Consider the following 49,356-nt stretch of genomic DNA (forward strand, 5'->3'; position numbering starts at 1 on the left):
GCCAACGGCATCATGCACGTCACCGCCAAGGACCTCGGCACCGGCAAGGAGCAGAAGATGACCGTCACCGGCGGCTCCTCGCTGCCGAAGGACGACATCGACCGCATGGTGCGCGAGGCGGAGCAGCATGCGGAGGAGGACCGGCAGCGCAAGGAGACCGCCGAGACCCGCAACCGCGCGGAGGCCCTGCTCTACCAGACCGAGAAGCTGATGAAGGACAACGCCGACAAGATCCCGGACGACGTGCGCACGGAGACCGAGGAGGCGCTCACCGAGGTCAGGGAGAAGCTCAAGGGCGACGACACCGCCGGGCTCCGTACCGCCACCGAGCGGGCGAGCACGGCCGCGCAGCGCATCGGCTCCGCCCTGTACGCGCAGGCCCGGGGTGGGACGGACGGTGCCTCCCCGGATGGTTCCGGACCCGGTGCCGGCGCGGGCACGTCCGCGGGCGGTGAGGACGAGGTCGTCGATGCGGAGATCGTCGACGACGAGCGGAAGGAGGACGGCGGGTGACGGGCGCCCGCGCGCCGGGGTGTCGGCTTTCCTCCCCTCCCCGGAACATCCTCCGCCCCGCCACGCCGATCAGCCGATGACGAGCGGGAGTCGAGCGGCCGTCTCGCCCGGTTCGGCTCGCTGAGTGTCGCAGGACGTACGCGGAGAGGAAGTCGCCGCCGGTGAGCATCTTGTCCTGCGTGGCCGCCCGGAGGCCCGGGTCGGCGAGTCCGGCGGCCCGGCCCGCGGCGGAGCCGACGTCGCCGAGGTGGTGCTTCAGCAACCGGGGTTCCTCGTAGGCGGCGGCCGGCCGGACGATCAGCGCGTCGAGCGGGTCGGCACCGGTCGGCGGCGTACGGGTCACGTCCCAGTACGTCTCCGCGTCGTGGGTCGGCTGCGTGTCGGCGGGGGTCGCGAGGGTGATCAGGACGTCCTGGGACGGTCTTCCGGGTGGAACTCGACGGAACGGTGGCCCCGGACCGTCGTGGCGAGGGCATCGGCAGCGCGCTGCCGACATGGCAGGAGGCCCGTGGCCTCCAGCATCTCGTTTCCTGCGACGCCGCCCTGCCCGGGTGGCCGGCCTCGGGCGCGGACGACCGAGCCACCCGTACGATCCGGCTCCTGGAGGCGCACGGCTACGAGCGTGCCCGGTGGTGGCTGGAGCCGGAACGCGACCTCGTGGCGCCACTCGCCGAGCCGCCTTCCCCTTCGGGGGTGCGGCTCGTGCCCTACGGCGAGGAGTGGAGGGAGCGGGCCAGGTCCGCGCTGAACGACGCCTTCCGCGACCACTGGGGCAGCCAGCCGGTCACTGTCGCCGAATGGGCCGCCGGTGACCGCCTGAAGGCGTTCCGACCGGACCTGTCCGTACTCGCCGTCGCCCCCGGCGCGCCCGGCGCATCCGCGGGCGAGCGCGTCGTCGGCCTCGTCCTCGTGGACGTGTCGCCGGAGGAATGGCCGCTGCGCGGGGGTCCGTTCGGATACATCTCGGCCGTGGGGGTACGACGGGAGGCACGGGGGCAGGGGCTGGCCCGCGCCATGCCGGCCCACGTGCTGCGGACTCTGCGGACCGACGCTCTGGGCCGCGCCGTGCCGGATGTCGACTCCGAGAGCCCCACCGGCGCCCTGGGCCTGTACCGGAGTCTGGGATTCACCGTCACCGACCACTCGGTCAGTCTCGTCAAGCGCTTCTGACCTCACGGGCCCCTGAGGCCCGTGAGGCCCTGGGTCTCCTCAGGCCCTGGGACTCGTCCGCCCCCGGATCGCGGGCCCTCACGGCCGGGCCGCCACCGACCGCGCCTCCCGAGGCGTCCCGCGGCACGGCCCGCGGTGCGGCCTCCGCAGCCGGTCGACGAGGTGGGCTTCCGGCGGCGGCCGGAGACGTCCGGCATCTCGCTGCGCGGTGCCGACAACCTCGTCCACTTCACCCGCGAGGCCCGCAAGGCGTTGCTCGGTGAGCCGGACGCCCCCCTCGGTCCGCCCGCTCACCGCGGCAGGCGCTGGGCGCGGGCCCGTCGACTCACGGTCGCGGGCCCGTCGGCTCACGGTGGTGGGCCCTTCAGCTCGCGGCCGCGTGCTCGTCGGCCGTGGTCCCGATCCTGGCGGTCCTGCTGACCCACTGGGAGAGGGTGAGCTGCGTGGCCCCGGCCGAGTGTGCCCGAACGCGTCGGCAGGGTGCGCCCCGGCGCTGCCCGGCCCCGCCATCGGTGCCCGTCCCCTGGTTGCGGACGGCGCGGTCGGCCAGCGCGTCGCGGAGGAGCAGCAGGTGTGCGGGCGGAGCGCGGAAGTCGTCCCTGGCCCGGTGCGTGAGGGGGGTCGCCGCGTGGCCGTGGCCGCCCGCCGTGACTGCCGTCTCGGGCGCGGGGACCTTGGGGGCGGGCGCCTCGGCAGGTCGTTCGTCGATCGTGCTGCGCTTCTTGGTTGCAGTGGACATGGGAGGGGGTCCTTCCTGTGCTGCGGCGCCGGTCGCGCGGCCGTCGTGGCAGTGGTCCGGGCGCGGGAATCGCGCATGGGAGTCGTGGTGGAGGGGTGGTTGATCACCGGGCGCGGGCGACGGTTCCGGGAGACGCCTCCCGATGGCCGTGCGTTCTGCGGACGGTGTCGGAGGCAGGCCCTGGTCGCTGTGGGTCCGCAGGTCGGATACCCCGGAACCGAGGAGTGACACTCCGTACGCGGTGCGCCGCCCGGACGAGCGGACGCGATCGGTGGTGTCCGACGACGGAGCCGCCCGACCGGTCGGGACGGGCTGGGCGCCCATCGGGGTCGCCTCGACCGCCGGGCCGGTGGAGCGGCCGACGGGAGCGGATCCCGTGCCGGTGAAGCGGCGTACGACAGTGGATGCCGGGCCGGTGACGCCGGTCGCGTCATCCGTTTCGTACCGCTCGGCCGGGCCCTGGGCTTCGATCATGGCGACACCTCCGTTCGCCATCCCACTGTCGCCCGGAGAAGGCCCCTCGCGCGTCGTCCCGCCGCAGCGATTCCGACTACCACGGCTGCGGTATCCGGTCCCCCCGCCTACCACCGGCCCGAACGGCCCGGCGGCAGGGCATCACGCCGATGTCCGCGCCCGGGTCCACGGCCTCTCCCGTGCCCGGCCCCCACACTCCCGGAAGTGCGACTACGACTGCATGGACGGCTGCGAAGGCCCCGGTTCCGTCGTGGGACTCACCAGGCCGCACTGGTACGCGATGACGACGAGCTGGGCCCGGTCCCGGGCCGCCAGCTTGGTCATGGCCCGGTTGACATGGGTCTTGGCGGTCAACGGGCTGACGAACAGGTGCGCCGCGATCTCGTCGTTCGACAGCCCCAGTGCCACCAGCCCCACGACGTCGCGTTCCCGGCGCGTCAGGCACTCCAGCCGCTCGTGCACGCCCGCCGGGCACGGATCCGGCTGGGCGAGGAAGCGCCCGATCAGCGCACGCGTCGCCGACGGGGACAGCAGGGCCTCGCCCGCGGCGATCGTACGGACGGCGTCGAGCAGTTCCTCGGGCCGGGCGCCCTTGCCGAGAAAGCCGCTCGCACCGGCGCGCAGCGCCTCGGCCACGTGCTCGTCGTCCTCGAAGGTGGTGAGGATGAGCACCTTCACCTCGGTGAGGTTGTCGGACTCGCTGATCAGCCGTGTGGCTTCGAGACCGTCCATCTCCGGCATGCGGATGTCCATCAGGACCACGTCGGGGCTCTGCGCACGGGCCAGGTCCAGTGCCTCCTGCCCGTTGGACGCCTCCCCCACCGTCTCCATGTCGTCCGTGGAGTCGAACAGCATCCTGAACGTGCCCCGCAGCAGGGCCTGGTCATCGACAAGCAGCACGCGGATCGTCATGCCCGTCCCTTCTCTGTGGTTCGCCCATGACCGGGCCGGGGCGCAGCGGCAGCTCGGCCGTCACGGTGAAGCCGCCCTCCGGGCGGGCACCCGCGTACAGCCGCCCACCGACCGTGGAGGCGCGCTCGCGCATCCCGATGAGCCCGTGGCCCGTCCCCGGACGGGCCGGGTCGGCTCCGGTCCGGCCGTCGTTCTCGACGGTGATCGTCAGCCGCTCGGGGCGGTAGTGCAGGAACAACCGGGCGTGGTCGGCCCCCGCGTGCTTGTGCACGTTGGTCAGGGCCTCCTGCACGATGCGGTAGGCGGCCAGGTCGACCGCCGGAGCGAGCGGTTCGGCGACGCCGTGCCAGCTGTGGCTCACGTTCAGTCCGGCTCGCTCGAACGATGCCAGGAGCGCCGGTACGCGGGCCAGGCCGGGCATCGGGTCGCGGGGCGTCACCGGGTCGCCGGACTGCCGCAGCAGCCCCACGGTCACGCGCAGTTCGTCGAGCGCGGAGCGGCTGGTGTCCCGGATGTGCTCCAGTGCGGCCAGGATCTGCTCCGGCCGCCGTTCCACGAGGTGGACCGCCACGCCCGCCTGGGCGTTGATGAGGGCGATGTGGTGGGCGACGATGTCGTGCAGTTCGCGCGCGATCCGCACCCGCTCGGCCGCCACCCGCTGCTGCGCCTCCTGCTCGCGCGTGCGCTCCGCGTGTTCCGCCCGTTCCTCCACCGCGGCCACATAGGCGCGGCGCGAGCGCACCCCGTCACCGATGGCTGCGGGCAGCACCGTCCACGCCAGCATCGCCGCGTTGTCCGGGGCCAGCCAGGAACGCGGATCCCATAGCACGGCGACGCCCACCAGGATGGCGACCGACGACACCGCCGAGATCCAGGTCACTCGCCGGTCGGTGCGCGCGGCGACGGTGTAGACCGACACCAGGACGGGGCTGATGACCAGCGGACTCTCCCGGAATCCCAGCAGCTGGAAGGCCACCCCGCAGCCGACCGCCACGGCCAGTACACCGACCGGGTGACGGCGCCGCCACACCAGCGCGGTACAACCGGTGCCCGCCAGCACCACCGCCTGCCAGCGCAGGGAGAAATCGCGCTCGTGCGGCACGATCGAGGCGGCCACGACGGACAGGACGAACAGCACGACCAGGACCAGTGCGTCCATCACACCGAACCGGGACCGTTCCCCCCTTCTCCGACCACTGCTCACCGCCATGGCACCACCGTAGGGTCGACGACCGCATCGGGCATCGTCACGCGGGACGGGCCCCGCGGCCTCCCCCGTCCGTCCCCCCGCCCCCGGCCGCCGTCCCCGGGACCCGTGTCCGCCCACGCCCCGGGCCTCCGACGCGCGGTTGCCGCCCGTACGCCGGACCGCCGCCCGGCGCCCCGGCCGAGGCGCCGGGCCCGTCGTCACGATCGCCCGGCCGGAGGCCCCGACGACTCCATTCGGCCGACGCCCGACCGGCATGACGACGGCCGACCGACGTGACGACGGACGGCGGGGGTCCCTGGGCCCGACCGCCCGTCACGCCCCGCGTCGGCCACTCCCCCGCGGGCCGTCGGTCCCTTCCGCACCGCTTCCTGTCGGTTCAGACGCCCTTCGCCGGCGCGACCCGGCCCGCCCACGGCGACAGTTCGGCCGTCAGCCAGCGGAAGACCTGGGGCACCTGGCGCTTCCACAGGCCAATGGTGTGCGGCCCGGTCACCCGGGCCACCACCACCCGTGTCGGGGCTGCCGCCGCGCGCCGCAGCGCGAGGCCGTCACGGTAGCCGTCTTCGCGTCCGCCCGAGAGATACAGCGCGACGCGCGGAGGGGTGGTCGCATGGCGCAGGATCCACAGCGGGTTGTTGGCCCGCCGCAGCTCCGGGGCGCGGGCCGTGAGGGAGACCCGTTCGGCGGCCGGGTCGTTGTAGCCGGACAGGCCCACCGCGGCCCGGTACCGGTCGGGGTGGGCGAGTGCCATCTTCACGGCGCAGTGCGCCCCGGCCGAGTAACCGGCCACCGCCCACCCCTTCGCGCCGCTCCGTGCGCGGAAGGTGTCGATCACCATCTGCCGGACGTCCACGCTGAGCCATGACTCGGCGTCCACGACGCCCGGCACATTGGCGCATCCGGTGTCCTGACCGGCCAGCAGATTGGTGCGGGGTGCGACGAGAATGAACGGGGCGATCTCGCCGCTCCGCATCCGGGCCTCCAGCTGCGACTGCACCCGCAGGCTGCTGAACCACGCCTTCGCCGAACCGGGGAAGCCGCCGAGGAGTTCGACCACGGGGAACCTCCGGTGCCGGAAGGCCGGCTGGTCGTACTGCGGCGGCAGCCATACGTACACCTCGCCGCGCACCCCCGACACCCGCCCGCGCAGTTGGGTGACGCGGACGTTCCGTCCCATCCGGGCGTCGTGCACCGGGTCGAACTCCTGGACGACCTTCGGCTCGTTCGCCAGGTCCTTGTGACTTCCGAGTCCGTCGCGTCCGAGGTCCGGGGCGGCGACGACATGGTGTCCGGTGCCGAGCAGATCGGCCCAGTTGTCGTACAGACCATTGGTGTTGTTGACCACCACGAAGACACTCAGCACGGCCGCCCCCTGCGCGAGGACGACCATCGCGAGACGGCTCGCGCCTCGCACCACGGCGGGACCCCGTACCCGCCCCCACAGCAACAGGGGAAGCAGCACACTGACGATGGCCAGCGCGATCGTGGCCAGGAAGAAGGGTGTCCCCGTCAGGCTCATCACGCCAGTGAGGATGTCGCACACAGCACGATGGTTTACCCTCTTTTCCACCTCTTTACGTCGGACGCGAGGCACCGGGAACCTCGTGTTGACGCCGGTCACTCCCGTGCCTTCGGCGACCGGCACCCCCGCGCCTTCGACGCCGGTCGCTCCCGGCCTCCCGCATCACGCGCCCCGGCCGCGCCGGGAAGGGGCGGGAACGGCCGGGAGACGGGCCCCGGTTCCCCGGCGTGCGATCACTCACATGGGCGCCCTCTGTGCGCCGACCTCGGACAAACGTAATATCGGCAGGTCATCGCCGCGACGGGAGACAGGAAGCCGGTGCGAATCCGGCACGGTCCCGCCACTGTGACCGGGGAGTGCAACCCTTCGACATGCCACCGCGCGCCGCGCGGGAAGGCGGGGGGAACGTCGATCCGGGAGTCAGGACACTGGCCTGTCGCGGGCCCGTTTTGAGGAGCGCGGACTCCCCAGGAGGCTCTACGTGTATTTCGGCATACCCCGCCGCCGCCCCTGCTCTCCCCCTGCCCGCACCCGGCGCACCCGGCGCGCCCCGCGCGTCGTCGCCGGGGTCATGGCCCTGGCCACCGCCCTGCCGGCCGCCGGCTGCGGCACCGCCGACGACTCCCCCGGGAAACCGAAGGCCGGTGCGTCAACGGTCGAGGGCTTCCCGGTCACCGTCGACAACTGCGGTGTGAGAACGACGTACGACAAACCGCCCTCGCGCGTGGTCACCATCCATCAGCACCCCGCGGAACTGCTGCTCGCCCTGGGGCTGAAGGACCGCATGGCCGGTACCGCCTTCCCGGACTCGGCCGTTCTGCCCGAGCTGCGGAAGGACTTCGCGGCCGTACCCGAACTGGCGAAGCGGGAGCCTTCCTTCGAAACCGTCCTGGACGCGGAGCCGGACTTCGTCTACGGCGGCTACGGCAGCGCGTTCGCCGAGAACGAGGGCCGGTCGCGCAAGGCGTTCGCCGAGGCGGGCATCGACACCTACCTCAACCGGGAGTACTGCGGCAAGAAGCGGGTGACGATGCGGGACACCTACGACGAGATCCGCACCATCGGCGACGTCTTCGGCGTCCCGGACCGCGCCTCCGCGCTGGTGGCCGATCTGAGGGGGCGCGTCGACAAGGCCGTCTCGGCCGTGGGGAAGAGGCCCGACGTGCCCGTCTTCGTCTACGACAGCGGCGAGAAGACCGCCTTCACCGCGGGCGGCAAGGGGCTGGGCAACGACCTGATCGACCTGGCGGGCGGCCGGAACGTCTTCGCGGGCCTCGACGACGTCTTCGGGGACGTCTCCTGGGAACAGGTCGTGGCCCGCAAGCCCGAGGCCGTGATGGTCTACGACTACGCGGGCTCCGGCAGCGTCGAGCAGAAGAAGCGGTTCCTGCTCTCGCAGCCCGCCCTCGCCGACGTCCCGGCCATCAGGAACAAGCGGTTCGTGGTCCTGCCGCTGACCGCGACCCTCGTCGGCATCCGGTCGGCGTACGCGGTCGACGGCCTGGCGCGCGGTCTGCATCCCGAGAGCTTCCGGTGACGGGAACGGGGACGGGAACGGGAACGCCCGTGAAGGCCGCCCCGCCCGACGGGACGACCGAGGGGACGGCCGGCGGAGCGAGGGCGTGGCTCCCGCGCCGCGGCGGCCGGTCGGGGCGCGTACCCCTCCCCTTCGCGCTGACCGTCCTCGCGCTGCTGCTGGTGGTCTCCGCCACTGCCGGCCTGGCCATCGGCTCGGTGCACGTGCCGCCCGGCCAGGTGTGGGGCATCGTGACGCACGCGCTGGGCGCCGACTGGCAGGAGCCGTCCTGGACCCGCGCCCGGGAGACGATCGTCCTGGACGTGCGGGCACCGCGGGTGCTGCTCGGTGCCGTGACCGGCGCCGGGCTGGCCGTGGTGGGCACCGCCATGCAGGCCCTCATCCGCAACCCGCTGGCCGAGCCGTACCTGCTGGGCGTGTCCTCCGGCGCGTCGCTGGGCGCGGTCTCGGTGATCGTGCTCGGCGTGGGCGTGCTCGGGCCCGTCTCGCTGCCGGCCGCCGCGTTCGCCGGCGCCCTCGGCGCGCTGCTGGTGGTGTACGCGACCGCGCGCACCGGCGGACGCATCACCTCGGTACGGCTCGTGCTGTCCGGTGTGGCGACGGCGTCGGTGCTCACCGCGGTGACGGACCTGTTGCTGCTCACCACCGGCCGGGGCCACGAGGCCCGTGCCGTCCTCGCCTGGACCCTCGGCGGCCTCGGCGGCGTCGGCTGGGACACGCTCTGGCTGCCGGGTGGCGCCCTGCTGCTCGGCATCGCCGTCCTGCTGGTCCAGGCACGGAACCTGAACCTGCTGCTGGCGGGCGAGGAGTCCGCGGGCACGATGGGACTCGACGTGGCCCGGTTCCGGGCCCGCATGTTCGTCCTGCTGTCCCTGGTCACCGGCGTCCTGGTCGCGGCGACCGGGCCGATCGGCTTCGTCGGGCTGATGCTGCCGCACACCGTGCGGCTCGTCGTCGGCGGCGACCACCGTCGCGTCCTGCCGACGGCCGCCCTCGGCGGAGCCGTCTTCCTGATCTGGGCCGACATCGCCGCCCGCACGGTCGCGGCGCCCTTGGAACTTCCCGTCGGGGTGCTCACGGCGCTGTGCGGAGGCCCCTTCTTTCTCTGGCTCATGCGCCGTGACGCCCGGCGGAACGACGAACGGGGAGCGGCATGAGCGACGCGGCCGAACGCGCCGTCGGTGGCGGCGCCGCCCTGTCCGTCGACGGGGTCACTCTGTCCGCCGGTGCGCACCGCCTGGTCCGGGACGTCTCCCTGACCGCCCGCCCCGGCGAGGTCGTGGGGCTGGTCGGCCCCAACGGCAGCGGCAAGTCCAGTCTGCTGCGCGCCGTCTACCGCGTGCTGCGACCCGACACCGGACACGTACGGGTCGACGGGACCGACGTCTGGCGCCTGCCCGTACGCACACTGGCCCGTACTCTGGCCGCGGTGGTCCAGGAGCCCGTCGCCGACTTCGACCTGACAGTGCGTGAGGTGGTCGCCATGGGCCGTACCCCGCACAAGGGCCTGCTCGACGGCGACACCGCACAGGACGCCCGGCTGATCGCTTCGGCCCTCGCGTCCGTGGACGCGGCCTTGCTCGCCGACCGTTCCTTCGACGGGCTCTCCGGTGGCGAGCGCCAACGTGTGCTCATCGCCCGCGCCCTCGCCCAACAGCCCTCGCTGCTCGTCCTCGACGAACCCACCAACCATCTGGACATACGCCACCAGCTCGACGTCCTCGGCATCCTGCGCCGGCTCCCCGCCGCCGTTCTGGTCGCGCTCCACGACCTCAACCTCGCGGCGTACTACTGCGATCGCCTCTACGTGCTGCGCGGGGGCGAGGTCGTCGCGTCCGGCCCGCCCGCAGAGGTGATCACCGCAAAACTGCTGCGCGAGGTCTACGAGGTGGCGGGCGAGGTCGTCGTCCACCCCCGCACGGGAGCGCCCCATGTGACCTTCCTGCCCGGGGAACAGGGACCCCGCCGGACCACGACGGCCCGGGGGGACGAGCCCGTTCCGTGAGCGGGCCGGGTCGCGCGAGGCGGCTTCACTCCCGCCTTCGGCGCGGCGGCGACCGGCCGTCGCCGCCTGTTGCCGCACGGCGCATCCACCCTTCTCCCAGGGCGTGTTCGCCGTTCGGCCGATTACCGTTCACCAAAGCGGAAGCTGACTGTCAGTCACCGTGCATACAATTCCTGTCGAACACCGAGTCCCGGCAGTCCGCTCGGTCCGCACCAACACGCCCGACCGGGCCGAGTGTCTGGGTCGCGGCGTGCGCAGTACTTCCTGACCCGATCCGGTTGCCCGGGGAAACCCTCGCGGCCGGCTGACAGTATGGAGCACTTTCCGTGATGGATCGTACGAGGCGGTCGAGCACTCTGATCGTCGGGGGAATGACAGCGGTGCTGCTGACGGGTTGCGGCTCCGAGGACCAGATCTGGCCGTCCGAGAGCAAGGACAGGATCGTCGTCGGGATGTCCGACGGCATCCTCGCCACCGACCCGGCCTCGGGGTACGACCCGGGGTCCTGGCTTTTGTTCAACAACGTGTTCCAGTCCCTGCTGAGCTTCCCGCCCGCTTCCTCCACCCCCGTGCCGGAGGCCGCGGAGGAGTGCGGGTTCTCGAACGGCAGCAAGACCTACACCTGCACGCTGCGCGACGGATTGAAGTTCAGCAACGGCCACAGCCTCACGTCGAAGGACGTGAAGTTCTCCTTCGACCGTACGATCGCGATCGACGACCCGGCCGGGCCGTCGCCGATGCTGTCCACCATCAAGTCGATCGACACCCCGGACGACAAGACCGTGGTGTTCCACCTCAAGGTGCCCGACGCGACGTTCCCGAGCAAGATCGCTTCGGGTGCCGGCTCCATCGTGGACCACCAGGTCTATCCGAAGGACCACCTGCTCGGGGGCGGCAAGACGGTGGGATCGGGACCCTACAAGCTGGACTCCATCGACAAGTCCGAAGCGGACTTCTCGGTCTACTCCGGTTACCGCGGAAACGCCGAGGTGAAGAACTCCGGGGTGACGCTGAAGCTGTTCCGCGGCGATCAGCAGGCGCTGAGGTCGTCCCTGGAGAAGGACGACATCGACATCGCCTACCGCGGTCTCACCGCCAAGGCGATAGCCGCCCTGGACTCCTCGGCCACCGCGAAGAAGGACGGCATCACGGTGGTGCAGGGCAGCAGCGCCGAGGTCCAGCACCTGGTCTTCAACGTCGCCGACCCCGTCGTCGGCAAGCTCGCCGTGCGCAAGGCCATCGCCCACCTCGTCGACCGGTACTCCCTGGTCAGCAAGGTGTACCAGGACACGGCGACGCCGCTCTACTCGGTGGTCCCGGTCGGCATCACCGGCCACGGCACCTCGTTCTTCGACGTGTACGGCGACAGTCCGAAGCCGGACAAGGCGCGGAACGTCCTGCGCGAATCCGGAATCACCGAGAAGGTGAAGCTCACGCTCTGGTCCACCCCGAGCCGCTATGGTCCCGCCACGGATGACGAACTACGCACCATAGCAGACCAGTTGAATCGGAGCGGGCTGTTCGAGGCCGACATGAAGTCCGTCCCGTTCGGCCAGTACGAGAAGAACATCGCCGCAGGCAAGTACGGCGTCTACGTCAAGGGCTGGGTGCCGGACTATCCCGACCCCGACAACTTCACCCAGCCGTTCTTCGGCGAGAACAACGTGCTGTCGAACAACTACGAGAACAACGAGATATCGGACCAGATCATCCCGCGCACCTCCTCCGTGACCGACCGCGCCGACACCCGGCAGGACTTCATCAAGCTGCAGGACATCGTGGCGCGGGAGCTGCCGTTCCTGCCGCTCTGGCAGGGCCAGCAGTACGCGGTCGCCCACGAGAGCGTCCGGGGGCTGCAGAACTGCCTGGACACCTCGACGGTCTTCCGCTTCTGGGAGCTCGGCACCGCGGAGTGACTCCGGCGCCGCGATACGCGGACGAGGGAGCGTCCGGGGGAACGGCGTTCGCGCGAGTGGGGCGGGGTGTCCGGTGCACTCCCGCCCCCTTCGCCGGAGACCCGAGGGCGTCGAATCCTTTGCGGGGGACGCCGGTCGCGCGCTGCGGGGAGAGCCGCCACACCGATGGCGCACTTCCGCCTGATCGACATCGCCTTCGCCGCCGACGCGCACGCCCCGCTCGTCGCGCGTCCCGGACGGCGCGCCCCGGGACACGGCAGGGCCCGGACAAGAAATCCTGAAACCGGCCCGAAGGGGTTGTACGAGCTGCGCCTGCTTTCGGGTGGGAGGAGAATGGACATCAGCGGTCGGCTGTGTTCGCGCCCTCCTCGCCCGACTCGACGCCGGCACGAGGCCCGTGGGCGGACCTCCTGGGCACGAGCCCTCGCGGCCCGGCTCCGCCGTCCCGGCGGTGGGCCCGGAGGACGGTGGGAAGCGGCCACGTGAGCCGCCGCTGGAACAGGACAGAGCGGCGCGAACGCGCGAGACGCGAGCGACGGCGGGAGGAATTCCCCCACATACGCCCTGACCACACCGAACTCCCGCCCACCGATGTGCTGCCCGCATCCGAGGGCACCACCATGGAACGACGTGCACAACCGTGCAGCTGAGACGAGGTGGCGCAGCATGCCATCCGTGGATCTGTTCCGCGACATCGGCGACATCCGCGACGTCTGGCTGAACGACGCCACGATGGACTGCGTCACGGCGGTGGACGCCGAACCGACCGCCGCCCGGTTCCCGGGACAGGTCGTTCCCGGGACAGGTCCTCGTGGCCAGAAACGTCTACGACGGGGCCACCCGCCCCGGGTCGTGGTTCACCCGGGACTTCGGCCCCGGTCTCTTCGACACCGATGAACCACGGCGACCTCGTTCGGCCACCCCGACGTCGCCACCGCGAACGATCATCTAGGAGACAGCGATGAAAGCCGGCAGGATTCTGCGCAACCCCGACGCGCCCCGGACCTCGCCCCGGCCGAGAGCCGGCCGGGACCTGGATCGCGCGGACGAGGAACGGCTGGAGGAGATCCGGCAGTACTTCAAGGACCAGTACGCCCGGCGCGAGGCGGTCGCCCGCACCACGACGGCCGACGGGGACGAACTCGACTGGGTCCCTGCCGACTGCCGCGGCGAACCACCCGACGTGGAGCCGCCGGAGCGGCCGTACGACTCCGACCGTCCCGGGCTGTCGCAGCCGTTCGAATCGCCCGAGCCGGACGCCGAGACCGGCCCGCCCGGCACCGTCCCGATGCTGCGCAAGCCGCTGGACCGCATCACCCCGGTCGGTACCCTGCAGGACTACCTGGCGAAGGGGCCCTACGCGAAGCGGATCACGCCGCCGGACGACCTCGGCCTCACCTCGCCCGCCGCCGCCCCCGACGTGCACAAGTACGCACACGCCCGCCAGCCGGTGTTCAACTACGGCACGGAGGGCGTCATCAACACCTGGAAGCCCTATGTCCAGTGGTCGAACGAGTTCTCGCTGGGCCAGCTGTGGGTGGTGGGGGGATCAGGGGCCGGAACCGATGTGCAGACCGTCGAGGTGGGCGCGCAGACCTGCTACGACCTCTACGGCGACTGGTATCCGCATCTGTTCATCTTCTACACCACCAACAACTACACGCAGAGCGGCGACTACCTCGGTGGCTACAACCGGGACGTCAAGGGCTGGGAGCAGTTGTCGAGCACGGTCTACCCCGGCATACGGATGGCCGAGAGCGTCTACGGCGGCGACCAGTACGAACTGTCCATCAAGGTCATGCTGTACCTGGACAAGTGGTGGGTCCGCATCGGCAACGAATGGATGGGCGGCTACCCGCGCAGCCTGTTCAACGCCTCGGGACTGTACAACCAGGCGGGGGTCGCCGACTGGGGCGGCGAGATCGACGACGACGTCATCCACCACCCCGAAGCCACCTGGAGCCAGATGGGCAGTGGGCACTTCCCGTACGAGGGCTGGAGCCACGCGGCCTATATGCGCAACATGGCCTACCAGTCCGACGCGGCCGGCACGATGCAGCCGCTGGTGGGCTATCCCTCGCAGACCAACCCGAACGCCTATCAGATCGCGGTCGACTTCTCCGGGACGACGACCTGGGGATCGAACTTCTACTGGGGAGGCCCAGGTGGCGTCGAGTGACAACCCGGCGGGGGACGACCGCCCCGAGGTGATTCCCTCCGAGGTGGATCCGGACGTCGAGTGCGTCCGGACCGACCTGGTGAGGGATCGCACCGCGGCGCCACCGCCTCCCGACGCACCAATGCCGCCACCGTCCCCGGCCTCCGAGGCCGTGACGGGCCGCAGGCTCTGCCCCGAGGGCTACACGCCCCGGCGGCGCCGCCGCGACTACACCCTGGACGGCAAGCGGATCGTCAGCGATTCCCCGCCGGTCCCCAACCCCGAACCGATCCCCAACCCCGAGGAGCCGCCCACCGGTTAGGGCCTGTCTGGAGCTGTGGTCTGGATCAGGGAGCGGGGCGTGGTGCGTGCGATCGCAAGACGCCGGAAGGCCCTCGTAGCGGAGCTACCAGGGCGTTTCGGCGATGCGGCGAGCGTGCGTGACACGCCCCGCGAGCCCAGATCACAACTCCAGACGGGCCCCAAGGGCTGTCCCGTAATCCGTGGCGGACCAGCGCGCGGCGTCGGATGTGGTGCATCGCAAGGCGGAGGGGCGTTCGCACACTGGATGTATGCGGACGTTCCGACAACGCGGCGAGGTGCCGCAGCTGTCGTCGCGCGCCCGCCAGGGATTACGGGACAGCCCTTAGCTAGGCCCGTACGGCTGCCGTTCCCCGCCCGGCAGGGGAAGCGTCGCGGTGCACGGGCGGTGCTCGTCGTCCCCTTCGTACGCGACGACGACCTCCCGGGCGTCCCTCGGCACGGCCGCCGCGCGCAGGCTCGCCAGGCCCACCTCGTCCAGGGGGACCGTGCCGAGGAGCCGCCCGTCCGTCGTGAAGGTCACGTTGCCCCGGGGCGCCGGTCCGCCGGGCACCGTGCGGGCGATCCGGACCGTCACGGTCGTCGCGAGGCCGACGGTCCCGGCGCCGTAGGAGCCGGCGTCCGCCGGATCGACGGTCAGGGTGCCGTCGCGGGCGACGCGGAAGCCGCTGCACACGCCGTGCGCGGTGCGCGGCTGATAGCCCTTCGCCGGCACGAGGACGGCGGTCAGTTCGCGGGGCGGGCGGGGGGCGCGCGGGGCCGGGTCCGGTCGGCCGTCGAGGGCCGCGAGACCGAGGAGGTCGCTGTCCGCATGGGCCGCGGACAGGACCACCGGGAACCCGCCCACGACGAGAGTGTCCGTGCCGCGCCCCGTCAGGAACGGGTCGCAGGACACGTCGTAGTCCACCGTCCCGTCGGGTCGGACCGTGTACGAGAAGTCGGCCGGCACGCCGGGGCCCGCGTGGAAGACATACCCGGCGGCCGGCAGCAGCGTGAGCCGGTGCACGGTGGCCGGGGGCAGAAAGGCCCCCGCGGCGGTGTCCGGGACGCCGACCGGCAGCAGGCCGTGGGAGAGGCCGCGTCCGTCGATGGTGACGGTGCGTCCCCGGACCGTCAGGGTGTTCCCGGCGGCCTGGGCGACACCGGTCGATTCCGGCGTGAGCCGGACCTTTCCGTCGGACGCGACGCAGAAGCCGAGGCCCCCGTCGGCGGTGCCCGCCTCGACCCTCAGCCGGTACCCCGAAGCAGGCAGCAGCCGCAGCTCGTGCGTCCGGTCCGGCGCCAGCGGAGCCGCGCCCGGCAGGTCCGGGGTGAGCGGATGGTCCAGGCCCCGGGCGTCGACGAGGACCGGTGCCCCGCATACGGTCAGCCGCCGCGTGCCGCGGCCGGCGAGGAAGGCGTCGTACTCCGGCGCGAAGTCCAGCGTGCCGTTCTCGCGTACGTCGAAGACGACGGCGGCGGTCGTTCCTTCGCCGAGCCGCAGCCGGTAGCCCGAGCCTGCGGGCAGCCGTACCTCGGGCGGCGGATCGGCCGCCCCGTCGACGAGGCCGTCCCGAAGTCCGCCCCAGGCTCCGACGTCGGCTCCGGAGACGGCGACGAAGGGGTAGGTCAACTGCGAGGTGTCGATGGAGATGGCCGGCATCGAGGCTCCCGTCGAAGCAGAGGAGAGGGGTCAGAAGGGCGTACTGCCTTGGAGCTCCATGCGCGGCACGGACTCGATCCGGGTCTCCGTCCGCGCCGGCCGGAGCGGCACCCCCGTGATCCGCTCCCATCGCAGGATGATCGTGTCCCAGCCTGCCGTGATCAGCTCGGACTCGTCCGGCGTCGTCGCCATGGCCCAGATGACGTCGCCATGGGCCTGGAGGACCGCTCCGACGAGTTGTCCGTTCGCGTCCCATCGGTGCAGGGTGCCATCGGCGCAGCCGGCGATGACCTCGCCGTCCCCGGTCAGCACGAGCGACCGCACCGGTGAGCCCGTCACCAGCGGGCCGCCGGCCTGCCGCCCGGTGTCGCGGTCCCAGCGGCGCACCGTGCCGTCGATGCCGCCGGAGGCGAACCGCCGCCCGGCGGAGCCCGCCGAGAAGGCCTGGACGGGACCGCTGTGGCCGAGCAGCGGCCCGCCGATCGGTGTGCCGGACGTCCGGTCCCAGCGGCGTACGGTGCCGTCCACCCCGCCCGAGACGATCTCTTCGTCGTCGGGGGTGACGGCGACCGCCTGCACCGTGCCGGTGTGTCCGCGCAGCGGCTCGCCGAGCGGCGCTCCGGTGGACCGTTCCCAGCGGCGGACCGTGCCGTCCTGGGAGGCGGAGACGATCTCGTTGCCGTCGCGGGTACGGGCCAGGGCGAGGACCGGGCCCTCGTGGGCGGCGATCGGCGCGGCCACGGAGAGGCCGGTCGGCCGGTCCCAGCGGCCCACCGTGCCGTCGCTGGACGCGGTGACGACCTCCCGGTCGTCGGGCGTCAGCACCATGCTCCAGATCGTGTGCGGCACCAGGGGCACCGGACCGGCCAGGAGGGTTTCGCGCACCCTGTCCCAGCGGAACAGGCGTCCGGTGGAGTCCGTCGCGACGATCTCCACCGCGTCGGAGGTCACGGCCATCGCCATCGCGTACATGTTCGCCTTCATCCCGACGTCCCCCCGGGCGGTACGGCGCCGTCGAACGCGAGTGCGCTGGACGCCTCGCCCCGGCCGGCCCTCACCCGGCGGCCCACCCACGGGTAGGTCCGGCCGTCCTCGCCGCGCGCCACCACCGGCACCCGGCCGGCCGTCACTCCCGAGCGCGGGACCTCCTCGTCGCGGAAGAACACGCGTTTCGCCTCCGGCTCCAGGATCCGGCCGGCCGCCTTGAGCTGCGGCAGCCGGGTGCCGTCCGGACCGAACCGGGGGATCTGTCCGCGTCGCAGGCACACCGCCGCGGAGGCCGTCGCCAGCGGCACCGGCACCAGCGGGATCCAGTACGCCGGGACCGCCGTGACCAGCCGGTAGGCGAGCGCCGTCGGGTCGGTCGGCGACACCTGCGGATCGTCGTCGGGTGGTTCGTCGCCGCGCGCCCGCGGCCGACCGGTGGCGCTCTGCACCGTCCGCTCGATCGCGAACCCCAGGTTGGCCATCTCGTCGCGGGCGAACAGCACCTCCTCCACGGGGGTGCCCTCCAGGCGCGCCGAGGCGGTCGGCAGCAGCGGAAGCAACGGCGGTCCGGGCGTGCCGTCCTGGGCGTTCGTCAGCCGGAACACCGACCAGTGGCCGTCCTCGACGGGGTCGACGGCCGTCTCGTCCTCGAAGGTGTCGACGACCGTGAGCCCGGCGATCCGGTGCAGCGCGCTCGTCGCCAGCTCCACCGGGATCATCCAGTGGTCGTTGCCGTAGATGTTCGCGAACTCGACGACCAGCAGCCGGGCCAGGTCCGGCACGCCCGCCCCGATGGCGGGCAGATTGACCGTCGTGTCCTCGAACTCCCACCAGCGCTCGGCCGGCATGCCCGGGTACGTGACCCGGGTGGGCAGCACCTCCGCGGGCGTGCCGCCGGCCGGGGCGGGCAGCGGAGTCGTACCGGTGTCGAGGTCGAACTGGTACGGGTCGGCGGTCCCGCCGGGGTACTCGGGCGCCGTCAGCGTGACCGGACGCCCGCCCGGCGCCGCCGTGACCGCGAAGCGGTGCTCCAGCCGTTCCCGTACCCAGCTCGACGCCACCGGCGGCTGGTGACGGGCCCGGAACCAGTCCCGCCACAGCTGTGCCGCCTGGTCGAAGGCGGTCCGCTGGGCGCCGGTGAGCCCCGGCGGGTGCCAGCCGCCGTCCAGGTACCCGGCGAGCGCGACGCCGTCGGGCGCCCGCTCGGCGAGCACGTCGCGCAGGGCCTGCCCGCCCGGGTCGCGCCGCAGTGGATCGTCGTCCGGGTTCGCGGGCGGCCCGGGCAGCGGCGCCTTGGCGAGCACCGCCGCGTCGATCTGGTCCAGGACGGTGTCCGGGAGGCTCTGGGTGCGCAGCGTGTCGAGGAAGCGCCGGCCGGCCCGGGCGGCGGCGCGCAGCGGCAGCCCCTGGAGGGCCTCGCCCGGTGCCGCCCCGGCCTCCGCCAGGTACTCCAGCGGCATGCCCTTCGGCAGGCTGAAGCCCGGCGCGTCGCCGCCCGCGCGGAACGCGTCGAGCGGGGTGCTCTCGGTGCTGATCCGGCACCGGACGGGCGAACCGGTGTCCTCGCCTGCGAACTCCGCCAGCTGCCACTGCCGGGCGAGCAGGAAGAGCGGGTCGGCGACCCGGGCGGCGAGCGCCTCGTCGAGCTGGCCCCCGGTGCCGCTCGGCCGGACCACCGGTTCCACGCGGTGGAACTGGCCGAAGGCCATGACGTCGAACGTCATCAGGACTCCTTCTTGATCAGCTGCGCCATGACCGTGGCCAGATCCGGTCGCATCATCAGGTCCTTCATGTGCACGCTGGGCGCCGTCCCCATCGCCGACTCGGGCAGATAGGCGGCGGGCAGGTAGCGTCCCAGCCAGCCCAGCGCGTCCAGGTCGACCAGGCGCAGCTTCGCCAGGTCGAGCGCCTCGCCGACGGTGTCGGCGAGCGCGTCCGGGGTCCAGGGCTGTCCGACCACTGGCGGCACGGCCAGGAGCACGGCCTGCGGGGCGCGCGCGCCGGGCGCGTCGAAGTGGAAGGTGGCGCCCGCCGTGTGCTGCTGAGCGGGGATCAGGTCCGACCAGGCGTCGACGACGAGGACGGCGGCGCTGCCCGAGGCGAGCGACTGGGCAGGACCGTGCACCACCAGACCGGTGGCCGGTTTCTCCTCGTCGGCGGGGGTGCGCGGGGCGCCCACCCAGCGGTCGTTCGGCGCGAAGGGCATCTGGCCGATGCGCAGGGTGTGGCCGATGCCGGTCGCCGCGGCCCCGGTGTGCAGCAGCAGATCGGCGAGGGCGCCGGTGCCCGCACGGACCGTGCCCATCAGCTCCGCCCAGTCGCCCGGCACGAGCGTGGGATCGCCGCCGCGGTCGAGTCCGGTGCCGAATGAGGCGTCGAGCGTCGCCGGGTCGGCCGGCGTCACCAGGCTCACGGCCCGGAAACCGGATCCGAGGACCGCCTCCAGGACCGCGCTGTCGGCCCGCGGCCCGGCGGGCGTCGCCGCCGCGTCCGCCGCGGCCAGCCGCGTCCGGGCCTCGCGCAGCGCGGCGGCCAGTTGGTCGGCCCGCTCCTCCGTGGTTCCGGCCGGCGGCCCGGTCACCCCGAACGCGGCGAGCTCGTCCAGGTCCTGCGCGGTCACGGCGGCTTGGAGGCCGGCGCGGGCCTGCTCCGCCCGGGCGTGCAGCTCCGGGTCCGCCGCGTCCGGCGGGGCGGTGTACGCGTGGGCCAGGTCGGCCGCGGTGCCGGGCCGGCCGGCCGCGAGCACCCCGGCGACCGCCGTGCCGAGCGCTTCCACCTGGAGGATGTCCAGGGTCGTCCGCGACCAGCCCGCGCCCCGGTCCGTGCGCACTACGGGGAGGGCGTCGGCGGGCACGTTCGGCGGCCGTTGCGGGAGGAGCGCGGTGGTGAGCGCGGCCCGCAGCCGACCCCCGGCGGCGAGCGCCACCACGTCGAGCGCGCAGAACCCGGTGAGCGGCCAGGCGTGCTCGGTGACGGTGGCCACCCCCGGCGCGTCCTCCTGGCCGGGGCGCAGCCAGGCGGCCCGGAGTCTGATCCGGTCGGTGGTGCCCAGCTGGTGCCCGGCCCAGGTGTCGAGCCTCGGCTCGGCCTGCGCCCGTGGCCGGTCGGTCTGCGGTGTGCTGTCCCAGCCCGCCGCACGCGGCGTCCCCTTCGGCACGACGACCAGGACGCGGTGGGCCACCGGGACGCCCCGGCGCGGTGTGTCGAGCACCTGGGGCCGCGGCGGCGGCTGTCCGCCGGCGGCCAGCGACTCCAGGGTGGCGCCGGCCCGGTCCGGGTTGCCCTGGGTCAGCTGGTGGACGCTCTCGGCGAGCAGCAGGTCCCCGACGGCATCGAGGTCGTCGCGCAGGGCCGCGAGGTTCCGCCGGACGGCCTGTTCCTCCGGGCCGGTCATCTGCGGGTCGCCCGAGTTCGCCCGCAGATACGCGATGACCTCGTCCTCGGACACATCGGCGAGCCGCGCGCCGTCCGTGACGTCGTGGGCGCCGATGAACTCCTGGGCCCCCGTGCCCGGGTGCTGCACGCCCTGCACCGACCATTTGGCGCGCAGCGGGGCGACGAACCGGTCGAGGACCAGCGTCGAGCCGGGCGCCTCGCCCTCCTCGTGCAGCCGTCGCTCCAGCCGGTAGCCGAGCAGCGCCCCGAACGGCTGTCCCTGGGCGACGCCGTCGAGGACGGTCATGGCCACCCGCATCCGTCGGGACGAGAGGTCGACCGCGAAGGCGCCGGGGTCGGTGGGGTGTGAGAGGGCGCCGCTGCGCAGGACGGCGGCAGTGGCGGCCTGCGGGAGCGACGGTGCGAGCACCCAGCCCTGGCTGAGCGGGGCGGTGCGCGGCGAGAGGTTCTCCACCCAGCCGTAGGCGCCCAGTTGCACCCCGGTCGGGCGGCGTGCACGCAGCGCGGTGAGCCGGGCGGTGGCCAGGGAACCAATCCAGGCGTCGAGCCGGTGGGAGACCAGATCGAGGCACTCGCCCAGCAGCCGCTCCAGGGGACCGAAGGCGTCCCCCCGAGGGGCCCAGTCGTGCGTCACCCGCCCGGCGAGGTACTGCAGGGCCGCGTCGATCTCCGAGAGCCGGATGCTCCAGGGCCGCTCGGTACCGAGCAGGGTGAGCACGCCCCGGTTCTGCGTCGCCGCCTCGAGGACTTGGCCGGCCATGGCCGTGCGGGCGTCGAGGATGCTCTGGAAGATCGTCGGCGCCGGGGCGGTGGGCTGTCCCGCGTCGGTCGCGGGCCTGACCGTGTGTGCGGGGTGTGCGGGCGCGGGCGGCGTGGCGTGCGGCGCCACGGTCGTGGGCGCGGGCGCGGGCGCGGGCAGCTGCATGATCGTGCCGAGGGTGAAGGGCTTCGCCTTCAGACCGGAAGCGGTGATCGTGGGCAGCAGCTTATCGGGATTGAACAGCACCTGGGCGAAGCGCAGCCGGGCCTGGACCTCCTCCGGGTCCTTGACCCCGGCGGCGGCCCGTCCGTACTCCAGGTTGGCGGTGTGCTTCAGCAGCGCCTCCAGGAGGGTGCCCGCCTCCTGGTTGCCGACGACCAGCTTGAGAGTGTCGAAGCGGGTGACGACGCCGTTCAGGAAGTCCGCGAGCACCGTGACCGGGTCCTGGCCCTCGGGCGGGTTCGGCCGGACGTAGGGCAGCCAGAGCCGGGTTGCCGCGCCGTTGACGTGATGGCTGATCCGCGGCCGGTAGGTGATGCCCAGGGCCTCGTCGAGGGCCCTGGACTGCACGTCCTCCGGGGTGTCGCCCATGCAGAAGCCGGTGGTGGTGAAGTTGAGGCCGGCCAGGCCGAGTCCGATGTCCTTGAAGCAGGCGAGCAGCCCGCCCTGGACGGACCGGACCGACACGGTCTGCGACACCGGGGCCATGCCCAGGGCGCGCAGGACGTCGCGCTCGGGCTTGGGGAGCTGGAGGGTCTCCTCGGGCTGATCGGGGCCGCCGACCCGGGGCAGGGTGTCGACCCCCACCTCCCAGAACGGGCGCAGCACGCCGAGCACGCGGTGCAGTCCCGCGAGGCCCGACGGCTCGAACTCGTCCGCCTGCCACCGCGCGGTGGCCGTGACCGGCAGCAGGCCGTACGGCTGTCTGCCGATCCGCAGCACCGGCAGCGGGCCGCGGGCCCGGACGTGCTCGATGTGGTGGCGGCGCAGCCAGCTCCGGTCGACGGGGAGTTCCGTGGTTCCCTGGTCGCTCTCCAGGAGTTCGTCGAGGTAGAAGTCGCCGGTGGCGCTCCACAGGGCGATCTGCAGGGCACGCGCGTCGGCCTGTTCCGGTTCGTCGGCGCCGGGCAGCGCGGCGAGGGGGCCGGCCGGCACGCCGAGCGCGGCGGCGGTCCGGGCGCTGTTGGCCCAGGGGTCGGGCGCGGCGGCAGGGGTGGCGCCGAGCAGCCGGTCGACGTCGGGCGGCGCGGGCGGCGCGCCCGCGTCGCCGGCGAGGAGGTTGGTGGCCGTGCCCTGCGGTACGAAGGCGGCCTGGCCGTCGCCGTCGCGCCCGGCCAGCAGTTGGGCGAGCCGGTCGGCGGACGCCTCGGGGGTGAGGGTGGCGGACACGCCGAACACGACCACGCGGGTGAGCAGGGGCTCCCGGGTCCGGTCGTATCCCAGGTCGGCGCGCAGCGGCACGGTGACGGCGAGCCCGTTGGCCTCCGCCTCGGTGTACTCCGTCAGCCAGCGCAGCCCCGGGTCGAGGGGCAGCCCGCTCGACGGGGGCACGGCGTCCGGGTCGGGGCCCATCTGCACCACGTCCGGGACCGGTTTGCCCTGCTCCTCGCCGACCAGTACGTCGCCCTGGTAGGCCCGTACGACGAACTGGTCCGGCAGGGTCGAGGCGGTCGCCGCCCGGTTCCAGCCCCGCGCGCGCACCGGTACGGCCGGCCAGTCCGGCTCCGGCACCGGGTCGGTGCCGGGCACCGGTGCCTGCGGCCGGGTGTCCGACAGCGGGGTGAGCAGCCGGACCAGCCACCGGGCCCGCTCGGCGCCGAGCATCCCGGCCAGCTGCCCCCAGGCGGCGAGCCGCAGCCTGGCACGGTCGCCGTCCGCGTTCTCCGTGCGGCCGGCCCGCCACACGGTCCGCCAGTAGCGGCGGCCCTCCTGGACCTCGCCGTCGGTCGGCAGGGGTTCATGGGAGTCGACGTGGATGTCGTCGGGGAAGATGCGGACGAGCAGCGTGTCCCCCGCTGTCCCGTCCGTCGCCGTCCCGTCCGCGCTCTGCCGGTGCGCCCCCTGCCCGTGCGTCCCATGGTGGTGGGCCTTGTGGTCGTACGCCTTGCGGTCGGCGGCTTCCGGCCCGTGCGCCGCAGGCAGGTCCGTCCCACCGCCACCGAGCCGCAGCCTCGTCTCCAGTCGTACGGGCATGAGCACGAGCGGCACGTCGGGGTCGAGCCCGGCGAGGAGCGGGGCGAAGCCCTTCCCGGCGAAGGCACGTACCTCCGCGTCCAGGGCCCGCCGGGCCTTCTCCAGCCGGGTGTAGGCGGCCCGGCGGTCGTCGGCGGTGGCGTGGGCGCCGAGCAGCGCACGGTGCTCCTCGGCCTCGGCCACGGCCCGGCGCAGCGCGCCGAGTTCTGTCATCGGTCGTTCTCCTCGGGATGCAGCAGTCGCTCGGCGGGCAGCACGATCCTGACGGGCTGCTGGAAGCACTGTCGGGCGGTCCCCGCGGCGCTGGTTCCCCACACGAGACCGTTGTAGGCGACGTTGGGACGCACGGTGCCCGGGGCGTAGGCGGCGGCCAGGTACGCCGCCTCCGAGTCGAAGAGGTGGGTCCAGCTGAGGTTGTTCCAGTCGTCGGCCTCGTCGCCCGGGGTGTCCGGCGCCTGGTACGTGCTGCCCCAGCCGTAGGCGGGATCGGGATCGTCGAGCCCGAACCGGGGCTCGGTCGGCTGTTCGGCGATCACGAAGCACCACGGGGACGCCTCGAGTTCGGCCTCGGTGAGGTCGAAGCCCAGCATGGCCGTGTCGGGGTCCAGACCGCCGCGGAAGATCGGATGGCGGGCGTGGTCCTCGTCGGGGTCGGTGCCGTTCAGCGGCGCCGCGTAGATGATCGCCCCGGGGTAGCGGCGCAGCAGCGCGCTGCGCAGAAGCAGCACGACGCGGTCGGGCGGGGCGGTCAGATGTGCCCCCAGCGGCAGGTCGGGCTGCCAGGTGTGCAGCGGCGGCAGATCCGTTCCGTACCCCCAGAACGAGGCGAAGTACGTGCCGCGCTGGTCGGTCGGGTACTCGCGCCAGCGCAGCTCGCGGGCGAACTCGTGGTTGAGGCCGACCATGTACGCCGCGACGAAGGGGGCGTTGGTGAGCGCGAGGACCGCCGTGTCCGCCGGGAGGTGGTCCAGCCCGCCGAACATCCACTCGGTGGACCGGGCCGACAGCGGGGGCCACATGGCGTCGGTGAAGACCGGCGCCCACTGCACCGGGGTCTCCGGGTCTCCGCCGTCCGGCCGGTCCACGCGCGCGCCCACGACCGCGGGCACGGTGACGGCGGGGTCCGTGAGGTCCACGATCGTCTGCTGGGTCTGCTGGGCGGGGAAGGTGTCCCGGTGCGGGACCGGTGGCGCGTCCGAGGGCTTGAGCACCCGGTCGTGCGCCGAGACGACCATGTCCCTCAGGTCCTCGGGCTGGGCGCCGACCACGACGGGGACGGGCAGTTGGTCCTGCTGCCCGGCGAGGACGCCCGGGTCGGTGAAGACGCCGAGGCCGAGCTTCCCGGATTCGCCCCACTGGTCGACGAGGCCCTTGATGACGGAGGTGTCCCAGGGATCCTGTTCCCCTCCCGGGCCGTCGCCGGTCACCTGGAGGGTGCCGAAGCAGTCCGCCCACCACTGGCCGGTGGCGCCGTTCGGGTCCCAGTCCCAGGTGCCCGGGCAGTCGCCCCGGAACGTGCCGTGGCGGGCGGTGGACCGCCAGGTCCCGGTGAAGACGCCGTCGGAGGTGTTGTTGCTCCCGCTCCACGTGCCGGTGCACACGCCGCGCCAGGTTCCGCTCTCCGCATCGGACTCCCACGTCCCGGTGTAGAGCGCGAGCCAGGTGGGGTCGCCGCCGTCCGCACCGGGCTGGATGCTCCAGGTGCCCGCGAAGTCGCCCTTCCAGCTGCCCGAACGGCCGGCCCCCATGTCCCAGTTGCCGTGGCAGGAGCCCTTCCAGTAGCCCGCGGTGCCCCCGTGGGCCACCGAGTCCCACGGCCCGATCCACTGGCCTGTGAAGCTCCCCGGCGTCGTGCCCGGGTCCGGCCGCTCGGTGAACAGGCCGAGACCGGCCGGGCCGGTCCGGCCGCTGGGGAAGACCAGGTCGCCCTCGGGGGTCACCGTGCTCCGGGCCAGGAAGTCCGCGGGGGCCTCGGCCTCGGGCAGGTCCGGGATGCGGAACGCGCGGTTGAGCGCGACGGCGGGCACCGGCGGCGTGGCGGCGAGCTGCTCGGTGGTCACCTGCCGTTTCAGGAAACGCCCGGCCGCGTCGGTGGCGATCTGCTTCCAGGCGTCCGGCGCCCCGTCCGCGGGCGCGAAGACCTTCCGTACGGCGTCCAGCCGCTCGGGGGCCACGACCTGCTCGGGCGCCACGGTGAAGCCCACCGCGCCGTCCGGGTCGCGGGGGGTGACGGCAAGTCCGCTGGGGGACGCGGCGACCGAGGTCAGCACGGTGGCGAACGGCGGCGGCTGCGAGGCGTCCACCGCCCGTCCGGCCGCGAGCCCCGCGGTGAGCGCCACTCGCCGGCTGAGCACCCCCATCGGGCGCACCGTGCGGAAGAAGGAGGTGGTGGCCATGGCGTTGGGGAGCAGGCTCGACCGGATCGACGACCACAGGGTGGTGTCCGCGGTCAGCGGGAGCCGGCTCTGCAGCGGGGTGACCAGGCGCAGCACCTCGTCGGCGGAGAGCGGTCTGACGTGCTTCAGGTGCAGCCGGCCGGCGATCAGCCGGGCGAACCGGCCCAGGTCGATCACCCGGTTCGCGGCCCGGACGTCGGCGAGCTGCCGCCACGCCGAGGCCATGAGGGCTTCCTGGTCGGCCTGGACGGCGCGGGCGCCGAGCCCGGCAGCGACCCGACACCGCGGGTCGAGGTTGAGGGTGTCGAGCCAGCCCTGCGACGTGGGGTCGGCCCGCTTGCGCAGCGCGTGGAAGCCTCCGTACAGCGGGGGCAGGACCTCGGGGTCCTCGTCGCCCGTGCCGTCCGCGATCGGCACGAGCGCGTCGGCGAGCCGCTGCCGCCACTGCGTGCTCTGCGGGCCGACGGGCCAGGGGTCCGGGGCCGGGCCGGCGGGGGCGCGCAGGGCGCTCTCCACCTCCTGGACGACCGGCCCGGGGCCGGTCGCGAAGAGTCCCGGGCGGCTGATGTCGAGCGGTCTGCGGCCCGCGTGCGCGGGCAGCGGGCGGGCTCGCAGCCGGTCGGCCAGCGTCTCGAAGTCGCCGCCCTCGGCGGTGGCGAACGTCCAGGAGAAGTAGACCGGCAGATCGCGCGTCTCCGTCCCGGGGCCCCAGGCGGGTGCCAGACCCGCGCCGTCCAGGGGCTGCCCGAGCCCGGTCAGCCGCCCGGCCTCGAAGGCGGGGACGAGACAGGCGGTGTAGCTGGTGTACGGCAGCAGGCGGCGCGGGGTGAGCAGCCGGGACACGGACCGCCGAGGGTCGGTCTCGTGGCCCGGCAGCGTCTGGGCGTGCGCCCAGAGGTGGAGGGTCGCCGGGTCGGGCAGTTCACTGCCCTCGACGCGCAGGACGGGCAGCGGGACGCCGGGGCTGCGCCGGGGCCGGCCCTTCGACTGCGGCACGCAGACCAGTGCGAGCCAGGGGCGCAGGGCCCCGGTGGGGCCTTGCGCCAGCGGGGTGAACAGCCAGGGCAGTTCGGTCCGTTCGAACTCCACCATCGGAAAGCGGGTGGTCTCCGCGTCCGGTGTGCCCGGCAACGGAAAGAGCCGCACGATCTCCTTGGGGTCGATCGCCCGTACGTCGCCGGGCCCGTACAGCTGCAGCGCCGGGACCGGCACCGGTCGCCCGGGCCTGCCGTTCACCGAGGCGGTGGCCGCCAGCGAGCCGCGTACCGGCGTGGTGCGGACCAGGTCGTCGGGGTCGGCCAGGGAGGCGGCGGCGCCGGCCCGGTCCCAGGACGCGAAGGTGTACGTGGTCATGGCCTCACCTCGTATGCGGGCACGACCTGGTGCAGCGCGGACCGGCCCGACACGGTCCCCAGCTGGGCGGTGGCTTCGGTGAAGGTGGACTTCCGCGGGAACCCGGCGTCCTTGAGGGTGCCGGCCTGGACGATCGCGTACGAGCGGTCCTTGAGGACCGGTTTGTCCGGTGTCGTGATGGGCGGCGCGACATACCGGCCGGCCAGCGCGTGCACGAGGCTGCGGCCCACGGCCCCGAAGGGGAGCGCCGCGGTGAAGGCCGCGTCGCTGATCCGCCACGGGGGTTTGGGGATGCTGACCGGGCCGCCGAGCCACTTGGTCTCGTACTCCACCGGCACGGAGTACCGGGGAGGGGTCACCGCGGGGGCGGGCGGGGTCAGTTCGCTGCCCGAGCAGAGCTGTTCGAAGGCCGGCTGGGTGAGCTTCTCGTCGTCGGTGAGGTCGAAGAAGTCCGCGCGCGCGAAGTCCTCCTCGACCGGCTGCGCGGTGCCCGCCCCGCCGGCGAACGTCACGGCCACGCCGAACGTGGTCGGCTGGGGCAGCCTGCCCGGCCCGTACCGGGCCACCTCGATGCCCAGCGGGACCGTGCGCTGGCTGAACCGGAGCCGGCCGAGCGGATGCAGCAGCCGCCCGTCGGCCTCGTCGTCGGCGCGCAGCGACACCATCGTGCGCGTCCCGTCCGGCAGGACCGGATCCCAGCTGCGCGGGTCGTCCAGCGCCTGCTCCAGGAGCCGGCAGACGTCCGGGGGCGGCGGGAGGGCGGTCTCGCCGGTGCAGTCCCAGCGCTCGTCGAAGGGGAAGCTGACGTCGAAGAAGAGCAGGGACACACTGGCCCGGCCGGCGACGTGCCAGCACGGCGTCGGTCCGTCGACGTGGACGCGCAGTCCGACCGAGCACAGGGTCCGGGAGGCGAAGCGCAGTTCGAAGGAGCCGCCCAGGTCGAGCTGGACGCCGAAGCTGGGCTCCCAGCGCACCAGCGCGTCGAAGGACAGCCGTCCGGTGACACCGGTGCTGCGGGAGCCGATGACGGCGGACAGCTCCGCGCCCGCCTGAACGGTGCCCGGGGTGACGGCGAAGTAGCCGGAGAAGACGACCCGCAGCAGGGGGCTGTTCGCGATCGCGATGGTCAGGCGCTTCGGGGTCGGGAAGCCGGCGGGCGGGGTGAAGCGGGGGTGGAAGCCGCCGGCGCTGAGGATGAAGGTCGCGTCCTGCCCGCTCTTGACGCGCAGCGCGAGACCGCCCTCGACGGAGGCGGTGAGGAGCCGGGAGCCGGCCAGGTCGGCGATGATCTCGATGAGGCCGTTCGCGGCGTCTACGACGCCCGCGACCGAGGCCCGCAGGTCGAGGACCGGTACCTGGGGAGCGGGCAGGGCGACCCGGAGCCGGCCGATGATGCCCACCACGCCGCTGGGCAGTTCGAGCACCACCCCGATGTCGGCGGTGACGAACGAGACCGGGCGGCCCCAGCCGATCCGGAACATCGGGCCGACGACCGTGCTGCCGGGGCGGACGGGGAAGACCGCGCCCAGGGTGGTCAGGATGCGCGGCGCCGCGGCCGCGGGGTCCGCGGGGAACAGCAGGTCGTCGACATGACCGGCCTGGACGGCCTGGGCGAGGCCGGCCTGGTCCAGTGTGCGGCCGATGCCGAGGAGCCCGCCGACGGCGTTGAGGGTGACGGCGAGGCCGAGCTCGATGGGCGGGGTGAACAGGGCGCTCAGCACGACGAGGACCGACACCGGCCGGGTGTCCAGGATCCCGAAGGCCCGCACCTCGACGACGCCCAGGCTGAGCGAGAGCGCGCCCTCGTACCGGCCGTCGTGCACGGCGAGGAACCCGCCGCCCTTGGCCGGGCCGACATCGAGCGTGAGCCCGAAGCCCGTCGGCGCGACGGGGGTCGCCGTGAATCCCCCGCCGCTCAGGCTGATGTCGAGGCCGACGCCGTCGACGGTCGCGTTGCCGAGGCCGAGCAGCGAGGCGCCGAACGACGCGTCGAGCCGGAGCCCGCCGTCCCGGGCGGACACGTACAACGCGGGCGCGCGCAGGACGGACGGCGCCTTGTTCAACGGAATCGCGACGCCCTTGCCGGCGGCGCCGCCTTCGAGCCGCATCCCGTTCTTGTCGAGCCGGACCCCGAGGCTGCCCTGGAGGGCGAGGCCACCGGGGACGAGGAGGCCGAGCAGCGCGTCGCCGGTGAGCGCCAGGCCGATGCCGTCGGCCCGGAAGGTGAGCGAGCAGTCGTCGGGCGTGGCGGAGGGCAGGGAGAGCACGAGTCTGATCCCGTCGCGCACGGCCAGACCGGGTACGAGGGTCAGCGCGCCGGTCAGGTCGAACGAGAGGCCGAGCGTCGGGGGGAGGGTCGTGATGGTCGGCGTCGGCACCGGACCGGGACCCAGGGTGAGGACATCCTGGATGACCAGTTGCCACGTGGGCGGCGACTGCGCGACCGCTGTCCGTAACAGCTCGACGAGCACCGGCCACACGTCCCCGTGGGACGCGGCGTCCGGCAGGGCGAACCGTACGAGCAGCGCGTCCGGGGTCAGGGCGCCGTCGGGAAGGCCGAGCGCCTGCGCGAGACGTTGCCTGCGGGTGGTGTCGTCGGGCAGACCCGCGAGGACGGGGAGGAGCGGATCGAGCCCGGCCCGGAGCTGGGCCGCCAGCTGCGGCAGCGGGGTCGTCATCCGCGGGCCGTGACGATGAGCGTGGGGACGAGGGTGACGTTCATCTGGTCGTCGCCGTTCTCCGCCCGGGCCGGGGGTGCGGCCGCCGCGACGGATGGGGATCGGGAACGCCTCGACGTTAGCGCCGTCCGGGGAGCCCGGCACGGCCGTGAACCGCGAGGTGGAACCGGCCCGGTGTGCAATTCACCCGACCGGCAGGGCGACAGGGCCACGACGAGCCGGTCGCCCGCCCCGACGAAGGCGATGGCGTCCGCCTCTCCCTGCTCGCTTCTCCGGGTGGTCAGGCGCGGCGCTCCTCCGGGTGGTCGAGGCGCAACCCCGATCGGGCCTCGCCCCGCCTCGCTCCGGGCGGGTGCGGCGCGCTGTCGGGCCGACGGGATCCCCGGAAAGCGCACCGGGGCCGGGTGGTGCTCGGCAGCGGCCGGCGAATCCAGGTCCGTGTACCCGCCCGCGCGGCACCGTAAGGAGCACGTGTGGTGGCCGCGTCGACGGCCCGTCCTCGCCGGTCGGGCCGGGCGGGAAGGCGTCCGGGATCACGGCGACGGCCTCGGCGAGCGGATCGGCCGCGCGCGAGCAGCCGCCGAAAGCGCTTCGCCGGCCACGTGAACGCCTCTCCCGGCGAGTCGGCTCCGGATACCGAAAAGGGCGACGAACCCGCGCGTCAGCGCACCCGTCCCCGCGGCTTCAGGGGTACTGGTGGGAGTTCGGGGGCCGACAGGCGACCACCGTCGTAGCCGTGCACCTCGCCGAAGCGCGAGCCCTCCGTCCAGTCCTTCCTGGCCGCCTCGATCTCCTCCTGGGAGCGGCCGATGAAGTTCCACCACATGAGGAGCTCCTCCTCGAACGGCTCACCGCCCAGGAGCATGAGGCCCGCGTCGGAGTCCGCGCGCACGGGAAGCTCGCGACGGCCGCAGCCGAGGTAGAGCATGGAACCGGGCAGCACGGGTACGCCGTCGACCTCCGCCTGGCCGGACATGGCGAGCACCGCGTACTCGAAGTCCGCTTCGAGCGGGAGGCGGACGTCGGCACCGGCGGTGAGAGCGAGGTCGGCACCGACGATGGGGGTGTAGGCGGTGCCGGGCGAGACGGCTCCGTCGAGCCCGCCCAGGATCAGCGTGGCCGTGAGACCAGGGGCGGTGACGACCGGCAGGTCGGTGTGGTGCTGGAAATGCGGCTCGACATGACGGTGCGCGTCCGGCAGGGCGACCCAGAGCTGGGCACCGTGCAGAAGCCTCGCGTGACTCTTCGGACTCTCCTCGGAGTGGCTGATGGCCCGGCCCGAGGTCATCAGGCCCAGCTCGCGGGGGCGGATCGTCTGAAGGCTGCCGAGGCTGTCCCGGTGCAGGACCTCGCCCTCGTGCAACCAGCTGACCGTCTGCAGCCCCATGTGGGGGTGGGGCGGCACCTGCATCCCGGGCTCGTCGGCGATGTCGTCGGGGCCGTAGTGATCGACGAAGGCCCACGCGCCGACCATCCGGCGGCCCAGGTTGGGCAGCAGCCTGCGCACCTCGGTGGACTCCCCCAGCCGGACGTGGCGGGGTGCGAGGAGTTCGCGCACGGGCTCGGCTACGACGAAACCCCGTCCTCCGCAGACGGAGGGCACGGCCTGGCGATCGAGATTGCTCATGGCGATGAATCTACATCTAGGGTGTCACCTGCCCTGACCTGCTCTGGTACGCGAATCGAGTGATTAAATGGGAGAGGACTGGGAAACGGCGGCAGCCACACATCCCCCTCCCCCACGAACTTCTCCCACCGCTCCTGCAACGATTCCGCGATCCGTGATTCCATCGCCGGTGTCACGTTCGCGTACACGCCTTCCACTCCACCGAGCTCGTGTCCCATGCGAGCCTCGACCGCCACCCGCGGGTGCCCACCCTCGTCGAGCCACTCCTTGTGGCCGTGCCTCAGGAGATAGATCCGTTTCTTCGCCATTTCCGGCACCGCAGGAATCTCCGGCCGTGCACTCGCGTTCTTCTTTCCGCTCGCGGACCTTCTTTCGCGGAGCGGCGTTCTTTGCTTCCAGTGGTGTGGAAGGTTTGGCGGGTACTTCCGCCCGGTGATCGCGGTCGGCTCGCTCCGGCTGCGCTGACCCGGTTCCGCAGCCTCTCCGGACTCACCTCCAGATCGGTGGTGACGGCCCTGATCGTCGTGTCTGGACGCGACTCGTACAACGCGATCGCGTTCGCTGTGAACTCCGGTGGATAGCGCTTCGTGACCAGGGAGATGCGTTCTCCCGGACTCAAAATCCAAGTGTCTCGGATTTCCAAGATCCGGGATCAGGGCCCGACCGCCCGCACGGTTTGAAGCAGTGGGGACTGGAAACGGAGCATTCGCAACCGTGCCAGTCCCCGACGCTGCCAAGACCCGGGTGTTACGAACTCGGAGTCCGCGCAGACCCGATTAGTTAGAAGATCAAGCCAGCGTCCACCGCATCAAATAGACCAACCCCCATCCGCCGGCCGCCAGGATCAAACCGGTCGCAATCGACGCTCCCCACGCGTGTCGCGGCTTGAGCTCAGGCGGCTCTCCAGATTCAGGAGCCACACAGCGTTCGAACCACAGGCAGGCGAAGAATCCGAACCCAGTGGTCAGACAGACGGTGAACCATACACCACGGTTCTTCACCCGCATGTACCTGCGTGGCAGCGCGTAAGTCGCGGTCAACACGGCCACGCCCACGGCGACCACAGCCCAACACAGGACGGTGGATCGAAGAAAGAACGGATAGGCCACGGGCAGAAGAACGGCCAGGCCACCTGGTTCATATTGTGGCTGCCGGTCCCGGAAGGGGAGATCCTTTACGTGCACGCCCGCCTTAACAGCGATCGCTTCCTCCACAGCGGCCACGTCATTGCTGCCGTGGAGCGCACCCGGTACGTGCATGTGCAGTTCGCGGTAGATCAGCGGAGCCGTCTCCCAGAGCAGGTTCACCCCACGATCGTCGTACCCGATCTCAACTGCCGGCGGCCTGTCCGACCGGAGAGCCCTCACGAGGTCTTCCTGCGTACTCGGGATCGGGAACGCCTGGCACACATACGCCGCATACGACACGATCAAGAGCAGCAGAGAGACGAGCCGTGCCATCGCGGCAAGCAATTTCGCGAACCTGAGCGGCTGGGCTATGACGGAATCATCGGACATGAACTGTCACCGTACCGTAGAACTCCTGCGCAATGCTGGAGAAAGCATGACCGGAAGGGATGTCCCCCACCCCGGGGAGATGCGTCAGTGAGCCCACTCCTGTCTTATTGTAGGAGGCGAAAGCAATCGTGAAGGTACGAGATTTCTTCGATTGCGCGATCAGCTGATATTCCATGTTGTAGCTACCCAGGAAAGCTGTAGGAGTTTCATTTCCAGCCCTGCCGTCCGTCAGCATGCCGAGGAGGTCCTTCCCGATATTCGACTTCGCGTCCACATGGTCTCTATTGCCTCCGAGTTTATCCACTGGGGCATTGAAGTCGGCCGCGACGACCTTCTGGGCCAGCTCTCTCAGTATCTCATTGTGAGGTTCGTCGTCCATGAGTTGCTGAGTCAATGGACTTCCATCATCGAAGGGGATGTTGTTCACATCGCCTTTCCCGTCGGCCCACAAAAGCAGAATATCCCGCCAGCTAAGCTGCGGAGAATTACCGGTGAGGTAATTACATGCAGCGGCTTCCCCGCTGTTGACTGAGGCTCCCGAAACGCAAGGGCGCGTGTTTCCGGCGGTGGCCAGGATGTATTTCCGTAGCTGAATGGCCAGCTCTTTGTGAAGGCCGGGCTTCTCGTTCTTGACGAGGGCGTTCAATCCTCGTACGCAAGTTTTGTCGCAGCCGCCATTCTTTTTTGCGGGGCTACTGTTCTTCCCAGCCCCTCCCTGGCCGCTGGACGGTTTGCCACTTTTCCCGGATACCGATTTCGAGCCGCCGATGGCGCCCGGATATTCCTTGTTGGTGTTCTGGCCGCCGTCCGGGCACAGATCTCTGGGGCACAGACCTGTGGGGTCAGAGAGGGTGACCGGGTTGTTGTTGCTGTAGGTGTAGCCGTTGATCTGTTGGGGGTTGGTCAGGTCCATCACCGGATCGACGCTGACGAACCGGCCTGCGGTGGGGTCGTATTCGCGGGCGCCGAGGTGGGTGAGGCCGGTGGTTCGGGTGTCGTCGGTGCCGCCGATGAAGCCCTTGGTTCCGGGCCAGGAGGCCGGTTCGGTGCCGCGCGTGCCGCCGAAGGGCAGGGTGCGGCGCTGGGTGAGGTTCTGGGTGGTGGCGTCGATGGCGAGTTGGGCGGTGCCGTGGTGGTCGGCGAGGGTAATGGAGAGGCTGCCGTCGTCGGTCTGGACGGCGGTGTGTCCGCTTCCAAGGTCGTAGTAGCGGGTGGCCTTGGGGGTGGTGCTTCCCTTGGCGAGGGTGATCTCGGTGCCACCGAGGTAGACAGTGGTCTCAGTGGGGTGCGGCCGATGAGGCGGTTGCCGTCGGCGTCGTAGAGGTACTCGGTGACCTTGCTGGTGCTGTTTTCGCCGGGTTCGGTCACCTTGGCCAGGTGGCCTTCGGCGTCCCAGGCGAGGTTCTGGGTGGTGCCGTTGAGTGTGCGGGTGGTGGTGTTGCCCGTCTCGTCGTAACCGTAGGTGTCCTTCGCGGTACCAGCGGGGCCGGTGGTGGTGACGGAGGACAGAGCGTGCGGGTGGGCGCTGCCCGGGGTGGGGTAGGTGTAGGCGCGCTTGGTGTCCTTGGAGGTGTCACCCGCAGTGTCGTGAAGCGTTTCGGTGGTGCGGTTGCCGACCAGGTCGTAGGCGTAGGAGTTCCAGTAAGGGGCTGGTCCGCCCAGCACGCTGCTGCTGGGGACGGTGGCGCAGTTGGTGGTGTTCTGGGTCCAGGCTTCGGTGAGGCGGGCCAGGTAGTCGTACGTGAAGCACTGGTTGTCGGTGCCGGAGCGGGAGACGTCGGAGACGGACAGGACGTTGCCGGCCTCGTCGTAGTGGTAGGTGCTGTTCTGGTCGACACCGGCGATGTCCTGGCGGTCGACTCGTGAAGCGGCCAGGCGCTGGGTGCCCCACTCATAGGTGTTGGTGATCCAGGTCTTCTTGCTGCTGTTGCTGGCCAGTTCGTACTGCAGCGGTTTGCCGGTGAGGCTGTAACTGGTGGTGGCCTTCAGGCCTTGGCTGCTGCCGATCGTGATCGGCAGCAGAGTGGCATCGTCGTAGGTGAAGGACACTGTGGCCGCCGAGTGGGAGCCCGCCTTGGGGTAGCCGATGCCCTGCACGGTGCCGGAGACGTTGTATGTGGTTGCCGTCAGGTAGTTGCCCTGGAGGGCGTCTTCGGCGGAGGGGACGGTGACGGAGGTGCGCAACGGGCGGTAGAGGCGGTCGTAGGCGACGACCTTAGTGGTGTAGGCGTTGCCGTTGTCGTAGCGGGTGGATTCCGCCGGCTGGCCCTTGGCACCGCTGACGGTGTCGTACTTCCAGGACGCACGCGGAGCGCCGGTGGCCGATCCCTCCCTCAGTTCGGTCTTGCGGCCCAGGTTGTCGTAGCCGTACCACAGAGCCGGGGTGCCGGGGCGGGCGTCCTTGGTCGTGGTCAGCTGCCCGCGGTCGTCATACGTGCTGTTGGTGGTGCCCTTGTCCGGGTCGGTGGTCTTCGTCTGCCGACCGAGCAGGTCGTACGTATACGTCCAGACGCTGCCCGCCGGGTCAGTGACCGTGCTGAGCTGTCCGCGCGGCGTGTAGGTGTACTTCGTCGTGTCGTAGGCCGTCTCCGCACTGCGGGCGTGGTATTGGCGCAGTTCGGTGGTCTGGCCGCGGGCGTCGACGAGCGTCGTGGCGGCGGTACCGCCGACCGGCGGGAGGACCGTGGTGCGGTCGCCGCCGTAGATCGTTTTGGTGGTGCCGAGTACGGGGCCGCCGTCGCCGTTGCCCGCGATCTGCTTCGCTTCGGTCTGGCGTCCCAGACCGTCGTAGGCGTAGCGGTTCTGCGTTTCGACACTGAGAGCGTCCTCCGGCTTGAACAGACCGGTGCCGGGACTCCCGGTGGTGTAGTAGGTCGCGAACTCCTTGGTAACCAGGCCACGTTCGTCGTAGAGGGTGTCGGTCAGCAGACGTCCGCCGTCGGGGCCGGGCTCCTGGGTCTGGCGGGGGCGCAGGAAGCCGTCGGAAAGGGCGTAGGAGGTGCGCTGAGCACCGTTGTTACCGAGCGTCTTGGTGCCGATCACAACGGGTTTGCCTTCGGTTACCGTGTAGGTGAACTCGTAGTTGGGGGTTTGTCCGGTGAGACGGTCGGCCAGCCACACCTTGGTCGAGCGTCCCAGTGCGTCGTAGGCGAAGTTGGTGACGTTGCCGTTGGTGTCGGTCTGGGCCAACGGCATGCCTCGGAGGATGTCCTGGGTGGTGGTCGTGGTCTGGGCGGTGGTCGCGTCGCCCGCCTTGGCCGGGGGTGTGGTCACCTTCACCTTGGTCTCGAAACCGGTGGCCGGGGTGCGTTCGGTCGTGGTGGTACGGCCGTCCTTACGCTCGGTCCGCGTGATCGCCCCGGCAGCGGTGACCGTCACGTCGGCGGTCAGATCGGTGCTGGTCAGCCCGCGGCCGTAGGAGTCGTAGGTGGTGCCGGACTCGAGGTAGACAGCGGTGGTGCCGTCGTAGTTCTTGAGCACCGCGTTTGCCGTCGCATCCCCCTTGGTCGGGGCCGCATTATAGGCGCCGCCGTCGTAGGCGATATGCACGTCGGACATCACGTCCGCGGGCCGGCTGACATTCGCGCCGCAGGCCTTCGACACCGTCTCGACACGAGAAGGCAAAGTGAGGATGTTGGCGTCGGTGTTGGTCGCATACGTGGTGCGCGTGCACTTGTCGTCGGCGGACGTGCTGTCGTCACCGAAGTCGTCAGTCTGTTTGATCCGCCCGGCCACCGTGTCGTAGGCGTTGGCGACAGACGTGGTGCGCCACTTGGCACCCGCGCCGTCGTCCAGCGAGGTCCAACTGCGGGAGCCCGCCGTTCCGGTGAAGTTGGCGGTGACGGTGCCCCAGCTGCGGGTCTTCTTGGCCGTCTGGTGCCGCCAGGGCCGGTTGACCGTCTTGGCCAGGGCCTTCCCGGCAGGCCCCGAGTAGCTGACGTTCTTGTACGCGAAGCCGGCCGCCGACTCATGGTCGGTGATCGGATCGCCCTCATCACCGTCCAGAGTCACGGACACGGACTTGGTACCGCCGGAGGCATCCTTGCGGTCACCGTCCATGCCACGCAGGAAGTACGTGTCCTCCTGCGACTTCATCGCCGCGGCGCCGCCCTGACCACCCGTCTGCACACGGACTTGGCCGTAGCCGTGCCACTGCGACCAGGTCTTGAACTTCTCCTTGGTCAGCCCGTCGTCATCGTCGTAGTGCCAGGCTGCCCCGCCCAAGTACTGATAGGAGGTGACCTGATCGGGTGCCCCGCCGGTGCGGTCCGTGGCCGTCATGGAGGTGACCACGTACTTGTTGAACCACTGCAGCTCGGGATCGTCCGTGCTGCTGCCGCCGATGTACTGCGGGAAGCAGCGCGTGGTGTTGGTCTGCGGAGTCGGCAAAGCGCTGAACGCGCAGACCGGCGCGGAGTAGTTGACGTCGATCTGACCGCCAGACTCATCGGCGACCGTGGACAGACGCGCCTTGATGAATGGCGCGTAGCCGTCACCGATCTCGTCCAGCCGGTTGGCCAGCTGGGTGTAGGCGAAGGTGGTCTTCGGCAGGCTGATCACCGGAGTGGCGGTGCGTCCAGTGCGCTGGACGGAGTCGAGGAGCAACTGGTAGTCGGTGTCGGCCATGCCCCAGCGGTGGGTCAGCTGCCAGGAGTCGACGTCCTGGTAGGTGCTGCCGTCGTAGACCTGGGTGGTCACCTGGGCAAGCCGCTTGCGGGTGAAGAACACCGGGGAGAAGCGGCCCTTGTCACAGTCCTTACCGGTGTCGCAGTTCAGGTCCCACGGGGTGTCGTACCAATGGAAGGCGTCCTTGGTGATGTCCGCGCAGCCGGTGGCGGACAAGCAGCGCTCGGTGTTGGTGAAGCTGACCTTGGCCAGAGGCTTGGTGCCGTACACGGAGGACGACTTCAGCCCGTATTCGATACGGTCCAGGGTGCCGCCGCGCACGTAGCGGGTGTTGTCCGACGCCTTCAGGTTGCGGCCGTAGGAGTTGGTCTCCTGGTTGTAGTAATACACAATCGCGTTGCCGTGCACATCGACGGCATAGTCCAGATTCCACCGCCAGGCCTGCCGACACCAGGAGTCCGCGAACGCCAAGGCGTGACACGGCTCTCCCGTGTCGTTGCCGAACACTGGAACCGTCCAGGTGGAATCGGTGGTGGGCTTGCCGTCCGCCCAGCCGGACAGCCGATTGTAGCCGAAGTAGTAGCGGGTGCCATTCGCGGCGGTCAGGCGCCAGTACTCGCCGTCGTTGTCACCGTTGCCGCGGTCGCTGGAGGTCAGACGGTCGATCTTCGTGCCGTCATCGTCCTTCAGCTTCCACGAATCGGTGCCGTTCGGGACCAGTTCGCCACCCTTGCCATTGAAGGTGATGAACGCGTTGTCGTAGGCCCAGCACAGGTCTCCGGGCTTGTTTCCGTCCGCGTTCTTCACACCGTCTTCATCGCAGGGCTTGTACTTGCGTTCGATGAAGCCCGGCCACAGATCGAAGCCGTCACCCGCCCAGGACGCCTGGTTGTTGGAATTGCCGGTGCGGCCGTCGATGGAACCCGACGAGTACGACAGCCCCACACTGGGGGTCAGGCCGCCGGGCACGTCCGGCACTGGCATGCCGTACGACCAGGAGAAATCACCGGTGTTGAGATTTGTGTCCCACGTCGCAGAGGGGGAGAGCGACGTGGCCTTGTAGTCCCCCTTGGCGCTCTGCGTCTCCGGTACAGCGGCCAGTACCGTGGCAGCGCCGAAGCTGAGGGACACGCTCTGCGCGGTGAGGGTTCGCTTCTCGGTGTCGTTGACCGTTGCCACCGGCTCGCTGGTACGACAGCGCGCCTCATCGGGGGTGGTCAGTGCACACTCAGGCAGCTGGACCAGCGTCAGACGGGAGGCGTAGCCGCCACCGTAGGCGTCGGCGAAACCGGAGTAGTCCAGCTTCGCCCGCACCCGGCCGTTCTGTTCGTCCTCGGGGCGCAGAGTGAAGAGTACCCCGTCGATGCCGGCCTTCTTCGCGGCCCCGCGGTCAAGGACGCGTGCCTCGACCGCACCGCTCGCCGGCTTCTTACCAGCGCTTCCCTGCGTGTCCAGGGTAAGCGGCAGCCCCTTGGCCCGCACAGGCGCCGAAGCAGTAGCCCTCTCACCGGACATGGGCAGTTCGACCACTGCGGTCGCCGCTTTCGGCCAGGCCGCAGCCGGTGGTGTCTGCGGGGTGCGCGGCCCCTTCATCAGCGTGCGCGGCTTGACCTCGACCGGCGTCACGGGGACAGGTTTCTCGGCGTGGGGAAGGGCTGGACGGCCCGTGCCGCCTTCTGCCGCGAGGGCCGGTTGTGCCACTCCCTGCAAGAGCGTGCCGACCATGACCGCAGCCGAGGCCAGCGCGGCGCGTCGTCGCAACCCCCTGAACCGCCTGCTCGATCTAATGCCGTTCATCCTGTCCTTCGTCCTTACTCTTCATTGCAAGCCCGGCCTGCTCGGTGGGCGCAGGTCGGAGCGGAAGTCGAACGTCAAGCAGAAAAGGTCGTGGCGGGCCCAAATCATGGCCCGCCACGGTAGGTCAGTCATCCCCCGGGACGTCGGTGTCCATGCCGGGCATTCCGGCGGCCAGGCGCTCAATCTGGTTCTGGCTCAACGGACCCTGGAATGCCCACACATCGGACACCGCACCGGGCCAGTATTCGCCCCACGTGCTCGTGCCCGTCTTGGCGCGGCCGAGCTGCATCGGCTGGGACGACGTGAACGCCAGCACGTCATCCGCCCACGAGAACCTGTCCGTGCAAGTCGAGTCGTCCTGAACCCCGTCGTCGTCCGCACATGCGGCCTCTTCCAGCTCACCGTTCACATACAGCGACAGATGCTTGGCGAATCCGTCATAGACAAGGGCTACATGTGTCCAGTCGGTCGGGCTGAAGAACTGCCCGTTGTCGACCTTTGCGACCGTAGCGCCCGAGGCGTCAGCGGACGCCATGGCGATCCGCCATCGCCCGGGATCCTTGTCCGGTGTGGCACTGGGCTCATAGCGCACCGTGAACGCGCTCTGCGTCGTACCCGGCATACTGAGCAGGGCCACACCCTTCTGCGGGACGGCGGCGGCCTGCACAAACGCGCTGACAGTGAAGCTGGCGCGGGTATCCACCGGCGCCGAGGACGTCACGCCATAGCCACCGACGCCGTCGAGCGTCACACCGCCGTCGACCCAACCCGAGCCGACCTTCGCGCCGCCGTACAGCGTCATCGCATTGCCCGAAGCCGACGCATCCGGCGTCGTCAGCGGGGAGCCCGACGCCGTCTCGAACTTCCAGCGCCCCTTCACCAACGGCCGCTGCTTGAACATCTGCTGGACCTCGTCCGCGGACACCGGACGGTCGAAGAGCCGAACGTCGTCGATCTGGCCGGGGAAGTACTGGATGAGGTTGCCGCCGTCGATACTCAGCGCGCCTACCTGGACCCTGCCACCGGCGTACCACGGGCTGGCCTGAGCGACGCTTCCGGCCTTGGTTCCGTTGACGTATAGAGTGAGGGTCTGGGCCACGGCGTCGTGAACTCCGACCAGGTGCACCCATTCTCCTACCCGTGCGCTGGTCCCGTCGGGTTGAATGGCACGGATCTGTGTGGCCCCCGCAACGTCGGCCGAATACTGGGTGAAGCCCCAGCGGTTGTATGTCTTTGAGTAATACAACTCAAAGCCCGGCCGGTTCTTGCCCAACTGTGCGACGATCGTGGCTGCCTGATCCGGTGTTCGGTCGAGCTTGGCCCAGGCGGACACTGCGAAGGGGCGTTGGGTATCGGAGTGCGGTGCCTCGGTGTGCGCGTATTCGCTCTTGCCGTCCAGCTTCAGCGCATGGCCCGCGACGCCGGAAGTGCCGAGCTGGGCGTCACCGACGAGTGTCAGGGGTTGGGTCTCTGCGTGACCCACGACCTCGGTGGCACCTGGTACCTCGTCCAGCGGAAATCCCGCACGGGCGGTGCGCCCATTGCCGATCGATTCGAGACGGTACAGGTGGGTGACCTCGGTGGCGCTGACCGGCTTATCGAAGATCCGCAGTTCGTCGATGCTGCCGGGGAAGTAGTTCTTGACTGCCCCATTGAGGCTCGCGGCTCCGATCTGCAGCCCACGGCGAGCATCCCACGCGGTCGTATACGGCGTGGAGCCGACCAGGGCCCCGTTCACATACAGCCGCAGCTCCTTGTCGCTCCCGCTGTAGACACCCACCAGGTGGGTCCACTCATTCGCGGTCACACCGCCGGCCTGCGGAGCCATCGCTCGGGCGACAGAGGCTCCTGGGGTGTCGGACGTGTACTGGTTGAAGACCCACCGGTCGTAGGGCTGGGAGTAGTACAACTCGAAGCCTGGGGAGTAATTGCCCGGCTGAGTTACGACAACAGCAGCTTTAGCCGGGACTTGGTCGAGTTTGACCCAGGCCGAGACGCTGAAGCCGTTGGCCGTGTTGACCGTCGGGATGTCGGTTTCCGCGTAGCCGCTTGTGCCGTCCAGGTGCAGGGCGGTGCCCTTCTTGCCCGCGACACCCGTGGTGGCGCCACCGTGCAACGCGGCGACGCGCGCACCGGAGCTGCCCGCAGCCTGGCTTGCCGCGGCCGGGTCGTCCATCTGCCACATCGCCCGCTCCGGCTGCCCGGCCTTCACCCGGAACTGGTAGGTGCGGACCTCACTGCCGGTCCCAGCGGCGTTGAACGCCTTGGCGGTGACGAAGTTCAGCCCCTCCTTGGCCGGAAGCATCTTCGCGATCTGCGCGGCGCCTGCGGACGTGGTGATCGTGTTCGCCGATGTGGGGTCGCCGTTGATACCGAACCAGTACTTGATCACATCAGTGTTGGCGGCCTTGAGCTCGAACGACCCGTACTTGCCCACCCCGTCGAACCACGGATCGTCCGGGTTCTCCGGATCCGAGGCCGGATAGTCGCCCGAGGAGATCGTCGGCGCCTTCGGTACCGTCGTGTCGTAGACGAAGTAGCACCCCGTGGAACCGCCTGCGTACGACCACGGTGAGTACTGCGCGCCGTCGTACGCGCGCGCGTACCAGTTGACCTGCTTGTTCTGCGGGATCGAGGACGGCAGGCTGATGGTGAAGCTGAACCCGGACTTCTTGTACGAGGTGAGCGCCGGCGACCACCGTGCGATCAGCCCCTTGCCGTCGCCCGCATCCCATTTCGCCTGGAACTGCACCGCGACGTTGTCGCCGTCAGGGTCGGTGACATTGTTCGCGTTGATCCCGCCCAGACTGCGGATGTGCACCGCGTCAGAAGCCTTCTTGCAGGCCCCTCCGTACTCCATGGTCAGCTGCGACGTCTTGATCTGGGACGGCGGACGATTGTACTGCACTCGCAGATACGCGTTGTTCGAGAATCGCTTCCACCCGTAGGCGTCTGTCTCGTTCGCGGCCTGAAGGCCGAACGTCATCGTCGCCCAGTTCTTGTTCGCGGCCTCCTGCACCGCGGACTTCACGTCGAACTCGGCGTCCTTGGCCGCACACCCTTCATAGCCGTAGGCGAAGGACTTCGAAGTCAATTGCTTGATCCAGAAGCCGGACGCGTTCTGCGAGTTCCACGTCGTCGACGACGAGATGTCCTTCGTCCGCCACAGCTGCACGCTGCGCGCATTACAGGACGCCGACCAGGTGTTGCGCACCACGAACTCCGCCGACAGCACGGACGTGCCCGCGAACTTAGACACCGGGATTCGGTAGAAGAGACGCTTGGTGTCGTTGGGCTGGCAGTAGGCCCAGCCGCAGTAACCCATGCCCGCGTCCGACTGGCCGTTGAACTTCCACTGCGGTGACGACGCCCAGTACTTCGACGCCATCGTCCACGCCGACGCCTTCGGCGAATACCACTGCGGGTCGATGAACACCGGGTACACCGTGTCCTCCCCCTTCAGCACCAGCTCGTCCTGGCCTGCCGATACCTCCACGCCGACCGGCGCCAGCTTCCCCGACTCCGTCGCTCCCGGCTCCTCACTGCCAGAACCCTTGGCAGTGGCCGCGCCCAACGACCGCACGCCAGCCGCCTGCTGCGCCGGAGATCCCTCACTGGAATCCCACATGAGCGGCTGCGGCGCATCGAACACCGCACTTCCGGCGCCCTTGTCGACGGCCGCCAGACCGCCCTCGTCCGTCTCGCGGAGGTTCACGCCCTCGCCGTCCAGCTTCAGCCGCAGCGCGGCCAGCTCCTTACTGGCCGCCGCCTCAGCGGACTTGACTATGAGCAGCTGCGTAAACCCGCCCTCCTGCGCTGCCAGCCGCAGGTCCACACCAGGCAGAACATCCGGGTACGTAGCAGTGTCGGCCTCGATCCGCGGAGCGGGAAGCAACCCCGGCCAGGACAGCGCCAGCTTCCGCCCCGCCTTCGTCATCCGGACCATGGGCGCGTCACCGCCGCCCGAGAACTCCAGACCGATCGTGGTGACCTTCGGTGCGACCGTGCCGCTACTGGTCTTCGCCAGGTCGGTATCAATCGGCTTCCACTGGCCCTGCACCCTGGCTCGCACCGGACGCAAATACTCCCGGGCCTCCAAGTTCCCTTCGGGTGTGGCATAGACCTCGCTGCTTTCTCCTCGCAGCGAAGCTACCTCCACCGACTCACCTGTGCGCCTGGCCAGAGCATGAGCCTCGGTCTCGGTCAGCGCGGACTGTTCGTCGGACGTTGCTTCCGACGTCTTCGATGTCACAGTGGCCCGTGCTTCGCCGCGGACCACTGCCACCGCGCTGATCGCCGACACTCCGCTCAGCGCCACCGCAGTGGACAACACCACCCCGACGACACGCAATCGCCCACCCACAGGCATGACACACCCTCCCCACAAAGCCTCTGCAGGCTCCGCCACATCGTGAGTGATCTTTTACAGATCACGCACAGGAGGGGAAAGCGTTGATCACAGGAGATCTAGTACTCCAGTGCGAATTCGATAGCTGGTTCGATGACCTGCGGGGTAGTCAGCCAGGCGTTTTGTGGAGATGGGGCGGGGCGAGCGAACGCGCGGTCATCTTGAACGAGTTGGCGCAAGGCATCCGTCCGCTCGACCAGGGTGTCGGCTGGTTCGAGGGCCTTGGCGACACTGAGCAATTCGAAGTCCTGCGCGACCTGGGAGGGTTCTGTATCCAGGCTCGGGCAACCAGCGAGGACGGGTCGAGAGCATCCGCAGAGCCGGCATCCGCCCCACCCACACCCCGGCCGTGCTGGTCACACGCGGACGCCTCACCGAGCAACCGACAAAGATCACCAATCTTCCGCAGGACGAGCGGGTCAAGGCATTCCGCCTGCTGGTCGCACTTCTTGGCGTCGCTGATGATCGGCGACGGCTCCGCTTCTGCGCTGACGGATGCGGGCACACCTGGCACCACCTGAGGACCGGAGCGGGCACCGAAACGGCCACCGCGTGATCATCAGGGGTTGTGTGGACTACTGAAGATCGTGCGGTGGCCGCGGGCCACAGCATAGACGCCGCCCACTGGCGGGCGATGTTCGACCAGGCCATGGCCCGGATCGCGGGCCGGTTCAGGCGCGTTGAACCGCGCGCGCCGGCCGGGCTGGCGGACAAGACAGTGATGGGGCTTTTGAACCAAGCTCCTATAAAGTCACGAATGCCCGTCCGGTCGCGTGTCAGTGGCTTCTCCGAGTGGATCGACGGATCCAGCGCAAGACAGTCCGACGACGTCCGTCTGCCCATGAGTCAGACCCCTCGGAGAAGCCACTGACATCCTCACTGTCTGCCCAGCTTTGGCACGGGTTCGGTTCCGGTCGGGCCCTGGCGGGCGGGGTGGTCAGGGGGATCAGGCCGGTGCGGGTGGGTCGTGGACGGTGCTGAAGAGGTCTGTCCAGGCGTGCTGCCAGGGCCAGTTGTGCGGTAGGTGCAGGGCGATGCGTCGTGCGGATCGGGCGATCCGGGCTGGGACCTGGACGAGGTGGGTGCGGAGGGTGGCGGTGGTGGCTCTGGCGTGGAAGGCGGAGGTCAGCGCACCTGCGGCCCGCAGCAGGTTGTAGGTCATGGCCCACAGGGTCAGCCAGGCGGCGTTGGCGTGGAAGTGTCCGGACGGCAGGTGGGCGATGGCACCGGCTTTGCTGTCCGCGATGACCTGTTCGACGACGGCGTGATGGCGGTGTTCGCGTTCGGCCTGGAGGGTTTGTGCGGGCTGGTCGGTGAAGAACGGGTGGTAGCGCCAGACGGGGAACAGTTCGCCCTGCTCGCCCACGACGGCGGGTTTGGCCAGGTCGCGGACCCGGCGCACGATCAGCCGCGCGGTGAATCGCTCCGGTTTCTTTCGGCTGGCGAACGCGGTGTACTGGGGTATCTCGGCGCCTTCGGCGTCCGGGATGAGTTCACCGGTGGCGGGATCGGGCACCGCGGTCGGGTATGTGATCTGCTGCCATGCCTGGTCGGGAATGCTGAGGACGGCCCGTTTGATGGAGGGGTTCATCCCGCAGGTGATCGAGAAGCGGGCTCCGGCCCGGCGGCAGGCGGCGATCACCCCGGCGTTGCAGAACTGCGAGTCGGCCCGCAGGATGCGCAGGCCGGTGCAGCCGGCCTCGCGGGCGGTGGCCGGCGCCTCGCTCACGAGTTTCGGGGCGCCCCGGGAGTCGGCTGCCTTGCCGCGGCGCATCCGCACGGTGGCGATCACCGGCCGCGAGGTGGGGGCGCAGATCGTGGCGAGCAGGGGGTGCAGGGTACGGATGCCCTTGAACCGGCCGTACTCGGCGCCCTGCTTGGGCCCGGCCGTAGACCCGCTGGTGAGTGGAGTCGACATCGATGAACGCCGGCTCGTCCGAGCCCGGCAGCACGGGCGTGTGCACGGCCAGTGCGGCCAGGAACCGGCGGTGGACAGCCCGGGGGTTGAAGGACATGACCGTGGGTGAACGCGCGCAGGAACGTGCCCAGCGTGGACGGGGAACGGATCCCGCCGAACACGGCCGGCATCGCCCCATGGCGCAGAACGTTCAGGTCGTCGATGCTGTCCGCACCCGCGGCCATCCCGGCCACGATGCTGGTGACCTTGGCATCCGCTGCCGCGCCCGCGCCGTTCTTTGCCCCGGCCAGCTTCACCTTCTGGGCCGCCAGACGGGCAAGCCCGCACCGCTCGGCCAGCCGCAGTACCGGCACCAGCCCGGCATGCGCGATCAGACTCGGGTCATCGAACGCAGCGGAGACCGCCGCCGGAGTACGGGAAACTTGCATCTCGGAAGTGCCTTGCCGATCGTGCGTGCCGGAAGCCTGAAGAACTCCCATCATCACAGGTCACAAGGCACTTCCTCGTTTCAAGAAGAGTTACCCACAGACATCGAATCGGTGGATCAAGGCTTAGTGGAATATTCAATCATCATGCCGTGTTGGAGCAACTGCCGGGGACGCCGGACATCCGGTCCGGGGCCGGCGGGACCGGGGCGCTCCGCGAACGGTCCGTGAACGAGGAGATCACATGAGCAACGGCTATTTCGAGTACGGGACGGCCGCGGACCGCTGGGACCGCGCGCAGATGTTCTTCGAAACCAAGGAGTACATGCCCGCCGCCCGGATCCTCGAAGGGCTGGTCGAGGAGGTGCCGGAGCAGGTGGCGCCGCGGCTGCTGCTGGCCCGCGCCTACTACCACTCGGCGCGGCTTCGCAGGGCGGAGGAGGAACTGCGCGCGGTGCTGGAGCGCGACCCGGTGGAGCCCTACGCCCGGCTGATGCTCGGCCGCACGCTGGAGCGCCAGGGGCGGGACGCGGAGGCGTCCGGCCATCTGCGGATGGCGGCGGCGTTCTCCGGTGACTTCGACACCGAGCCGGGCCGCATCGGCCGCTGAGCGGGACGGAACGGTCGCGTCCCGGGACGAGGGCGCGCCGGTGGCCCGGCAGCTGCGGGAGAGCCGCTGCCGGGAAACGGGGGTCGTGCGCACCGGCCGGCACCGGCCCCAGGGGCACGCTGCTCCTGTGTCGGGTCCGGCCTCGGTGCGGACGGAGCACGGTCCGGCGTGGGCCCCGTCGGGCCCGGAGCCGTCTCTCCTGGGCGAACACCCGGGAGAGACGGTCCGAACGCCCGAGGTGGGACGTGCCCGAACACCTGGAGGGGCCCGAACACCTGGAAGGGGCGGACCCGCCGGGGGCTACGCGTCCCGGTACGCCTCCAGCAGCCGCAGCCAGACCTCGCTGATCGTCGGGTAGGAGGGGACGGCGTGCCACAGCCGGCCGATGGGGACCTCGCCCGCGACGGCGATCGTCGCGGAGTGGAGCAGTTCCCCGATGCCCGGTCCGACGAAGGTGGCCCCGAGCAGGATCTCGCGGTCGAGGTCGACGACCATGCGGGCCCGGCCCTGGTAGCCGTCCGCGTACAGGCCCGAGCCCGCCACCGCGGCGAGGTCGTGGTCGACGGCACGTACGCGGTGACCCGCCCGTTCGGCCTCGGCGAGGGTGAGGCCGACCGAGGCGGCCTCGGGATCGGTGAAGACGACCTGCGGCACGGCGGCGTGGTCGGCGGTGGCCGCGTGGGCCCCCCAGCGCCCGGCGTCGGTCGGGGTGCCGTGGGCGCGGGCGGCGATCGCGGCACCCGCGACCCGCGCCTGATACTTGCCCTGGTGGGTGAGGAGCGCCCGGTGGTTGACGTCGCCGACGGCGTACAGCCAGGTGAAGCCGTCGACGCGACAGCTGTCGTCGACGGCGAGCCAGGAGCCGGGCGTCAGGCCGACCGTGTCGAGCCCGAGGTCGTCGGTGCGCGGGGCCCGGCCGGTGGCGAAGAGGATCTCGTCGGCCACGATGCGCTCGCCGGTGTCCGTCTCCACGGTGACCGGGCCGTCGGGGGCGGGGCGACGCACGGCGGTCACGGAGGTTCCGGTACGGATGTCGGCCCCCGCCTCCGTCAGGGCCCGTGCGACCAGTTCGCCCGCGAAGGGTTCCATCCTCGGCAGCAGCCCCGGGCCCCTGACCAGGAACATCACCTGGGCGCCGAGCGACTGCCAGACGGTGGCCATCTCCGTGCCGACCACGCCCCCGCCGACGATGACGAGGCGGCCGGGCACCTCCTTGGCACTGGTCGCCTCCCGGCTGGTCCAGGGGCGGGCCCCGGCGGCGCCGGGCAGGTCGGGCACCACGGCGCGACTGCCGGTGCACAGCGCCACGGCGTGCCGGGCCGTGAGCAGATGCTCCGTGCCGTCGGGGGCGGCGACGGAGACGGTCCGCTCGCCGGTGAGCCTGCCCAGACCGCGGAAGATGTCCGCGCCGATGCCCTCCAGCCAGGCGGCTTGTCCGTCGTCCTTCCAGTGCGAGGTGTATTCGTCCCGGTGGGCAAGGACGGCGGCCGTGTCGAGCGGTCCTTGTACGGCCCCGGCAAGGCCGGGCACGCGACGGGCGTCGGCCCGGGCGACGACCGGGCGCAGCAGCGCCTTGCTGGGCATGCAGGCCCAGTACGAGCACTCGCCACCGATGAGTTCCGACTCGACGACCGCCGTGCTCAGCCCGGCCGCGCGGGCCCGGTCGGCGACGTTCTCGCCCACCGGCCCGGCTCCGATCACCACGACGTCGTATGCGGCGTTCAGGGAGGGATCTGTCATGGGGACAGTCTGGTCGCGGGTGTGGGCGACGGCCACACGGGCAGGCGGAATAGGACGCGCGCCGGCGCCGTTGTGCCGGTCGGATCCGAGCCGTACAGAAAGAAAGAGGGACAGAACATGAGCACCATTGAGCTCACCAAGGAGAACTTCGATCAGGTCGTGAGCGACAACGACTTCGTCCTGATCGACTTCTGGGCTTCCTGGTGCGGCCCGTGCCGCCAGTTCGCCCCCGTGTACGACGCGGCGTCCGAACGTCACGATGACCTGGTCTTCGCCAAGGTCGACACCGAGGCGCAGCAGGAGCTGGCCGCGGCCTTCGACATCCGTTCCATTCCCACGCTGATGATCGTCCGGGAGAACGTCGCGGTGTTCGCGCAGCCCGGGGCGCTGCCGGAGGCGGCGCTGGAGGACGTCATCGGCCAGGCCCGGAAGCTGGACATGGACGAGGTCCGCAAGTCGATCGAGAAGCAGAAGAACGGGCAGGGGAATTGACATCCTCTCCCCCTGAAGGGGGAGATTCCCGCCTACCGCGCCGTTGAAGGCTGCGGTGTCGGGTGGGTTCCCGCTTCGCTGCGCGGTGCGGGCACGGGCGCCCGTCCTACCTGCGCTCTGCAGGCTGTCACGGCCAGTCCGGCCGCCTTGGCGACGTTGACCGCCGCGCTGATGTCCCGGTCCAGGACCGCCCCGCATGCCCTGCACGTCCATTCCCGAACGTGCAGGGCATGCGGGCCGTCCTTCACGCCGCACTGCGAGCACACCTGACTGGTGGGCTCGAAGCGGCCGATCTTCACGAAGGTGCGCCCGTA

The 49,356-nt window shown here is 70.9% G+C and carries 25 protein-coding genes, 4 pseudogenes and 1 riboswitch; of the genes and pseudogenes, 11 read left to right on the forward strand and 18 right to left on the reverse strand.

The features are described 5' to 3' along the window. The coding region (locus ACFYXM_RS32665) for an Hsp70 family protein (protein ID WP_389294884.1) at positions 1-513 on the forward strand (513 nt) is incomplete at its 5' end. Positions 514-643: 130 nt separating this feature from the next. Here ACFYXM_RS32665 and ACFYXM_RS32670 read toward each other — a convergent pair. Continuing rightward, positions 644-931: pseudogene (locus ACFYXM_RS32670) on the reverse strand (maleylpyruvate isomerase); the annotation flags it as partial. An 11-nt stretch (positions 932-942) separates the two neighbouring features. On the opposite strand from ACFYXM_RS32670, the gene ACFYXM_RS32675 reads away from it, so the two are divergent. After that, positions 943-1,683 (forward strand): GNAT family N-acetyltransferase, encoded by a 741-nt coding sequence (locus ACFYXM_RS32675; RefSeq protein WP_389294886.1) that lies wholly within the window; start codon positions 943-945, stop codon positions 1,681-1,683. A gap of 364 nt (positions 1,684-2,047) precedes the next feature. Here ACFYXM_RS32675 and ACFYXM_RS32680 read toward each other — a convergent pair whose 3' ends face one another. The 4 genes from ACFYXM_RS32680 to ACFYXM_RS32695 all read right to left on the reverse strand — a co-directional run bounded on the left by ACFYXM_RS32680 (position 2,048) and on the right by ACFYXM_RS32695 (position 6,537). Then, positions 2,048-2,422 (reverse strand): hypothetical protein, encoded by a 375-nt coding sequence (locus tag ACFYXM_RS32680; protein ID WP_389294887.1) that lies wholly within the window; start codon positions 2,420-2,422, stop codon positions 2,048-2,050. A 684-nt stretch (positions 2,423-3,106) separates the two neighbouring features. Then, positions 3,107-3,808, reverse strand: a complete 702-nt coding sequence (locus tag ACFYXM_RS32685; RefSeq protein ID WP_389294889.1) for a response regulator — start codon at positions 3,806-3,808, stop codon at positions 3,107-3,109. Continuing rightward, the gene (locus ACFYXM_RS32690) at positions 3,780-4,967 is read right to left on the reverse strand and encodes a sensor histidine kinase (RefSeq protein WP_389294891.1); all 1,188 of its coding nucleotides are present in this window, start codon (positions 4,965-4,967) and stop codon (positions 3,780-3,782) included. The genes ACFYXM_RS32685 and ACFYXM_RS32690 overlap by 29 nt, the downstream gene beginning before the upstream one ends. A 427-nt stretch (positions 4,968-5,394) precedes the next feature. After that, a complete protein-coding gene (locus ACFYXM_RS32695; protein WP_389294928.1) occupies positions 5,395-6,537 on the reverse strand; it encodes an alpha/beta hydrolase in 1,143 nt (380 codons plus the stop codon). Between the two features lie 272 nt (positions 6,538-6,809). Further along, positions 6,810-6,992, forward strand: a riboswitch (cobalamin riboswitch). A gap of 119 nt (positions 6,993-7,111) precedes the next feature. On the opposite strand from ACFYXM_RS32695, the gene ACFYXM_RS32700 reads away from it, so the two are divergent. From ACFYXM_RS32700 to ACFYXM_RS32725, 6 genes are all read left to right on the forward strand, one after another. Then, positions 7,112-8,077, forward strand: coding sequence for an ABC transporter substrate-binding protein (locus ACFYXM_RS32700; RefSeq protein ID WP_389294930.1), 966 nt, complete (start codon positions 7,112-7,114; stop codon positions 8,075-8,077). 29 nt (positions 8,078-8,106) lie between these two features. Then, entirely contained in the window at positions 8,107-9,234 is a 1,128-nt protein-coding gene (locus ACFYXM_RS32705) for a FecCD family ABC transporter permease (RefSeq protein ID WP_389294893.1), read from the forward strand. Further along, positions 9,231-10,082: an ABC transporter ATP-binding protein gene (locus ACFYXM_RS32710; protein ID WP_389294895.1), complete on the forward strand. Its 852-nt coding sequence runs from the start codon at positions 9,231-9,233 to the stop codon at positions 10,080-10,082. The genes ACFYXM_RS32705 and ACFYXM_RS32710 overlap by 4 nt, the downstream gene beginning before the upstream one ends. Positions 10,083-10,453: 371 nt before the next feature. Further along, complete coding sequence (locus ACFYXM_RS32715; RefSeq protein WP_389294897.1) at positions 10,454-11,998, forward strand: ABC transporter substrate-binding protein; 1,545 nt, start codon at positions 10,454-10,456, stop codon at positions 11,996-11,998. A 961-nt stretch (positions 11,999-12,959) separates the two neighbouring features. Beyond that, on the forward strand, positions 12,960-14,177 hold the full coding sequence (locus ACFYXM_RS32720) for a neprosin family prolyl endopeptidase (RefSeq protein WP_389294899.1): 1,218 nt from the start codon (positions 12,960-12,962) through the stop codon (positions 14,175-14,177). Further along, the gene (locus ACFYXM_RS32725) at positions 14,164-14,478 is read left to right on the forward strand and encodes a hypothetical protein (RefSeq protein WP_389294901.1); all 315 of its coding nucleotides are present in this window, start codon (positions 14,164-14,166) and stop codon (positions 14,476-14,478) included. The genes ACFYXM_RS32720 and ACFYXM_RS32725 overlap by 14 nt, the downstream gene beginning before the upstream one ends. A gap of 324 nt (positions 14,479-14,802) precedes the next feature. On the opposite strand, the gene ACFYXM_RS32730 is transcribed toward ACFYXM_RS32725, so the two are convergent. The 10 genes and pseudogenes from ACFYXM_RS32730 to ACFYXM_RS32775 all read right to left on the reverse strand — a co-directional run bounded on the left by ACFYXM_RS32730 (position 14,803) and on the right by ACFYXM_RS32775 (position 43,818). Then, positions 14,803-16,119, reverse strand: coding sequence for an Ig-like domain repeat protein (locus ACFYXM_RS32730; protein ID WP_389294903.1), 1,317 nt, complete (start codon positions 16,117-16,119; stop codon positions 14,803-14,805). Between the two features lie 30 nt (positions 16,120-16,149). After that, positions 16,150-17,103, reverse strand: a complete 954-nt coding sequence (locus ACFYXM_RS32735; protein ID WP_389294905.1) for a WD40 repeat domain-containing protein — start codon at positions 17,101-17,103, stop codon at positions 16,150-16,152. Then, on the reverse strand, positions 17,100-18,830 hold the full coding sequence (locus tag ACFYXM_RS32740) for a hypothetical protein (RefSeq protein WP_389294907.1): 1,731 nt from the start codon (positions 18,828-18,830) through the stop codon (positions 17,100-17,102). Before ACFYXM_RS32740 ends, ACFYXM_RS32735 begins: the two co-directional genes overlap by 4 nt. After that, complete coding sequence (locus tag ACFYXM_RS32745) at positions 18,830-23,668, reverse strand: hypothetical protein (protein ID WP_389294909.1); 4,839 nt, start codon at positions 23,666-23,668, stop codon at positions 18,830-18,832. The genes ACFYXM_RS32740 and ACFYXM_RS32745 overlap by 1 nt, the downstream gene beginning before the upstream one ends. Further along, positions 23,665-27,204, reverse strand: coding sequence for a hypothetical protein (locus ACFYXM_RS32750; protein ID WP_389294911.1), 3,540 nt, complete (start codon positions 27,202-27,204; stop codon positions 23,665-23,667). Before ACFYXM_RS32750 ends, ACFYXM_RS32745 begins: the two co-directional genes overlap by 4 nt. Continuing rightward, positions 27,201-29,882, reverse strand: a complete 2,682-nt coding sequence (locus ACFYXM_RS32755) for a DUF6603 domain-containing protein (RefSeq protein ID WP_389294912.1) — start codon at positions 29,880-29,882, stop codon at positions 27,201-27,203. The genes ACFYXM_RS32750 and ACFYXM_RS32755 overlap by 4 nt, the downstream gene beginning before the upstream one ends. 661 nt (positions 29,883-30,543) lie before the next feature. Beyond that, a complete protein-coding gene (locus tag ACFYXM_RS32760) occupies positions 30,544-31,509 on the reverse strand; it encodes a pirin family protein (protein ID WP_389294914.1) in 966 nt (321 codons plus the stop codon). A 788-nt stretch (positions 31,510-32,297) separates the two neighbouring features. Continuing rightward, entirely contained in the window at positions 32,298-33,026 is a 729-nt protein-coding gene (locus ACFYXM_RS32765; RefSeq protein ID WP_389294917.1) for a hypothetical protein, read from the reverse strand. Positions 33,027-33,696: 670 nt separating this feature from the next. Continuing rightward, positions 33,697-39,449 (reverse strand): annotated as a pseudogene (locus ACFYXM_RS32770) (RHS repeat-associated core domain-containing protein); the annotation flags it as partial. Positions 39,450-39,573: 124 nt separating this feature from the next. After that, on the reverse strand, positions 39,574-43,818 hold the full coding sequence (locus ACFYXM_RS32775) for a LamG-like jellyroll fold domain-containing protein (protein ID WP_389294919.1): 4,245 nt from the start codon (positions 43,816-43,818) through the stop codon (positions 39,574-39,576). Positions 43,819-44,027: 209 nt separating this feature from the next. On the opposite strand from ACFYXM_RS32775, the pseudogene ACFYXM_RS32780 reads away from it, so the two are divergent. Next, a pseudogene (locus ACFYXM_RS32780) lies at positions 44,028-44,413 on the forward strand (DUF5958 family protein). 390 nt (positions 44,414-44,803) lie between these two features. Here the strand turns inward: ACFYXM_RS32780 and ACFYXM_RS32785 are convergent. Further along, positions 44,804-46,203 (reverse strand): annotated as a pseudogene (locus ACFYXM_RS32785) (IS1380 family transposase). Between the two features lie 241 nt (positions 46,204-46,444). Between ACFYXM_RS32785 and ACFYXM_RS32790 the strand changes: the two are divergent. Continuing rightward, positions 46,445-46,810, forward strand: coding sequence for a tetratricopeptide repeat protein (locus ACFYXM_RS32790; protein WP_389294920.1), 366 nt, complete (start codon positions 46,445-46,447; stop codon positions 46,808-46,810). Between the two features lie 300 nt (positions 46,811-47,110). On the opposite strand, the gene ACFYXM_RS32795 is transcribed toward ACFYXM_RS32790, so the two are convergent. Further along, positions 47,111-48,550, reverse strand: a complete 1,440-nt coding sequence (locus ACFYXM_RS32795) for a dihydrolipoyl dehydrogenase family protein (protein WP_389294922.1) — start codon at positions 48,548-48,550, stop codon at positions 47,111-47,113. A gap of 117 nt (positions 48,551-48,667) precedes the next feature. Here ACFYXM_RS32795 and trxA point away from each other — a divergent pair, with 117 nt between their 5' ends. Next, positions 48,668-49,042 carry a thioredoxin gene (gene trxA, locus ACFYXM_RS32800; protein WP_389294924.1) on the forward strand — a complete coding sequence of 125 codons (375 nt, stop codon included), beginning with the start codon at positions 48,668-48,670 and terminating at the stop codon, positions 49,040-49,042. A gap of 32 nt (positions 49,043-49,074) precedes the next feature. On the opposite strand, the gene ACFYXM_RS32805 is transcribed toward trxA, so the two are convergent. Then, positions 49,075-49,356 (reverse strand): zinc ribbon domain-containing protein (locus ACFYXM_RS32805; RefSeq protein WP_389294926.1); only part of this gene is annotated, 282 nt, incomplete at its 5' end.

Source organism: Streptomyces sp. NPDC002476 (genome assembly GCF_042889785.1).
In the GTDB taxonomy this organism is placed as follows: domain Bacteria; phylum Actinomycetota; class Actinomycetes; order Streptomycetales; family Streptomycetaceae; genus Streptomyces.

Coding starts and splice junctions, on each gene's coding strand:
- ACFYXM_RS32685 (WP_389294889.1), bottom strand. CDS start 3,808: ATGACGATCCGCGTGCTGCTTGTCGATGACCAGGCCCTGCTGCGGGGC.
- ACFYXM_RS32790 (WP_389294920.1), top strand. CDS start 46,445: ATGAGCAACGGCTATTTCGAGTACGGGACGGCCGCGGACCGCTGGGAC.
- ACFYXM_RS32715 (WP_389294897.1), top strand. CDS start 10,454: ATGACAGCGGTGCTGCTGACGGGTTGCGGCTCCGAGGACCAGATCTGG.
- ACFYXM_RS32710 (WP_389294895.1), top strand. CDS start 9,231: ATGAGCGACGCGGCCGAACGCGCCGTCGGTGGCGGCGCCGCCCTGTCC.
- ACFYXM_RS32690 (WP_389294891.1), bottom strand. CDS start 4,967: ATGGACGCACTGGTCCTGGTCGTGCTGTTCGTCCTGTCCGTCGTGGCC.
- ACFYXM_RS32735 (WP_389294905.1), bottom strand. CDS start 17,103: ATGAAGGCGAACATGTACGCGATGGCGATGGCCGTGACCTCCGACGCG.
- ACFYXM_RS32775 (WP_389294919.1), bottom strand. CDS start 43,818: ATGCCTGTGGGTGGGCGATTGCGTGTCGTCGGGGTGGTGTTGTCCACT.
- ACFYXM_RS32680 (WP_389294887.1), bottom strand. CDS start 2,422: ATGTCCACTGCAACCAAGAAGCGCAGCACGATCGACGAACGACCTGCC.
- ACFYXM_RS32695 (WP_389294928.1), bottom strand. CDS start 6,537: ATGAGCCTGACGGGGACACCCTTCTTCCTGGCCACGATCGCGCTGGCC.
- ACFYXM_RS32740 (WP_389294907.1), bottom strand. CDS start 18,830: ATGACGTTCGACGTCATGGCCTTCGGCCAGTTCCACCGCGTGGAACCG.
- ACFYXM_RS32755 (WP_389294912.1), bottom strand. CDS start 29,882: ATGACGACCCCGCTGCCGCAGCTGGCGGCCCAGCTCCGGGCCGGGCTC.
- ACFYXM_RS32730 (WP_389294903.1), bottom strand. CDS start 16,119: ATGCCGGCCATCTCCATCGACACCTCGCAGTTGACCTACCCCTTCGTC.
- ACFYXM_RS32700 (WP_389294930.1), top strand. CDS start 7,112: ATGGCCCTGGCCACCGCCCTGCCGGCCGCCGGCTGCGGCACCGCCGAC.
- ACFYXM_RS32745 (WP_389294909.1), bottom strand. CDS start 23,668: ATGACAGAACTCGGCGCGCTGCGCCGGGCCGTGGCCGAGGCCGAGGAG.
- ACFYXM_RS32765 (WP_389294917.1), bottom strand. CDS start 33,026: ATGTCCGATGATTCCGTCATAGCCCAGCCGCTCAGGTTCGCGAAATTG.
- ACFYXM_RS32720 (WP_389294899.1), top strand. CDS start 12,960: ATGAAAGCCGGCAGGATTCTGCGCAACCCCGACGCGCCCCGGACCTCG.
- ACFYXM_RS32795 (WP_389294922.1), bottom strand. CDS start 48,550: ATGACAGATCCCTCCCTGAACGCCGCATACGACGTCGTGGTGATCGGA.
- ACFYXM_RS32750 (WP_389294911.1), bottom strand. CDS start 27,204: ATGACCACGTACACCTTCGCGTCCTGGGACCGGGCCGGCGCCGCCGCC.
- ACFYXM_RS32760 (WP_389294914.1), bottom strand. CDS start 31,509: ATGAGCAATCTCGATCGCCAGGCCGTGCCCTCCGTCTGCGGAGGACGG.
- trxA (WP_389294924.1), top strand. CDS start 48,668: ATGAGCACCATTGAGCTCACCAAGGAGAACTTCGATCAGGTCGTGAGC.